This window comes from Terrabacter sp. Root85, assembly GCF_001429185.1.
Classification (GTDB): domain Bacteria; phylum Actinomycetota; class Actinomycetes; order Actinomycetales; family Dermatophilaceae; genus Terrabacter.
Genome location: NZ_LMIW01000013.1, coordinates 229,161 through 285,921, shown reverse-complemented (window position 1 = coordinate 285,921; position 56,761 = coordinate 229,161). Strand labels below are relative to the sequence as shown.

The 56,761-nt window shown below is 72.0% G+C and carries 52 protein-coding genes, 1 tRNA gene, 1 pseudogene and 1 riboswitch (2 of these 55 only partly in view); of the genes and pseudogenes, 19 read left to right on the top strand and 35 right to left on the bottom strand.

Annotated elements, in window-relative coordinates:
* The 3 genes in view from ASE25_RS20530 to ASE25_RS20520 are tightly spaced (at most 9 nt apart) and all read left to right on the top strand, a layout consistent with a single transcriptional unit that may run on beyond the window.
* Nucleotides 1–1,079, top strand: partial view of a class I SAM-dependent methyltransferase gene (locus ASE25_RS20530; protein ID WP_369793521.1) — the 3' portion only. The gene continues 247 nt to the left of window position 1, outside the view; 1,079 of the gene's 1,326 nt are visible here — the last part of the coding sequence; its start codon lies off the left edge, out of view; its stop codon occupies nt 1,077–1,079.
* Nucleotides 1,080–1,084: 5 nt separating this feature from the next.
* A complete protein-coding gene (locus ASE25_RS20525) occupies nt 1,085–1,960 on the top strand; it encodes a DUF1295 domain-containing protein (protein WP_369793519.1) in 876 nt (291 codons plus the stop codon).
* Nucleotides 1,961–1,969: 9 nt separating this feature from the next.
* Nucleotides 1,970–2,449, top strand: a complete 480-nt coding sequence (locus tag ASE25_RS20520) for a cupin domain-containing protein (RefSeq protein WP_235508773.1) — start codon at nt 1,970–1,972, stop codon at nt 2,447–2,449.
* Nucleotides 2,450–2,456: 7 nt separating this feature from the next.
* On the opposite strand, the gene ASE25_RS20515 is transcribed toward ASE25_RS20520, so the two are convergent.
* Together ASE25_RS20515 and ASE25_RS20510 are read right to left on the bottom strand one after the other, a co-directional pair.
* The gene (locus ASE25_RS20515) at nt 2,457–4,994 is read right to left on the bottom strand and encodes a ComEC/Rec2 family competence protein (RefSeq protein ID WP_235508772.1); all 2,538 of its coding nucleotides are present in this window, start codon (nt 4,992–4,994) and stop codon (nt 2,457–2,459) included.
* Nucleotides 4,991–6,034: a helix-hairpin-helix domain-containing protein gene (locus ASE25_RS20510; protein WP_157623540.1), complete on the bottom strand. Its 1,044-nt coding sequence runs from the start codon at nt 6,032–6,034 to the stop codon at nt 4,991–4,993. The genes ASE25_RS20515 and ASE25_RS20510 overlap by 4 nt, the downstream gene beginning before the upstream one ends.
* 155 nt (nt 6,035–6,189) lie before the next feature.
* Here ASE25_RS20510 and purU point away from each other — a divergent pair, with 155 nt between their 5' ends.
* On the top strand, nt 6,190–7,032 hold the full coding sequence (gene purU / locus ASE25_RS20505) for a formyltetrahydrofolate deformylase (protein WP_056776030.1): 843 nt from the start codon (nt 6,190–6,192) through the stop codon (nt 7,030–7,032).
* Nucleotides 7,033–7,140: 108 nt separating this feature from the next.
* Entirely contained in the window at nt 7,141–7,722 is a 582-nt protein-coding gene (locus ASE25_RS20500) for a tetratricopeptide repeat protein (protein ID WP_056827201.1), read from the top strand.
* A gap of 159 nt (nt 7,723–7,881) precedes the next feature.
* Here the strand turns inward: ASE25_RS20500 and ASE25_RS23840 are convergent.
* From ASE25_RS23840 to ASE25_RS20475, 6 genes and pseudogenes are all read right to left on the bottom strand, one after another.
* A pseudogene (locus tag ASE25_RS23840) lies at nt 7,882–8,190 on the bottom strand (hypothetical protein); the annotation flags it as partial.
* Nucleotides 8,090–8,692 carry a glycerol-3-phosphate 1-O-acyltransferase PlsY gene (gene plsY / locus ASE25_RS20495; protein WP_056776026.1) on the bottom strand — a complete coding sequence of 201 codons (603 nt, stop codon included), beginning with the start codon at nt 8,690–8,692 and terminating at the stop codon, nt 8,090–8,092. The gene plsY and the pseudogene ASE25_RS23840, both read right to left, overlap by 101 nt.
* Entirely contained in the window at nt 8,689–9,585 is an 897-nt protein-coding gene (locus ASE25_RS20490) for a DegV family protein (protein WP_056776025.1), read from the bottom strand. Before ASE25_RS20490 ends, plsY begins: the two co-directional genes overlap by 4 nt.
* Nucleotides 9,586–9,618: 33 nt before the next feature.
* Complete coding sequence (gene leuS / locus ASE25_RS20485; RefSeq protein WP_056827200.1) at nt 9,619–12,558, bottom strand: leucine--tRNA ligase; 2,940 nt, start codon at nt 12,556–12,558, stop codon at nt 9,619–9,621.
* Nucleotides 12,559–12,841: 283 nt separating this feature from the next.
* Complete coding sequence (locus ASE25_RS20480) at nt 12,842–13,774, bottom strand: hypothetical protein (protein ID WP_235508771.1); 933 nt, start codon at nt 13,772–13,774, stop codon at nt 12,842–12,844.
* Nucleotides 13,775–13,916: 142 nt separating this feature from the next.
* Complete coding sequence (locus tag ASE25_RS20475) at nt 13,917–14,564, bottom strand: lysoplasmalogenase (protein WP_157623527.1); 648 nt, start codon at nt 14,562–14,564, stop codon at nt 13,917–13,919.
* Between the two features lie 110 nt (nt 14,565–14,674).
* Between ASE25_RS20475 and ASE25_RS20470 the strand changes: the two genes are divergently transcribed.
* Nucleotides 14,675–15,049 (top strand): thioesterase family protein, encoded by a 375-nt coding sequence (locus ASE25_RS20470; protein ID WP_056827198.1) that lies wholly within the window; start codon nt 14,675–14,677, stop codon nt 15,047–15,049.
* A gap of 40 nt (nt 15,050–15,089) precedes the next feature.
* A complete protein-coding gene (locus tag ASE25_RS20465) occupies nt 15,090–15,986 on the top strand; it encodes a hypothetical protein (RefSeq protein ID WP_157623525.1) in 897 nt (298 codons plus the stop codon).
* 7 nt (nt 15,987–15,993) lie between these two features.
* On the opposite strand, the gene ASE25_RS20460 is transcribed toward ASE25_RS20465, so the two are convergent.
* The 5 genes from ASE25_RS20460 to ASE25_RS20440 form a co-directional block, all read right to left on the bottom strand.
* Nucleotides 15,994–16,323: a 2TM domain-containing protein gene (locus ASE25_RS20460; RefSeq protein WP_235508770.1), complete on the bottom strand. Its 330-nt coding sequence runs from the start codon at nt 16,321–16,323 to the stop codon at nt 15,994–15,996.
* A 140-nt stretch (nt 16,324–16,463) separates the two neighbouring features.
* The gene (locus tag ASE25_RS20455) at nt 16,464–17,075 is read right to left on the bottom strand and encodes a YgjV family protein (protein WP_056776015.1); all 612 of its coding nucleotides are present in this window, start codon (nt 17,073–17,075) and stop codon (nt 16,464–16,466) included.
* Nucleotides 17,076–17,165: 90 nt separating this feature from the next.
* On the bottom strand, nt 17,166–18,404 hold the full coding sequence (locus tag ASE25_RS20450) for a hypothetical protein (RefSeq protein WP_056827196.1): 1,239 nt from the start codon (nt 18,402–18,404) through the stop codon (nt 17,166–17,168).
* Nucleotides 18,405–18,522: 118 nt separating this feature from the next.
* Entirely contained in the window at nt 18,523–18,882 is a 360-nt protein-coding gene (locus ASE25_RS20445; protein WP_056827195.1) for a multidrug efflux SMR transporter, read from the bottom strand.
* The gene (locus tag ASE25_RS20440) at nt 18,882–19,196 is read right to left on the bottom strand and encodes a multidrug efflux SMR transporter (protein WP_056827194.1); all 315 of its coding nucleotides are present in this window, start codon (nt 19,194–19,196) and stop codon (nt 18,882–18,884) included. The genes ASE25_RS20445 and ASE25_RS20440 overlap by 1 nt, the downstream gene beginning before the upstream one ends.
* Nucleotides 19,197–19,206: 10 nt before the next feature.
* Nucleotides 19,207–19,269, bottom strand: a riboswitch (guanidine-III (ykkC-III) riboswitch).
* A gap of 104 nt (nt 19,270–19,373) precedes the next feature.
* Between ASE25_RS20440 and ASE25_RS20435 the strand changes: the two genes are divergently transcribed.
* Nucleotides 19,374–21,710 (top strand): CHAT domain-containing protein, encoded by a 2,337-nt coding sequence (locus ASE25_RS20435; protein ID WP_056827193.1) that lies wholly within the window; start codon nt 19,374–19,376, stop codon nt 21,708–21,710.
* A 14-nt stretch (nt 21,711–21,724) separates the two neighbouring features.
* The gene (locus ASE25_RS20430) at nt 21,725–23,668 is read left to right on the top strand and encodes a caspase family protein (protein ID WP_056827192.1); all 1,944 of its coding nucleotides are present in this window, start codon (nt 21,725–21,727) and stop codon (nt 23,666–23,668) included.
* Between the two features lie 57 nt (nt 23,669–23,725).
* On the opposite strand, the gene ASE25_RS20425 is transcribed toward ASE25_RS20430, so the two are convergent.
* The 6 genes from ASE25_RS20425 to ASE25_RS20405 all read right to left on the bottom strand — a co-directional run bounded on the left by ASE25_RS20425 (nt 23,726) and on the right by ASE25_RS20405 (nt 26,538).
* Nucleotides 23,726–23,798 (bottom strand) — tRNA-Ala (locus ASE25_RS20425).
* 83 nt (nt 23,799–23,881) lie between these two features.
* The gene (locus tag ASE25_RS20420; RefSeq protein ID WP_056827191.1) at nt 23,882–24,547 is read right to left on the bottom strand and encodes a histidine phosphatase family protein; all 666 of its coding nucleotides are present in this window, start codon (nt 24,545–24,547) and stop codon (nt 23,882–23,884) included.
* Entirely contained in the window at nt 24,544–24,975 is a 432-nt protein-coding gene (rsfS, locus tag ASE25_RS20415; protein ID WP_056827190.1) for a ribosome silencing factor, read from the bottom strand. The genes ASE25_RS20420 and rsfS overlap by 4 nt, the downstream gene beginning before the upstream one ends.
* Nucleotides 24,972–25,613, bottom strand: a complete 642-nt coding sequence (gene nadD / locus ASE25_RS20410; protein ID WP_056776002.1) for a nicotinate-nucleotide adenylyltransferase — start codon at nt 25,611–25,613, stop codon at nt 24,972–24,974. The genes rsfS and nadD overlap by 4 nt, the downstream gene beginning before the upstream one ends.
* 2 nt (nt 25,614–25,615) lie before the next feature.
* Nucleotides 25,616–25,834, bottom strand: coding sequence for a hypothetical protein (locus ASE25_RS22955; protein WP_156415552.1), 219 nt, complete (start codon nt 25,832–25,834; stop codon nt 25,616–25,618).
* A gap of 74 nt (nt 25,835–25,908) precedes the next feature.
* Nucleotides 25,909–26,538 (bottom strand): DUF402 domain-containing protein, encoded by a 630-nt coding sequence (locus ASE25_RS20405; RefSeq protein WP_156415551.1) that lies wholly within the window; start codon nt 26,536–26,538, stop codon nt 25,909–25,911.
* Between the two features lie 129 nt (nt 26,539–26,667).
* Here ASE25_RS20405 and ASE25_RS20400 point away from each other — a divergent pair, with 129 nt between their 5' ends.
* On the top strand, nt 26,668–27,819 hold the full coding sequence (locus ASE25_RS20400; protein WP_056827189.1) for a glycosyltransferase family 2 protein: 1,152 nt from the start codon (nt 26,668–26,670) through the stop codon (nt 27,817–27,819).
* Here ASE25_RS20400 and ASE25_RS20395 read toward each other — a convergent pair.
* Nucleotides 27,804–28,499: a bifunctional 2-polyprenyl-6-hydroxyphenol methylase/3-demethylubiquinol 3-O-methyltransferase UbiG gene (locus tag ASE25_RS20395; RefSeq protein WP_056827188.1), complete on the bottom strand. Its 696-nt coding sequence runs from the start codon at nt 28,497–28,499 to the stop codon at nt 27,804–27,806. The two genes, ASE25_RS20400 and ASE25_RS20395, sit on opposite strands and share 16 nt — an antisense overlap.
* Nucleotides 28,500–28,545: 46 nt before the next feature.
* Nucleotides 28,546–29,829: a glutamate-5-semialdehyde dehydrogenase gene (locus ASE25_RS20390; protein ID WP_056827187.1), complete on the bottom strand. Its 1,284-nt coding sequence runs from the start codon at nt 29,827–29,829 to the stop codon at nt 28,546–28,548.
* A gap of 115 nt (nt 29,830–29,944) precedes the next feature.
* Here ASE25_RS20390 and proB point away from each other — a divergent pair, with 115 nt between their 5' ends.
* Complete coding sequence (gene proB, locus ASE25_RS20385) at nt 29,945–31,057, top strand: glutamate 5-kinase (protein WP_056775994.1); 1,113 nt, start codon at nt 29,945–29,947, stop codon at nt 31,055–31,057.
* A 249-nt stretch (nt 31,058–31,306) separates the two neighbouring features.
* On the opposite strand, the gene ASE25_RS20380 is transcribed toward proB, so the two are convergent.
* From ASE25_RS20380 to ASE25_RS20325, 12 genes are all read right to left on the bottom strand, one after another.
* Nucleotides 31,307–32,953, bottom strand: coding sequence for a cation acetate symporter (locus tag ASE25_RS20380; RefSeq protein WP_056775991.1), 1,647 nt, complete (start codon nt 32,951–32,953; stop codon nt 31,307–31,309).
* Entirely contained in the window at nt 32,950–33,237 is a 288-nt protein-coding gene (locus tag ASE25_RS20375) for a DUF485 domain-containing protein (RefSeq protein WP_200959197.1), read from the bottom strand. The genes ASE25_RS20380 and ASE25_RS20375 overlap by 4 nt, the downstream gene beginning before the upstream one ends.
* Nucleotides 33,238–33,511: 274 nt before the next feature.
* Nucleotides 33,512–35,143 carry a cation acetate symporter gene (locus ASE25_RS20370; RefSeq protein ID WP_056775987.1) on the bottom strand — a complete coding sequence of 544 codons (1,632 nt, stop codon included), beginning with the start codon at nt 35,141–35,143 and terminating at the stop codon, nt 33,512–33,514.
* Between the two features lie 16 nt (nt 35,144–35,159).
* A complete protein-coding gene (locus ASE25_RS20365) occupies nt 35,160–35,537 on the bottom strand; it encodes a hypothetical protein (RefSeq protein ID WP_056827186.1) in 378 nt (125 codons plus the stop codon).
* A complete protein-coding gene (locus tag ASE25_RS20360) occupies nt 35,534–36,307 on the bottom strand; it encodes a LytTR family DNA-binding domain-containing protein (RefSeq protein ID WP_056827185.1) in 774 nt (257 codons plus the stop codon). Before ASE25_RS20360 ends, ASE25_RS20365 begins: the two co-directional genes overlap by 4 nt.
* Entirely contained in the window at nt 36,304–37,428 is a 1,125-nt protein-coding gene (locus tag ASE25_RS20355; RefSeq protein ID WP_056777628.1) for a sensor histidine kinase, read from the bottom strand. The genes ASE25_RS20360 and ASE25_RS20355 overlap by 4 nt, the downstream gene beginning before the upstream one ends.
* Before the next feature lie 108 nt (nt 37,429–37,536).
* Nucleotides 37,537–39,069 carry a GTPase ObgE gene (gene obgE, locus ASE25_RS20350; RefSeq protein ID WP_056775981.1) on the bottom strand — a complete coding sequence of 511 codons (1,533 nt, stop codon included), beginning with the start codon at nt 39,067–39,069 and terminating at the stop codon, nt 37,537–37,539.
* Nucleotides 39,070–39,255: 186 nt separating this feature from the next.
* Nucleotides 39,256–39,525: a 50S ribosomal protein L27 gene (gene rpmA, locus ASE25_RS20345; RefSeq protein WP_056775979.1), complete on the bottom strand. Its 270-nt coding sequence runs from the start codon at nt 39,523–39,525 to the stop codon at nt 39,256–39,258.
* 39 nt (nt 39,526–39,564) lie between these two features.
* Nucleotides 39,565–39,873 carry a 50S ribosomal protein L21 gene (gene rplU / locus ASE25_RS20340; protein ID WP_028785644.1) on the bottom strand — a complete coding sequence of 103 codons (309 nt, stop codon included), beginning with the start codon at nt 39,871–39,873 and terminating at the stop codon, nt 39,565–39,567.
* A 125-nt stretch (nt 39,874–39,998) separates the two neighbouring features.
* A complete protein-coding gene (locus ASE25_RS20335; protein WP_056827184.1) occupies nt 39,999–43,307 on the bottom strand; it encodes an Rne/Rng family ribonuclease in 3,309 nt (1,102 codons plus the stop codon).
* Between the two features lie 209 nt (nt 43,308–43,516).
* Complete coding sequence (locus ASE25_RS20330) at nt 43,517–44,290, bottom strand: TIGR03936 family radical SAM-associated protein (RefSeq protein ID WP_056775975.1); 774 nt, start codon at nt 44,288–44,290, stop codon at nt 43,517–43,519.
* A gap of 56 nt (nt 44,291–44,346) precedes the next feature.
* On the bottom strand, nt 44,347–45,120 hold the full coding sequence (locus ASE25_RS20325; protein ID WP_056827183.1) for a 1-acyl-sn-glycerol-3-phosphate acyltransferase: 774 nt from the start codon (nt 45,118–45,120) through the stop codon (nt 44,347–44,349).
* 253 nt (nt 45,121–45,373) lie between these two features.
* On the opposite strand from ASE25_RS20325, the gene valS reads away from it, so the two are divergent.
* The 8 genes from valS to ASE25_RS20285 all read left to right on the top strand — a co-directional run bounded on the left by valS (nt 45,374) and on the right by ASE25_RS20285 (nt 54,871).
* Complete coding sequence (valS, locus tag ASE25_RS20320; RefSeq protein ID WP_056827182.1) at nt 45,374–48,040, top strand: valine--tRNA ligase; 2,667 nt, start codon at nt 45,374–45,376, stop codon at nt 48,038–48,040.
* Between the two features lie 105 nt (nt 48,041–48,145).
* Nucleotides 48,146–48,880: a DUF4129 domain-containing protein gene (locus ASE25_RS20315; protein ID WP_056827181.1), complete on the top strand. Its 735-nt coding sequence runs from the start codon at nt 48,146–48,148 to the stop codon at nt 48,878–48,880.
* Entirely contained in the window at nt 48,877–49,521 is a 645-nt protein-coding gene (locus ASE25_RS20310; protein ID WP_056827180.1) for a hypothetical protein, read from the top strand. The genes ASE25_RS20315 and ASE25_RS20310 overlap by 4 nt, the downstream gene beginning before the upstream one ends.
* 3 nt (nt 49,522–49,524) lie before the next feature.
* Nucleotides 49,525–50,541, top strand: coding sequence for a MoxR family ATPase (locus ASE25_RS20305; RefSeq protein WP_056775958.1), 1,017 nt, complete (start codon nt 49,525–49,527; stop codon nt 50,539–50,541).
* A 6-nt stretch (nt 50,542–50,547) separates the two neighbouring features.
* Nucleotides 50,548–51,861, top strand: coding sequence for a DUF58 domain-containing protein (locus ASE25_RS20300; RefSeq protein WP_056827179.1), 1,314 nt, complete (start codon nt 50,548–50,550; stop codon nt 51,859–51,861).
* A 2-nt stretch (nt 51,862–51,863) separates the two neighbouring features.
* Nucleotides 51,864–52,484, top strand: a complete 621-nt coding sequence (locus ASE25_RS20295; RefSeq protein WP_235508769.1) for a hypothetical protein — start codon at nt 51,864–51,866, stop codon at nt 52,482–52,484.
* Nucleotides 52,485–52,626: 142 nt separating this feature from the next.
* Nucleotides 52,627–53,265: a TetR/AcrR family transcriptional regulator gene (locus tag ASE25_RS20290; protein WP_235508768.1), complete on the top strand. Its 639-nt coding sequence runs from the start codon at nt 52,627–52,629 to the stop codon at nt 53,263–53,265.
* Between the two features lie 58 nt (nt 53,266–53,323).
* The gene (locus ASE25_RS20285) at nt 53,324–54,871 is read left to right on the top strand and encodes a DHA2 family efflux MFS transporter permease subunit (RefSeq protein WP_056827178.1); all 1,548 of its coding nucleotides are present in this window, start codon (nt 53,324–53,326) and stop codon (nt 54,869–54,871) included.
* A 110-nt stretch (nt 54,872–54,981) separates the two neighbouring features.
* Here the strand turns inward: ASE25_RS20285 and ASE25_RS20280 are convergent, their stop codons facing one another.
* The gene (locus ASE25_RS20280) at nt 54,982–55,620 is read right to left on the bottom strand and encodes a hypothetical protein (protein WP_056775942.1); all 639 of its coding nucleotides are present in this window, start codon (nt 55,618–55,620) and stop codon (nt 54,982–54,984) included.
* Between the two features lie 46 nt (nt 55,621–55,666).
* Nucleotides 55,667–56,761, bottom strand: the 3' portion of a protein-coding gene (gene clpX / locus ASE25_RS20275; protein WP_020144518.1) for an ATP-dependent Clp protease ATP-binding subunit ClpX. The gene runs 183 nt beyond the window's last position; the window shows 1,095 of its 1,278 coding nt (coding positions 184–1,278); its start codon lies off the right edge, out of view — the gene reads right to left on this strand; it ends in the stop codon at nt 55,667–55,669.

Below are 56,761 nucleotides of genomic sequence, written 5' to 3'. Positions count from 1 at the left end.
ACGTCACGGGCGAGCTCGACGTCGAGGGTGACCTGCTCGACGGCTTCCGTCGCGTGTGGTCGACGGCCCGTACGCTCGCGGGCGGCCGTCCCTCGGCCGGCACCGTGGCCTCCGTCGCGAAGAACGGCATCAGGACGGCCTTCGACCTCGGCGTCGTGGGGCTGCCGCCCGAGCCGCCCGTCTCGCAGGCCCGGCTCCGCGGGCGCCTGCACACCAAGACCCGCGACCGCAGCGCCATCGAGCACCACTACAACCTCTCCAACGAGTTCTACTCGCTCATCCTCGACCCGCACATGGCCTACTCGTGCGGGTACTGGACGAGCACCGAGCCCGGATACACCGTCGAGGACTCGCAGCGCGACAAGCTCGACCTCGTGTGCCGCAAGCTCGGCATCGAGCCCGGCAGCCGGCACCTCGACATCGGCTGCGGCTGGGGCTCCCTCTCGCTGCACGCGGCCGAGAGGTTCGGCGCCCACGTCGTCGGCGTGACGATCTCGAGCGAGCAGAAGGCGTTCATCGACGAGCGGATCCGCGAGCGCGGCCTGCAGGATCGCGTCGAGATCCGGCTCCAGGACTACCGCGAGGTGCCGGACGGCCCCTTCGACACCATCTCCTCGATCGAGATGGGCGAGCACGTCGGGCAGAAGAACTACCCGACGTTCACGGGGCAGATCCACCGTCTGCTGCGGCCGGGCGGTCGCGCGCTGATCCAGCAGATGTCGCGCACGACGCGCCCTGGCGGCGGTCCCTTCATCGAGGCCTTCATCGCGCCCGACATGCACATGCGCCCGGTCGGCGAGACGGTCGACCTCATCGAGCAGGCCGGTCTCGAGGTCCGCGACGTGCACGCCCTGCGCGAGCACTACGTGTGGACCGTCAACGCCTGGTACGACACGTTCGAGGCCAACTGGGACCAGGTCGTGGCCATGGTCGGCGAGGAGGTCGGCCGCGTCTGGCGTCTCTACCTCGTCGGTGGCGCGCTCGCCTTCGAGGAGGGCCGCATGGGCGTCGACCAGATCCTCGCCGTGAAGCCGACCGCCGACGGCCGCAGCGGTATGCCGGCCGTCCGGACTTGGTGACCACGGTGACGTCAGTCTGGACGTCCGTCGCTCCCGTCGTGGCTCCGGCGGCCGAGGCCACCGGCTTCGACGGCGGCGCCTTCGGGCGCACGCTGCTGTTCACGGCGCTCGCTGTCGTGGTCGTTCTCGGCATCACGTTCGCCGTGGCGCTGCGCGTCGGCAAGCAGGCCGTCATCGACGTGACCTGGGGGCTAGGGTTCGCGGCCATCGCCCTCACGGCGTTCGTGACGAGCGGCGGCCACGGTGACGCGCTGCGGCGCTGGCTGGCGCTGGTGCTCACGGTCGTGTGGGGGCTTCGCCTGGCCGCGCACATCTTCAGAAGGTCACGGGGCAAGGGTGAGGACCCGCGCTACGAGGCGATGCTCAAGCGTGCCGACGGCAACCCGAACGCCTATGCACTGCTGCACATCTACCTCCCGCAGGGCGTCATCATGTGGTTCGTCTCGCTGCCGGTCCAGATCGCGATGTTCGTCCAGGCTGGCATCGGCTGGGTGCTGTGGCTGGGCGTCGTCGTCTGGGCCATCGGCTTCTTCTTCGAGTCGGTCGGCGACCTCCAGCTGACACGCTTCCGCAACGACCCCGCCAACAAGGGCACGGTGCTCGACACCGGTCTCTGGCGCTACACGCGGCACCCGAACTACTTCGGCGACGCGAGCGTCTGGACCGGGCTGTTCCTCGTCGCGGCGAGCGCCTGGCCCGGCGTGCTGACGATCCTGTCGCCGGCCGTCATGGTGTGGAACCTCTACGGCGGCACCGGCAAGAAGCTGCTCGAGAAGGACATCGGCGACCGCCGCCCCGACTACGCCGACTACGTGCGCCGGACGAGCGGCTTCTTCCCGTGGCCGCCGAAGCCTGCCGACCCGTCGGTGAAGCACGGCTGAGCAGGCACCATGACCATCGGCGCGAGGGGCGGGATGATGGACGGCATGCGCCCGCCCCTCGCCGACGTCCTCGACCTCGAGCCGCACCCGGAGGGCGGGTGGTTCCGGCAGACGTGGGTCTCCCCCGACACCGTGACGCTGCCGGACGGTCGCGTGCGAGCGACCGCCACCCTCATCCACTTCCTCCTGCCCGCCGGCGAGTCCTCCGCCTGGCACCGGGTGGCCTCCGACGAGGTGTGGCTCGCTCACACCGGCTCGGTCGTGCTCGAGCTGGGCGGCACCGGAGCCCAGCCAGCCTCCGACGGTGGTGCCGACCTGGTCGTGCTCGGTATCGACCTCATGGCGGGGCAGGTGGCCCAGGTGGTCGTCCCTGCGCACGTCTGGCAGCGCACCGTGCCGGGTGATGACGACGCGCTCGTCAGCTGCCTCGTGTCGCCCGGCTTCGACTTCGCCGACTTCGAGCTCGCGCCGGGGGTCGCGCACGACTGACGGGCCCTCACCCGGAGACCGCGCGGACCTCGTCCCCGTCTGTGACGACTGCGACGTCACCCTCAAGGTCGGTGCGGTGCACGTGGAAACCCCTGTCCTGCAAGGCTTCCATCGTGGCGGGCGCAGGGTGGCCGTAGTCGTTGCCGGCGCCGACGCTGATGAGCGCGAGCCGTCCGTCGACGTGGTCGAGGATGCGGTCGTCGCGGTTGCTCGACCCGTGGTGGGCCACCTTGAGCACGTCGACGCGGCCCCAGCGCTGCGGGTCGAGCTGTGACTCGTGGAGCACCTGCCCGGCGGCCTCGCGCTCGATGTCACCTGCCAGCAGCACGGTGAGGCCGTGGACGTGCATCGTCATCACGACCGAGCCGTTGTTGGGCACGGAGCCCGCGTCGATGCGGCGCGCGGGCCACCAGACGTCGGCACTCACCGCCCCGACGGCAAGGCGCTCTCCGGCCCGCAGCTCGCCCAGAGGTATGCGTCGGGCGGCGGCGAGCCGGGCGACGCGGGCTGCCTCGGCGGGCGGGTCGAGCACGGGCGAGGCCCGGATCTCGGCGACCGGCCTCTCGAGCACCGCGGCCAGTCCGCCGACGTGGTCGGCGTGGTAGTGGGTCAGCACGACGAGGTCGACGGCCGTCGCGCCGATGCGGTCGAGGCAGGCCCGCATCGGCTCCGGGTCGGGACCGGTGTCCACGACGACGACGTGTCCGCCGCCGTTGTCGACGACGAGCCCGTCGCCCTGACCGACGTCGCAGGCGATGAGGGCCCATCCGGGTGGGGGCCAGGCGAGCGGCGCGGTCGGCGCCGCGAAGCCCGTCGCGAGCACGACGACGGCGACGGCCACCGTGGGGCGGTGTCTCGTGCGGAACCACGCCCACGGCGCCGCGGCGACGACGCCGACGGTGAGGACGGCGAGCAGGATCGCCGCGCCCGCCGAGTCGCCCCAGGCGACGCTGCCGAAGGGCAGGTCGGCGCACCACCGCGCCACGGCAGCGATGGCCTGGGCCGGTAGCGCCGCCACCCACGCCAGCCCCGCCGCACCCGCGACCCAGACGACCGAGACGAGAGCGACGACGACGCCGACGACGGTCGTCGGCGCGACGAAGGGCGCCGCGAGGAGGTTGGCGAGCACGGCGACGACCGAGACACTCCCCTGCAGAGGCACGACGACCGGCGCACAGACGGCTTGGGCCGCGACCGGGATCGCGAGGACGGGACCCAGTGGCTTGAGGAGTCTCGGGAGCCCGCGGGAGATGACGCGCCCCCACGGCCGGGCGAGGACCAGCAGCCCGAGGGTGGCGATGCTCGACAGGGCGAAACCGTAGGAGCGGGACAGCCACGGGTCCCACACGAGCAGCACGACGATCGCACCGGCGAGCGCCGGGATGCCCGCCCGACGCCGTGACGTCGAGAGCGCAAGCAGCCCGACGACCCCCATGACGGCGGCGCGCACGACGCTGGGCTCGGGGCGGGCGAGGATCACGAAGCCGAGCAGGCCCAGTGCAGCCGCCGCCGGGCGCCAACGTCGCCGGACTCCGACCAGCCCGCAGAGCCACACCACCGCGGCGAGCACGAACGTGACGTTGCTGCCGGACACCGCGCTGAGGTGGCTGAGACCCGTCTCGAGCATCGCCGCAGTGAGGTCGGGCGGCGTCTGTGAGGTGTCGCCGACGACGAGCGCCGGGACGAGACCGCGCGCGTCGGGCCAGAGGTCGGCGGTGGCGGCTCGGAAGCGCCCACGCACCGCATCGGCAGCCGCGAAGACCCCACCGGCGGACCCGACGACCTCGACGGCGCCCTTGGGGGTCGCCACCGCGACGACGTCGTCGCCGGGCTCGGCCGGTCCGAGCCGCAGGACGGCCTCGACCTCGTCGTGCCACCGCAGTGTCGACCACTGCGTGCCTCGTCCGATAGCGAGCACGGGAGCGGTCACCGTCGTGGTGCGACCCCGCCCCGCGACCTGGGTAACGTCGAGGCGCACGACGCTGACGACGGCGGCATCGGGACGGTCCGCCCCTGCTCCGGTCCCGCCACGGACCGCTCGTGGGTCGGCGGCCACCGTGGCCCTGACCGTGACCACGGCTCGCTCGGCGGCGAGTCGCTCGACCGGACCTGCGGTCCGCACGGCGCGGTGACCGACGGCGGCGCCGAACAGGAGGGCGAGCACGGCGCAGACGGCTGCGACGCCGCGCAGAGCAGGCGGCCCGAACGCCATGGCACTCGCGCGCACGCCCGCACCGCGAGGCGGCAGCCGCACGGACCGCGGTAAGCACGCGGTGACCCCGCGCCCAGCCGCGGTGGCAGCAAGGACACCTCCCGCGATGGCGGCCAGGGCCACCGCGGCGACGAGCCAGGTCGGGGCGAGGAGTCCCCAGAAAGCCAGGGCAGGCCACGCGACCACCACGGGCACCAGGAGCCGCAGGTCGAGGCGCCGCGCCGTGCGGGGCCGGACCCGCCGCACCGTCTCGCGCCCGGTCAGCACGACGAGGGACGGGCCCGGGGGCGCCTGCTCGCGTTCCCTCGGGGGGTCCGGCGCCCGCGGCGTCACAGCGTCACCTTGGGGCGCAGCTGGGCCATGAGCTTGTCGCCGATGCCGCTCACCTCGCCGAGCTCGTCGACCGAGGTGAAGCGGCCGTGCTCGGTGCGCCAGTCGATGATCCGCTGGGCGAGAACCGGCCCGACGCCGGGCAGCGTGTCGAGTGCTGCCGCGTCGGCCGCGTTGAGGCTCACCGGGCCGTTCGAGCCACCCGACGAGCCCGACGTGCCTGCGCCACCGGCGCCACCGGCGCCGCTGCTTCCCGCGCCCCCCGCCCCTCCGGCTCCCGGACCTACGGCCGGCGGCTCCCCCGGCCTCGGCACCCGGATCTGCTCGCCGTCGACGACGAGCCGCGCGAGGTTGAGGGCCGCGACGTCCGCGCCGGTGCGGGTGCCGCCGGCTGCCGTGAGGGCATCGGCCACGCGGGCTCCGGGACGCAGCCGCACGAGGCCCGGACGCACGACCTGCCCGACGACGTGCACGACGAGCTCCGCGCCGGACGTCGGGCCACCCGACGGCGCACCCGACGCGGCGCCCGACACTGCACCAGTCGACGGGTCCGTCGTCATCCGGGCCGCCGCCGTCGCCGTCCCACCCACGACCTGGACCGATCTCGACGGTCCGGGCGCGACGTCCGGAGCGGACGCCGAGCGTTCGGCCCACAGGACGCGCAACACGAAGACGCAACCGACGGCCACGACGAGGGCGAGCATCGAGACGACGGCCGCGCTGCTCACCCCGCGCCGCCCCGTGCGCAGCTCGTCCGGGACCGTGAGGACGCCCGGCCGCCGCGCCCGACGAAGGTCGGCGTCGAGCCGCTCCACCTCGTCGTCGTCGGTGGCCCGCTGGGTCAGCCTCCGCACCGCCGACGCCACCGGGTTCTCGCCGACGGCCGCGCCCGGAGCGCGAGGCACCCAGCCGCCGACCTCCTCGCCCTCCGCCGGAGCAGCACGGGCACGGTCATCCCCCGGCCCGACGCGACCGGTGTCCGCGCCGAGGATCCGGGCCACCCGCTCGAGGTCCGGCGGTCTCTGGGCGGGTCGGAACGGCATACCCCGACGCTAGGAAGCCGGCCGCCCACCCGCCCACCCTCGGGCACCCGCTGGGGACAACCCGACCCGCACTCGAAGGGGTGTGGACGGCCACGGCCCGAGACGGCCCGCGCGTCGATTCACGCCCTCGCGTCCGGCTGGTCCAGACTGCTCCAATGGCTCGGCACATCATGACCCTCACCTGCGACGACCGACCCGGCATCGTGGCGGCCGTCTCCGCGGCGCTGCTCGCCGTCTCGGCCAACATCGTCGAGAACCAGCAGTACTCCGACGAGGACACCGACCTCTTCTTCATGCGCACCGTCTTCGACGCCGAGGCGCACGAGGTCGAGCAGGTCCTGGCCGCGATCCGTGAGAGCCCGGCCATCGCGCACCACCACCTCGCGGCCCGGCCCGAGGACGAGCACTGCCGCACCGTCATCCTCGTCAGCAAGTTCGACCACTGCCTGCTCGACCTGCTCTACCGCTGGAAGTCCGGCGACCTCCCCATCGACATCGTCGGCGTCGTCAGCAACCACGAGGACTGCCGGGGGCTCGTCGAGTACTACGGCCTGCCCTTCACCGTCATCCCCGTCACGAAGGACACCAAGGCCGACGCCGAGGCCGAGCTGCTCCGTCTCGTCGAGACCGAGGACGTCGGGCTCGTCGTGCTCGCGCGCTACATGCAGATCCTCAGCGACGGGCTGTGCCGCGCGCTCGAGGGCCGGGCCATCAACATCCACCACTCGTTCCTGCCGGGCTTCAAGGGCGCCAAGCCCTACCACCAGGCGCACGACCGGGGCGTCAAGCTCATCGGTGCCTCGGCCCACTACGTCACGGCCGACCTCGACGAGGGCCCGATCATCGAGCAGGACGTCGTCCGCGTCACGCACGCCGAGTCCCCCGAGAGGCTCGTCGCCATCGGCCGCGACGTCGAGCGTCGGGTGCTCTCGCGCGCGGTCCGCGACCACGCGGAGTCCCGCGTCTTCCTCTCGGGCCGCCGCACCATCGTCTTCTGAGCCGCCACCACAGCCTGCGTATGCCGTGTGCCGCCACCGCCTGACCGAACCCCGTCGCGCTCGACGCTCGACCACGAGCAGGCGCGGTCCGGTCGGTAGCCTGCTCCCATGAGCGGGTCCGCGTTCGTCGTCGGTCAGCCGCACTTCGGTCGGTTCACCCGGACGCCGGAGGAGAACGAGGACGCCCTCGAGGCGGCCCGCACCGACCTCACGTCCGCCGTCGAGGCAGCGCCCGGCGACGGCGCGGGCGGCGCGGTGCTCGACGCCGCCGTCGACCTCGCCGAGGCGCTCACCATCGCCGGGCTGGAGCAGGAGGCCGTCGCGCTGGCTCGCCCGGCGGTCCACGTCGCCCGGGACACCGGCCGCGGCGAGACGCTGCGCTGGGCGCTCCTCGTGCTCGCGACGGCCGAGCACTACGCCGACGAGGCCTCCGCCGCCGAGGCGCACTTCCGTGAGGCGCTCGAGCTCGCTCGCACGTCAGGCGACCGGGTTCTCGAGCACTACACGCTGCACCACCTGGGTCGGTTCCTCGTCGACACGGGGCGCACCGACGAGGCGGTCACGTGCTTCGAGGCATGCCTCGTGATCCGCGAGGAGCAGGCCGAGCCCCGGGCCGAGACGACCCGCGCCGCCCTCGCCGCCCTGACGGCCCCGGACCCCATGTCGAGCGCGAGGATCGAGTCGAAGTAGTCGTTCGCCGGCAGGCGCGGCAGCAGACGTAGCGCGGCGTGAGCGCCGAGTAGGCCCCCGGTGTAGCTGCTGATCGTGCGCTGCCACACGACGGCACCGGTGGTGCGGTTGACGGCACAGGTTGCCAGCCCAGTCAGGGACGTGGACCCGGTTCCCGTCGACGGCGGGAGTGCCCGAGACGTCGCGGCCGGTCGTCAGCTCCCACTTCTTCGTCAGTCCCCGACCGTCGCCACGGGAATCTTTCCACTCGTGCGCGGCGTATCTCGTGTTCTGCCGGTCCCCGCCGCCGGGGTCGGCGCGGTCTGCCGATCGCGTCAGACTGCCGGCAGACTCGTGGGACGCAGCGGTCGACGTGGGACGAAGCCGCTCAGGGCAGGTGCCGCTGACGCCACCAGCCGATGACGTTGTTCTTGTGTCGAGCGAGGACGAGCAGCCCGATCGCCATGAGCCACAGGCCGGTCCACACATCGCCAGGCGCGTGACCTGTCCAGATGAGGACGGCGACGACGAGCATCGCAAGGGCCCCGAAGATCGATCCGGCCGCGACCCAGCGGGTCAGGGCGACGGCAACGGCGAAGACCACGACGACGACGAGTGCCACCCACGGATGCACCCCGAGGATCGCCCCGAGCGTCGTCGCGACACCCTTGCCCCCGCGTCCCTTGAGGAAGGGTGACCAGATGTGTCCGAGCACCGCGGCGATGCCGACGGCGTATGCCGCGTGGGCGCCGAAGAGGTGGCCGGCGACGAACGTCGGGACGAGACCCTTGAGGACGTCGAGCACGCCGACGACGACACCCCACTTGCGGCCGAGAACCCGGCCGGCGTTCGTCGCGCCCGGGTTGCCCGACCCGGACGAGGCGAGGTCGTGGCCGAGGAGGCGGGCGATCATCGTCGCCGGGTTGAGCGAGCCGACGAGGAAGGCGGCGACCACTCCTCCCGCCCAGGCGAGCACCGTGCCGACGTTCACGACCCGGAGACCTCGCTGGGTGACGGACGGTCCGGCAGCGGGTCGCCGGGACGTGGGCTGACGGCGATCGCGACGGTGCCGGGCCCCACGTGGGCGCCGACGACGGCGCCGAGCTCGACGACGAGCACGTCCGGCGAGCCCGGGACCATCGTGCGCAGCTCCGACGCGATCTGCTCGGCGCGGGCGCGGGCGTCGAGGTGGTGCACGGCGATGTCGACCGCGAGGCCGCCCTGCTCTACCTGCTCGACGACCATCGCCTCGATGCGGGCCACCGCACGCGCGGACGTGCGGACCTTCTCGACCGGCACGATGCGGCCGCCACGGACGGCGAGGATCGGCTTGATGGCGAGGGCCGACCCGAGCAGGGCCGACGCGGCACCGATGCGACCACCACGCCGTAGGTGCTCGAGCGTGTCGACGTAGAAGAGGACGCCCGAGGGCTGGAGCCGCGAGCGCACGGCGTCGAGGACGACCGTCACGTCGGCGCCGCCGGCGGCCGCCTCGGCCGCTGCCACGACGGCGAACCCCATGGCCATGCCGATGGTCTCGCTGTCGACGACCTCGACCGGGACCGGGGCCTCGGCCGCCGCGAGCCGGGCTGCCTCGACGGTGCCCGACATCTGCGACGACAGGTGGATCGACACGATCGCGGTCGCCCCCTCGTCGGCGAGCCGTTGGTACGTCTCGGCGAACGCCTGCGGGGTCGGGCGCGACGTCGTGACGATGGTGTACTCGCGCAGGGCCGCCGCGACCCGCTCGGCCGAGATGTCCCGGCCCTCGACGTGGTCGCGGCCCCCGACGACGACGTGGAGCGGGACGACCTCGATGCCGTGCTCCTCGAGGACCCCACCGGGCAGGTAGGCCGTTGAGTCGGTGACGATCCTCGTGGTCACGTCCCGCTCCCTCCGTCGTCGGTCAGCAGCTCGTCACATCGGGACGACGTTGACGAGCTTGGGTGCCCGCACGATGACGGTGCGGATGCCGCCCTCGGTCGCCGCCCTCACCTTGTCACGACCGAGCGCCAGCTCGCGCAGGTCGTCCTCGGAGATGTCGGGGCTCACCTCGACACGGTCGCGCACCTTGCCCTTGATCTGGATGACGCAGGTGACCTGCTCCTCGACGATCTTCGCGGGGTCGCTGACGGGGAACGCGGCATACGCCACCCCACCGTCGTGACCGAGGCGCTGCCACATCTCCTCCGCGATGTGCGGGGCCACGGGAGCGAGCATGAGCACCATCGTCTCGACCACCTCGCGCGGCGGGGCGTCGAGCTTCGTCACGGCGTTGTTGAGCTCGATGAGCTTGGCGATGGCCGTGTTGAAGCGCAGCCCCTCGAAGTCCTCGCGGACCCCGGCGATCGTCTGGTGCAGCTGCGTCGTCAGGGCCTGGTCGAGCGGCGCGTCGACGACCCGGACCTCGCCCGTCGACTCGTCGACGACGTTGCGCCACAGGCGTTGCAGGAATCGCTGGCTGCCGACGACGGCGCGGATCTCCCACGGCTTGCTCAGCTCGAGCGGGCCCATCGACATCTCGTAGACGCGGAAGGTGTCGGCGCCGTACGCGTCGTACATCTCGTCGGGGCTGACTGAGTTCTTCAGCGACTTGCCGATCTTGCCGTACTCGCGGAAGACCTGCTGCCCCTGCCACGTGAACGTCGGCTCGGCGCCGTGGCTGCCCGGGTGCTCCTCGACCTCGGACGCGGTGACGTACTGGCCGCGGCTGTCGGTGTAGGCGTACGCCTGGATGTAGCCCTGCGAGAAGTACTTCCGGAAGGGCTCCTCGCTGTGCACGTGGCCGAGGTCGAAGAGGACCTTGTGCCAGAAGCGGGCGTAGAGCAGGTGCAGCACGGCGTGCTCGACGCCGCCGACGTAGAGGTCCACGCCGCCGGGGTCGCGGGTGCCGGCGGGGGCGCCCTCCACCGGGGTGGCGTGGCGGCCCATCCAGTACGCCTCGGTGGCCGGGTCGACGAACGCGTCGTGGTTGGCCGGGTCGAGGTAGCGCAGGTAGTACCAGCACGAGCCGGCCCAGTTGGGCATGGTGTTCGTCTCGCGGCGGAACGTGCGCAGACCACGGCCGTCGCCGAGGTCCTGCTCGACCTCGACCCACTCGGGCACGCGCGACAGCGGCGGCTCGGGGCTGCTCTGCGAGTCGTCGGGGTCGAACGTCTTGGGGCTGTAGTCCGGCACGTCCGGGAGGGTCAGCGGCAGCTCGTCGTCGGGGACGGCATACGCCACCCCGTCCTCGTCGAACATGATGGGGAACGGCTCGCCCCAGTAGCGCTGGCGGCTGAAGAGCCAGTCGCGGATGCGGTAGCTGATCGTGCCCTCGCCGATGCCCTCGTCCTCGAGGAACGCGATGATGCGGGCCTTGGCCTCGGCGACGTGCAGGCCGTCGAGCGAGATGCGGTCGTTGGCGGAGTTGATCGCGACGCCGTCGCCGAGGAACGGCTCGTCGGCGGGGTGGCCCTCGGTGGGCTGGACGGTGCGGATGATCGGGATGTCGAACTTCTCGGCGAACTCCCAGTCGCGGGTGTCCTGCCCCGGCACGGCCATGATGGCGCCGGTGCCGTAGCCCATCAGCACGTAGTCGGCGACGAAGACCGGGATGCTCTCTCCCGTCAGGGGATTCGTGGCCCACGACCCGGTGAAGACACCGGTCTTGTCCTTGCCCTCGGTCTGACGCTCGACGTCACCCTTGCGAGACGCGGCGAGCTGGTATGCCGTCACGGCCTCCTTCGGGGTCGCGGTCGCGTCGGCGTCCGCCCCCTTCCAGACGTCCTTGGTGCCCTCGGGCCACGCGCCGGCCGGGACGAGCGCGTCGACGAGCGGGTGCTCGGGCGCGATGACCATGAAGGTCGCGCCGAAGATCGTGTCGGGGCGCGTCGTGAAGACGTCGATGCCGTCCCTCTCGCCCGTGCCGGTGACGACGGGGAAGGTGACGCGGGCGCCTTTGGACCGACCGATCCAGTTGCGCTGCATGAGCTTGACCTTCTCGGGCCAGTCGACACCGTCCAGGTCGTCGGACAGACGATCGGCGTACGCGGTGATGCGCATCTTCCACTGGCTGAGGTTGCGACGGAAGACGGGGTAGTTGCCGCGCTCGGAGCGCCCCTCGTTCGTGACCTCCTCGTTGGAGAGCACCGTGCCGAGACCGGGGCACCAGTTGACCGGCGCCTCGTCGGTGTAGGCCAGCCGGTGGCCCTCGAGGACCTTGGCGCGCTCGGTCGCGGACAGGTCGGCCCAGCCGCGACCGTCGGCGTCGACGACGGTGCGACGGCCGGACTCGAACTCTTCGACGAGCTCGCTGATGGGGCGCGCCCTGCCGCGGCCGCCGTCCTCGCGCACGGCGTCGGCGTCGTACCACGCGTCCCAGATCTGCAGGAAGATCCACTGCGTCCAGCGGTAGTAGTCGTCGTCGATCGTCGCGAAGGTGCGGCGGTTGTCGAAGCCCAGCCCGAGGCGGCGCAGCTGGCGCTTCATGTTCGTCATGTTCTCCTCGGTGGTCTTCCGAGGGTGCTGCCCGGTCTGGACGGCGTACTGCTCAGCGGGCAGGCCGAACGCGTCGTAGCCGAGGGCGTGCAGGACGTTCTTGCCGAGCATCCGGTGGAAGCGGCTGTAGACGTCGGTCGCGATGTAGCCGAGCGGGTGGCCGACGTGCAGGCCGACGCCCGAGGGGTAGGGGAACATGTCGAGGACGACGAGCTTCTCGCCGCGCGCCGCGACCTTCTCGGGCTCGGCCCAGGGACCGGCGGGGTTGGGGGCGTTGAAGGTGCCCTCCTCCTCCCAGCGGTCCTGCCAGGAGGTCTCGATCTGCTGCGCCATCGCCGCGGTGTACCGGAACGGGTTCTCGGATGTCTGCTCGCTCATGTCTTCTCTTTCGTCGCTGCTCGGTCTGGGCAAAAGAAAACCCCTCGCGCAGGAGGGGAAGCCGCGTTGATGTCGGGAGTCCCGACCTTCGTCAACGCGGCTGCGGAAGGAGCAGCAGGCCAGCCATGCGCCCAAGGTTAGCGCAGCCCCAATCCCTATCCCGCGGGCGCTCACCCGAGTGCGCCCCACCACGTCGAGTGGCCCCGCGCCCCCACCCATCACACCCTGGGTGATCCCACGGCAACTCGAGTGAGCGCCCAGCCACAATCGAGTGAGCGCCCCGTCACCATCGCGGGCTCCCGCCGTTCCGCATCCCTCGCTGGATCGCCACGTCGATCGCGTGCTGTGAGAAGAAGCGCGGGCTGACCTCGCTGAGCCGGAGCTCGTCGGCAGGAACCCTCAAGCTCCAGGCCATCCTCTCCACGAGGGCTCGCCGTGCTTGATCATCACTGACGTCGGACTTCCAGATCTCCTGCACGGTCCAGCCATCCCGTTCGAACGCGCGGCGGCGATGCTTGTCGTGCTCACGTTGTTCGTCGGATGCGTGGAACTCCTCTCCTTGGTACTCACCGATGACCTTGACGGGCTTCTTGCCGGGTCGATGGATCTTCCAGACAAGGTCACCGAACCCCAGCAGACGACCGGAGCCGTCGGACGCGTGGACCGGCTCGTTCAACAGCGGCTCCGGCAGGCCGGCGCGCACAAACATGACCCGGACAACCGACTCCATCGGTGATGCCGAACCGAACCGGATGAGTCCCAGAGCCTCTTGGAGCGTGCGCTTGCCACGCGGACGTGTTCTCCGCCCGAGTGCAACGCGTAGGGGTTCGACAGCGCCGAGTCTCGTCGCGCAGGCATCCCCGAGGACGATGAGGTCATCGAGTCCGACAGGTCTCCCCCGCCCGACCAGCTCACCCATGTCGACCCAGGTGTCCGCAGGACAGACGACCTGCATGCCGTCGACCGTCACCATCTCGCGGGGGTGATGGAAGCGATGTCCGACGATCCCATCGATTCGCGTCTGCGCGTGAGCGATCGGCCTCATGGCGTGCAAGCGCACGTCTTCCGCTATGGCATACGACAAGGGAAGACCGAGCAGCCGCGCCGCAGTCACGTGTGAGAACGCGCTGGAAGCTGGCAGCACGGGAAAGGCCGCCCTGCACTGAGCGAGGAGCGCCTCGTCGATGACGGGTTCTGGCACCTGAAGTCTGCGCACCCGTTCACTGTCGGCACCGAGCACCGACAGCGGAAGTGCGAGGACACGTCTGTGGAAGCCGAGCTCTGAAGGCAAAGAGGTGTGGACGAGCGCTCACTCGACTGGGACTGCGCGCTCACTCGAGTGGGGTGGGGGGCGGGGTTCAGCGGTAGAGGGCTACGACGATGAGGGTCTGGGCCACGTGGTAGGTCACGATGACCGTGAGCGGCGCCCAGCGGCGCTCGTGGACGAAGCGGTCGTGCCCGAGCACGGTGTCGGAGACGACGAAGACCAGACACCCCAGGAGCAGCAGCCAGTCGCCCGTCCCCGCCGCGACGAGCACGAGCACGAAGAGGACGAGCTGGTAGACGAACACCGGCCCCTTCTGCGGCCCGGAGTGGCGCACGATGTCCCGCCCGGCCTTCGCGTGGAGGACCGCCAGGAAGGGCACGGCCACGAGGACCGGCCACGGGAAGCCCTCCGCCCGCACCGTCTCGAGGATCGCCCAGACGTAGGCCAGGTGGGCCACGAGGAAGGCCCCCAGGCCGACGAGGAAGCGGGTCTCCGTCGCGTGCAGCAGCGCGACGTCGCCGATGAGGCAGAACGCGAGCGCCACGATGACGGTCAGCAGCGGCGGTGAGCCCGGCACCCGTCCTTCCCAGTAGAGCGACCACGCCAGCCCCATGAGGAGCAGCACGACGAGCGGCTTGGTGATGCGCTCGACGAGGTGGTCGCCGCGCAGGACGGAGCCCCAGTTGATGAGCGCCGTCACCCCGAGCGCCACGCTGGTAACCCACAGATGGGTGGTCACGGACCCACATTCCCAGCCGCGGCTCAGGTTCGCCGCGCAGACACGCTGCGGACGTCCACCACCTGTCGAGACGAATCGGCGTACGTCCAGTTCTCTGCCAGACTCGTCCAATGCCCATGCGCAAGTTCCAGCACACGGTGACCGCCGACGACACGTCCGCCCAGGTCGGCAGCGGTGACCTCGACGTCCTCGCGACCCCGCGCCTGATCACGTGGTGCGAGAACGCCGCGTTCCAGGTCTGCAAGCAGAACATCGACGCCGACCACACGACCGTCGGCACCATGGTGAGGCTCGAGCACGTGAAGGGCAGCGCGGTCGGCTCCGAGATCACCGTGCTGTGCGCCGAGCCGATCAACGACGGACGCCGCCTCGTCTGCCACGTGACCGTCAAGGACTCCGACGGCGAGGAGATCGCCAAGGGCGAGTTCCACCGTGCCGTCGTCGACCCGGACCGCTTCATGAGCAAGTGCCAGCGGGTCCACTGACCCGCAGCCACCTCCCAGCCGCGGTTGCCACCATGACCGCGTGACGTCCGGACTGCTCGGTGCGCTCCTCGCAGCGCTCGCGTACGGCGCGGCCACCGTGCTCCAGGCCGTGGGCGTACGCCGGGTCTCCGCGCTGCCTCCCGGCACCTCCCTGCGCGAGCGGGTGCGGGCCGGCCGGCCGTATGCCGTGGGCCTCGCCCTCGACGGCGTCGGTTTCCTCGCGTCCGTGGCCGCCTTGCGCACGCTGCCGCTCTTCCTCGTCGAGTCCGCGGTCGCCTCGTCGGTCGCCGTCACCGCGGTGCTCTCGGTCGTCGTGCTCGGCGTGCGTCTCGGGAGGGCCGAGGTCGTCGCGCTGCTCGTCGTCGTCGCCGGGCTCACCGGGCTCGCCCTGACCGCGGAAGCCGGACCGGCCGTGCGCCCCGGGCCCGGCGCGACCTGGTGGCTCCTCGCAGCAGCCGCGGTCGTCGCCCTGCTGCTGGTCGTCGGGACCGTCGACCACGACCGACGACGGGGGGCCGTCGTCCTCAGCGTCGGCGCGGGCCTCGGCTTCGGAGGCGTCGGCGTGGCGGCCCGACTGCTCGAGGTCCCCCCGTCGGCCTGGCAGCTCGCCACGGACGGAGTCGCCTGGGCCCTCGTCGGCCACGCCGTGCTGGCGACCGTCGCCTACGGTCTGGCCCTGGCCCGCGGCCGGGTCACGACCGTCGCGGCCCTGACGTTCGCCACCGAGACGGTCGTCCCCGCCCTCCTGGGGGTGCTCCTCCTCGGCGACCGCGTCGCGCCCGGGCAGGGTCCCGTCGCCGCGCTCGCCTTCGTCGCCACGCTCGGCGGCTGCATCGCCCTGGCCGGTCGCGCCGAGCCCCCGGGCCCCGCCCGCCGGGACCCGGGCGACGACGCGAGCGGCCCGGCCGCCGTGCCCGACGTGTCCCGGCAGCGCTGACCTGCGGTCACCGTCGCCGCAGGCGCTCCATCTCGGTCTCGATCTGTTCCTCGGTCGGCGCATGGACGACGTAGGCGTCCACGGCGTTCGCCACGACGCCGATGCCCCAGCCGGCGATCGGGAAGACCGGCCAGAAGAAGCCTGCCCCGGTCATGGCCCAGATCAGGACGAGCATCCCGTTGACGAGCACGTAGATGAGCAGATGGACGCGGAAGTCGGCCTTCTTCTTGAGCCTGCCGAGCGCTCTGCCGCGCAGATCGACCTCCGTCACAGCGCGGTCGATCGTCGGGTCGGGCTCATCGTGGTGGGGTTCGACCGGAAGCTGGTTCGCGGTCATGGTCGTCACCGCTCCTTCGCGGGCCGCCGCGCAGGAACTCTGCGCAGCTCCCTGCTTCCAGCGTAGGCCGGACCCGAGCGGCCGGCCGGCGAGCGTGCGGGACGTCACCGTCGCACACGGCCTGCGGGGCTCGCGAGCGGTCAGAGCACGTAGGCGTCGCCGTCGCGGTGGAAGCCCAGGCTCTCGTAGTACGGCTCGACCATGTCCGGCGGTGTCAGCACCCGCCGGAACCCGCGCCGTCGGAACGGCCCCTCGGGACCGAAGACGAACTCCCCCGGCGTGACGTCGCGGTGGCGCGGCGTCACCCAGTCGAGCAGCAGCTGCGCCGTGTGCTGGCCGGCGTCGCGCATGAGGACGACCCCGACCGTCTCGTCGCCGCGGAGCACGAGGTAGGACGGGTCCCCCGCGAACGGGTCGTGCACGAACGCCGGGTTGTAGCGCCGGATGTCACCCTCGTGCACCCGCAGCACGTGCCGCAGGTAGGTGTCGTCTCCGGCGACCTCGAGCACCTCGTAGACGCCGGAGTCGTGCTTCTCACGCGACATGCGCGCGAGGTAGTAGACGTTGATGCCGGCGAGCACGACGTTGAGCCCGACCATCGGCCAGACGTGGTTGACCGCGTTGTAGGCGATGAGGACGACGCACCCGACGAGGTTGATGATCCTGAGCCGGCGCAGCTGCGTCTGCAGCAGCGACCAGACGAGGATCGCCGACCCGATCCAGCCGACGGCCTCGAGCCACCAGGTACCCATGGGCGCGACCCTAGCGCCCGGGGCGACCCGGCCGGCCGGGATTCAGGGTGGTCCGCGTCGTCCGGACGCGGACCACCCCGAGGCCGCGGCTCAGGCGTCGGGCGCGACGAACTGCGGCAGCAACGCCTCGAACCGGGAGTCGAGGGTGAGCGACGGGAGGACCTGCCCCTGCTTCTGCGCGTCGGCCGCGACCGACGCGCCCCACGACGAGGCGCGCAGCCGCTGGTCGGGCGTGCCGTGGTGGCCGGCGCTCGTGAACGCGCAGTCACCCACCTGGTAGAAGGACTGCTCTGCCTCGAGGACGCGCCTGGTGTTGAGGGCGAGGCCCCGCTTGTGGGTGACGAAGTACGTCCCGAAGGCGTCGGCCATCAGCTCGGTGCGACGGGTCGCCTCCGGGCCCGTCAGCGGCGAGGCGAAGAGGTTCTTGTCGTACTGCACGTGGTGGCCGTACTCGTGGCCGAGGACGGCGCGCGGCCCGACGTCGCCGACCCCGATGGCCCCGAGCGCGTCGAGCATCCCGTCACCGAAGATCAGCTTGTCCGGCAGCGAGGAGATGACCGGGTCGGGGTCGCCCACCCCGCTGAAGGCGAACGCGTTGAGGGTGAAGATCGGGCTGGCCCCGCCGTCGAGGCCGGGGTCGGACGTGACGACGTCGACGACGATCGCCGCGAGCTCGGCCGCATGGGCGTCGGAGACGCCGTAGAGCACACCGATCAGACGGGCGAGCCGGGCGGGGTCACGCATGACGTCGCCGTGCATCGCCATGAGCTGGATGTCCGTGCCGTCGGTGTCCCAGAACTTCTGGGCCGCCCGGAACGAGCTCGTCAGCTCGTTGCGCGAGTCCTTCGTCAGGGCGTAGGCCGGGTCGCCCGTCGACCCGAAGAGCAGGGCGTCGTAGGTCGGGAAGTCGAAGCCGCCGAGCAGTGAGAGCACGAACAGGCTCGACGGGTCGATGCGGGCCACGACCCCGTCGACGTACGCGTCGAGCCGGGTCGGCGCGCACTGGTAGTGCGTCGGGTCGATGGCGCGCCCCAGGGCGTCCTGGGCCGCGGACGGCTCCACACCGAACCTCTCGAGGGCGCTCACCTCCCGGGCCCGCCAGTCGGCAGGCAGGTGCGCCCGTGCCGCGGCGAGCAGCGCGGACGCCCTCGGGTCGGTCGTCGTGCCCGAGACGTAGTCGTAGGTCTGGCCGTCGGCGGCGACGGACGCCGAGACGCTCCGGCTCTGGGCCTGGGCAGCGGGAGCCGCCGTGGCGACCGCCGCCCCGGTGGCCCCCGAGATGGCCAGCGACGTGACGAGAGCGATCGTCCTGGTCGTGGTCCTGCGCACGTGAGAGCTCCTTCGTGTCGTGCCCCGGCCCGGTGCCGGGGCGACGCGCCCATCATCACCGCCGGGGCCGACACCGACCCCCGAAACACCGCATATCCGATGAACGGCGCGATGCGTCTCACGCCGCGGGAGCGTCGTCCCCGCCCGGGGTCTCGGCCGCCTCGTGCCCGACGAGCTTGAGTCCGACGACCGCGGCGACGATCCCGACGAGCAGGACCACCTTGACGGCGGAGAACGCCTCCCCGCCCGTCGTCATCGCCCACGTCACGGTGAGCGCGGCCCCGAGACCCGTCCACACGGCATACGCCGTCCCGATGGGGATGGTGCGCACGGCGTGCGCGAGCCCGACCATGCTGAGCGCGCCCGCGACGAGGAAGACGACCGCCGGGACGGGGCGCGAGAGCCCCTCGGACGCGGCGAGCGCCGAGGCCCACACCGCCTCGAGGACGGCGCTGACGAGCAGGACGACCCACGGCATCACGCCACCGCCTTGAGGCCGGCGACGCACGCGACGAGCACGACCAGGAGGGCGGCCCGGGCGCCACCGAGGCGCTCCTCGCCGCGAGCGACCGCGAGCAGGACGGTGCCGACGGCGCCGATCCCGACCCACACGGCATACGCCGTGCCGGTGGGCAGGGCGGTCATGGCCCACGCGAGGCCGACCATGCTGAGCACGAGGGAGACGGCGAAGAGGACGGTCGGCCGCGGACGGCGGAAACCGCCGGACGCGGCGAGCGCGGTGGCCCAGACGGCCTCCAGCGCGCCGGACAGGATGAGGACGAGCCAGTGCACGGCGTTCCGATCTGGCCGTCTTGTCGCTGTGCGGGTACGGCTCCCTCGTCCGCGAGCGCGGCTCGCGCTCACCGACGATTCTACCGAAGGGGCGCGTCCGGGTCGAAACGACGTATCAGGAGCGCCCGCCCGGCGTACTGTCGAGTGCAGGCGCGCTCCTGCGAACAGAGGATCGCCATGAGCCGTGACTATCTCGACTTCGACGTCGCCGTCACCCGTGAGGGCCAGGGGTATGCCGCTCACGTCCTCGCCTCGCCCGCGGGCGAGGCGTCGGCCCCCTTCACGCTCCCGTTCGCCGCCACGGACCTCGCCCAGTTCATGATCGCGGTGGGACCGCCGCGGGTGTCCTCGAGGCGACTCGTGCCCGCCGAGGCGCGCGTCGTCGACGTCAAGGAGTACGGCCGCCGGCTCGGCGACGCACTGCTGTCGGGCGATGTCGGGCGGGCCTTCCGCGAGAGCCTGACGACCGCCACCGGCCAGGGCAGGGACCTGCGGCTGCGGCTGCGGCTCGACGCCGTGCCGGACCTCGACCCGGTGCCGTGGGAGTACCTCTACGACTCGAGGCTCGGTCGCTTCCTCACGCTCTCGCAGGAGACGCCGATCGTCCGTCTGCTCGACTCGCTCGAGCGCCCACCGGTGGTCCACGTCGATGCGCCCCTGCGCGTCCTCGTCATGATCTCGAGCCCGAGCGACATGCCCGAGCTCGCCGTGGACCGCGAGCGAGAGCTGCTCACGGCGACGACCGGCGACCTCGTCAAGAGCGGCCGCCTCAGCGTGACGGTCCTCGAGGACGCGACCCTGACCGGCCTCCAGCGCGCCCTGCTCGACGACTTCCACGTCTTCCACTTCATCGGCCACGGCGGCTTCGACCAGCAGGCCCAGGAGGGCGTCCTCGTCCTCGAGCGCGAGGACGGCACGGCGCACCGGGTCTCCGGAGCGCGGCTCGGGACGCTGCTCCACGACGCCCGGACCATGCAGCTCGCCGTCCTCAACGCGTGCGAGGGCGCACGGACGTCGGGACGCGACGCGTTCTCCGGCGTCGGCCAGGCCCTCGTGCGCCAGGGTCTGCCGGCGGTCGTCGCGATGCAGACCGAGATCTCCGACCGGGCCGCCCTCGTCTTCAGCCACGAGTTCTACTACTTCCTCACCCGCGGACTGGGCATCGACGCCGCGATCTGCGAGGTGCGCAAGGCGATGGCCGTCTCCGACGAGGCCTCGGAGTGGGGCACCGCCGTGCTGCTGCGGTCGGGCGCCGACCAGCCCTTCTCGTTCACGACGAGCGCCACCGCCGCGACCGAGCGGCCCGACAGCCGGCTCGAGTCCCTCTACGACGCCGCGAAGGGCGCGTTGCTGGCCCGCGCCCCCGCGACAGCCCTCCCGCTGCTCGAGCAGATCGCCGCCGAGCATCCCGACTACGAGGACGTCACCCAGCTGCTCGAGCGGGTCCGGCCCGAGGGAGCGCCCGCCGACGACGGCCCGACGCCGCTGCCTCGTCGCGACCCCGTGAGGCTCACCCAGCCGCTCCCGCAGCCGGACACCCAGTCGGACACCCAGCCGGACACCCAGCCCGACACCCAGCCGGACACGCGACCGGTGGCCCGTCCCGAGCCGCAGCCGGACCCTCGGCCGGACCGGCGGGGGGACGACGCGCCCCCACCACCCGACCCGCACCCCCGCCGCAGGGGCAACGGCTTCGTCCGCAGCCTCATCGGGCTCGTCGTCCTCTTCGGGCTCTTCTGGCTCGGCGCGACCCAGGTCCCGAAGTGGTTCAAGGGGGCCACGGCCGCCGTCACGAGCGCCTGCGGCCCTGCGCCCGCGGCCGCGAACGCCCCGGCGACGACGTTCGTCGCCGGGTGCGCCACGACGACACCGGCTATCGACGGTGACTTCGCCGACTGGGACGGCGTGCCCACGGCCCCGATCCCGCACGTCGTCGCCCAGGTGGGCACGCCCCAGCCCGAGTTCGGCGGCGACTGGCAGGTCGTCTGGGACAGCGGCGCGCTCTACCTGCGCGTGCACGTCGTCGACCCGGACATCCGCAGCGTCAACCTCGCCACCCCCGGTGCCTGGTTCAACGGCGACGGCTTCTCCTTCGAGTTCGGCCCGGACGCCCGGAGCCTCGACCCGAAGGCCACGACGCGACGCGGCCAGGACGTCCACGTCATGGTGGGACTGTCCCGTGACGCCCCGACGTCCGGCGTCGCCTCGATCAACCCGGCCGGCCGCGGCACCTTCACCACCGGCACACGCCACCCCGAGATCACCGTCGGGCGGGCCGACACGCTGACTGGCTACGACCTCGAGGCCCGGGTGCCGTGGTCGGCCCTCCAGCTCAGGAAGGCTCCGGTCCGCGGCTCCGTCTTCTCCATGAACGTCAACCTCAGCGACGCGACGAGCGCCCCGGCCACGTGGAGGCTGCGCACCATGAAGAGCACGAATGCCGCCCGCACCGCCGACACGCAGGGCTTCCCGCACGGCTGGCAGACGATCACCCTCGCCGACGCGGCCTCCTGAGACGGCCGCCTCAGATGGCCGGACGCCTGCTCGCCCTCCTCGTCGGGATCGACGCCTACCCGACACCGATCCCGCCCCTGTCGGGCTGCGTGAACGACGTCACCGGCTTCGCCGACGTCCTGCGCGACCGCGTCGGCGAGGACGCCCTCGACCTCGTCGTGCTCACCGACGGCCAGGCCACGCGGGCGGCCGTGACCAGCCGACTCAGCGAGCACCTCGGCCGCGCGGGCGCCCAGGACGTCGCGCTCTTCTACTACAGCGGGCACGGTTCGCAGCAGACGACCCCCGAGGAGCTCTGGTCCATCGAGCCCGACCACCGCAACGAGACCCTCGTGTGTGTCGACAGCCGCTCTCCCGGCAGCTGGGACCTCGCCGACAAGGAGCTCGCGGCCCTGCTCGACTCGATCTCGGCGACCGGCTGCCACACGCTCGTCGTGCTCGACTGCTGCCACTCGGGTGACGGCACCCGGGACGCCGACGAGGTGGTGCGCCTCGCGCCCCCTGACCCGCGACCCCGACCCGCGTCGACGTTCGTGGGGCTCGGCGAGGCGACGGCCGGCGCACCCACCCGGAGCGCTGCGCGCTGGACACCCGCAGGCCGTCACGTCCTGCTCGCGGCCTGCCGGTCGTCCGAGAAGGCGAAGGAGGTCACCGTGCTCGGCCGCCAGCGCGGCGCCCTGTCGGCGGCGCTCGAGGCCGCCCTGCTCGGCAGCGACGGGCGCCCCTCCTACCGCGACGTCCTGCGGATGGTGACCGCCGACGTGACGAACCGGGTCACCGACCAGCACCCGCAGGTCGAGACCGCCGACGCGACCGAGCTCGACCGGCCCTTCCTCGGCGGCGCGATCCCGGCCACCCCGAGGCCGCTCACCCTGAGCAGGCTGCCCGACGGCTGGTCCATCGACTCTGGCGCCGTCCACGGCGTGCCCGAGCCCATCGGTGACGACACGACCGAGCTGGCCGTCTACCCCCTGACCGGCGAGACGTCCGGGTCGCCGCTCGCCACCGCGCTCGTCACGAGGGTCCTGCCCGACCGCAGCCTCGTCCGCCTGACGCCCGCGCTCGACGAGGCGTACGTCTACCGCGCCGTCGTCACGTCGATCCCACTGGCGCCGCTGCGCGTCGGGGTCGTCGGCGACGCCGCGGGGACGGCGGCGCTCCGGACCGCCGCCGACGCCGCGGACGAGACGCTCGTCGACCTCGTCGAGGGTGCGGGGGACGGCGACGGCCCTGCGGACCTCCTCGTCGAAGCCACCCCCGACGGCTTCGTCATCACCCGTCCCGGCGTCACGCGCCCCCTCGTGCCCGTCGTCGCGGGCGAGGCCCGCGAGGAGCGCACCATCCTCGCCCTCGAGCGCGTGGCCCGCTGGCTGCGCCTCTCCGCACTCACGAACCCCGCCACGCGCCTGCCCGACGCCGCCGTCCGCGTCGAGGTGGACGCGGGCACCGGGCCCGTCGGAGCGGGCGGCACCCTGCCGATCGCGTATGCCGGCACGGACGCGCCCTGCTTCACCGTCCGTCTCGCGAACACCACGTCCACCCCCCTCTGGGCGGCGCTCCTCGACCTCACCGAGACCTACGGCATCTTCACCGACGCGTTCCCGGCCGGATCGGTGGCGCTCGGCCCCGGCGAGGCGACGAGCGTCGACCTCGTCGGCCAGGTCGACGACGCACTGTGGGAGGCGGGCACCGTGTCGTTGCGCGACCAGCTCATGGTCGTGACGAGCACGCTCGAGTTCGACCCGAGGTCGCTCGAGCAGGAGGAGCTCGACGTCAGCGCCGTGCCGGCGGCCGGGACGACGAGGAGCGCCGACGAGCCGCCGGCCCTGCGCTCCAACCTCGAGCGCGTGCTCGGCGGCACCCGGACGCGGCGCCTGGGGCCGCGCACCGCATCGGCGGCCGTGGCCGACTGGCGCACCGACTCGGTCTTCGTCGTCACGACCCGCCCACGCGCCTGAACTCGCACCCGGGACGGAAGAAGGCCGGACACGGTGTGTCCGGCCTTCTTCGTTGGGTGGAGCTGAGGGGACTCGAACCCCTGACCCCCTGCATGCCATGCAGGTGCGCTACCAGCTGCGCCACAGCCCCTTGCGGGTGTCACCTCGTCGAAGCGACTGCGTAACCATAGCGGGTCTCCGGCCGAGAGCCAAAATCGGGGGCGGCCTTTCGGGTCAGACGTTCCAGGGCCCGAGGTTCCAGCCGCTGATGCGCCACCGGGTCACCTCGGAGAAGCTCTTGCCGGCCTCGACGAGCTCGATCCAGTGGCAGTTGTCGAGCCCGCGGAACACGGCGTCCGACACGTCCTGGTCGAGCCCCACGAGGGCGCTGGCCGCGACGCGTGCGGACACTCCGTGGGCCACGACGACGGCGGTCTCGCCGGGGAGCAGCTCCCGGGCGACGTCGCGCAGCGCGGCGCCGGCACGCTCGGCCACCTGCGCCCGGGTCTCCCCCGTGACCCCGCGAGGGGTGTCCTCCCCCCGGTCGAGGGCGGCGATGACGTCCGGGTAGCGCTCACGCACCTCGTCGGCGTGCATGCCCTGCCACTCGCCGACATGCACCTCACGCAGGCGGGCGTCGAGGCGCACCTCGAGGCCCGTCAACCCCGCGATGGCGTCGGCCGTCGAGGCCGCACGCCGGAGGTCGCTCGAGACGATGAGTGCCGGCGCGTAGGCGGCGAGGTGCGGGGCCGCGGCCTCCACCTGCTCGTGGCCGCGGTCGGACAGCTCGGTGTCCTTGTGGCCCTGCCAGACGCGGGCTGCGTTGTCGACCGTCTCGGCGTGCCGGACGATGACGATGCGGCGCGGCCCGATGGGGGGCACGGACCCGGCTGCGGTCACGCCTGGTCGACCTCGTCGACCTCGTCGACCTCGTCGCTCCCATCGTCGGCTCCCGGACGGGCCGGCGCCTCCACCGTGGAGAGGTCGATCTCGGGGCAGTCCTTCCAGAGGCGCTCCAGCGCGTAGTACTCGCGCTCCTCCTCGTGCTGGACGTGGACGATGATGTCGCCGAAGTCGATGAGGACCCAGCGGCCCTCGCGCTCGCCCTCGCGGCGGATCGGCTTGCTGCCCAGCTCACGCAGCCGGTCCTCGACCTCGTCGACGATGGCGCCGACCTGCCGCTCGGACGGTGCGGAGGCGATGACGAACACGTCGGTGAGCGGCATCTGCTCGCTCACGTCGATGGCCATCACCTTCTCGGCGAGCTTCTCCTCGGAGGCCAGGGCGGCCACCTTCGCGAGCTGGATCGAATGGTCTGCTGCGGTCACGAATCTCCTCGGGGCGGTGCCGACGACAGGTGCGTCGGCACGGTGCCTGCGCTCGCCAGGTCGGCGGCATACAAGCGGTACTTGTTGATGTACTGGACGACCCCGTCGGGCACGAGGTACCAGACCGGGGCGCCGTCGGCGACGCGCGCCCGGCAGTCGGTGGAGCTGATCGCCATGGCCGGCACCTCCTGCAGCGTGACCCGGTCCTCGGGCAGCCCCTTGTCGGACAGCTCGTGGCCGGGACGGGTGACGCCGATGAAGTGGGCCAGCTCGAAGAGGTGCTCGGCGTCCTTCCAGGACAGGATCTCGGCCAGGGCGTCGGCGCCGGTGATGAAGAACAGCTCGTCGTCGGGCCGCTCGGTCCTGATGTCGCGCAGGGTGTCGATCGTGAACGTCGGCCCGGGCCGGTCGATGTCGACCCTGCTGACGGTGAAGCGCGGGTTGGAGGCCGTCGCGATGACAGTCATGAGGTAGCGGTCCTCGGCGGGCGAGACGTGACGGTCCGCCTTCTGCCACGGCTGACCCGTGGGGACGAAGACGACCTCGTCGAGGTCGAAGCGCGACTGGACCTCACTGGCGGCCACGAGGTGGCCGTGGTGGATCGGGTCGAACGTCCCGCCCATGACGCCGAGGCGCATGGTCAGTGGTGGGCCCCGTCGGATCCGCTCGTGCTGCCGTGCGTGCCCTCACCCCGGCGCGGCGACTGCACCTTGTAGGCGGTGTTGCGGAAGCTCCACGTGACGGCGAGCGCCACGAGGAACAGCGAGAAGGTGATGAAGAAGTAGGCGATCACCGGCATGGGAAGCTCGCGGGCGGCTTCCTCCCCCTCGGTGACGAGTGCGAGGACACGATCAGACATGCGCCCAGCCTAGCGCCCGCCCGCCCCGGCCGACGCAGCGCGTGCCCACCGGGGTCGTATGCCGTCCGCCCTGCTCACTCGGCACGCGGCGCCGCCTCCCCGCTCGGGACGGGCGCCTGCGCCTCCGCGCGTCGCAGCCAGTCGTGCCCGACCGTCGCGAACGGCTCGTCGCCGGCCACGACGGCCGCGTGGACGAGGTCGCGCCACCGTTCGGCGAGGGCGACGACCTCCTCCGGGTAGTCGAGCTCGACCTGGTGCTGCGCGAACTCGTCCTCGTCGTCGACGTAGAGGTGACCGTCGCGGGTCAGCACGACGTCGAGGTCGAGGTCCACCATCGTCACCTCCCACTCCGGTCCGCCGTCGGCGGCCTCGCGGCGCTGCCAGACCGGATCGGTGGTCATGTCGACGTAGACGCTGATCTCGCGGTGGGCCGGGTAGAAGCCCACGACGAACGCCCCCTCGTGCGGCACGAGGGAGACCCAGCCGCTCGACTCGACGAACTCGACACCGGGACGCACGCACCGCGTGCCGACCGGTGCGTACCACCAGTGACCGTGCTCGTCGGACCCGAGATAGCGACCGTCCCACTCCCAGTGGCGGCCACCGCCCCACTTCGTGAAGCGCCCGGCGACGGCCGTGCCGGGCTCGAGCCCGCCCGACGGCATACCTCGTCGGGACGGACGGTCGGCGGCGGCAGAGGTCACGCCCGGCACGCTACCGGCGCCGCGGCGGGCGTGCAGCGCACGAGCAGGGACGTGCAGGGGACGTGCAGGTACAGCACGCGCACAGCGAGGTGACAGGCACAGCCCATCCGCGGCCGTACCCTAGAACCCATGGTTCCCGAGTTGTCCGTGGTCATCCCGATGTACAACGAGGAGGAGGTGCTCCCCCTCCTCGTCGAGCGGCTCCGACCGCTCCTCGACGGCATGGGCACCACCTACGAGGTCGTCGCCGTCGACGACGGCAGCAAGGACCTGACGGCCGCGCTGCTCCAGCGCTACCACCGCGAGTGGTCCCAGCTGCGCGTCGTGCGTCTGCGCGCCAACGCCGGGCACCAGGCCGCGATCTCCGCCGGCCTCGTCAGCGCCCTCGGCGACTACGTCGTCACGATCGACGCCGACCTGCAGGACCCGCCCGAGATCATCCCGCAGATGCTCGCGGCCGCGAAGGACGACGGCGTCGACGTCGTCTACGGCGTGCGCAACGACCGCTCGACCGACACGTGGTTCAAGCGGGCCTCGGCCCAGGCGTTCTACAAGCTCATCGGCCTGATGTCGCAGACCTCGGCCCACGCCGACGCCGGCGACTACCGCCTCATGTCGCGCGCCACCGTCGACGCGGTCAACAGCCTCCCCGAGCACAACCGTGTCCTTCGCTTCATCGTGCCGGCCCTCAACTTCCCGTCCGACACGGTCGAGTACAAGCGCGAGGAGCGCGCGGCCGGGGACTCGAAGTACCCGCTGATCAAGATGATCAAGCTCTCGCTCGACTCGCTGACCGGCTTCTCGACGGCGCCGTTGCGGCTCGCGACGTTCGCCGGCTTCGGTGGTGCGGTCCTCGCCGTGCTGCTCGTCCTCTACACGCTGATCTCCCGGTCGCAGGGCCACACCGTCGCCGGTTGGACCTCGACCGTCGCCATCGTCGCGGGCGTCGGCGCCGTCCAGCTGGTCTGCGTCGGCATCCTCGGCGAGTACATCGGCCGGATGTACGGCCACATGCAGGGCCGCCCGACCTACTTCATCGCCTACGACTCGATGACGACCGACATCGGCGCGCACGGTCCGACCGACACTCCCCTGCCGGCTCAGCCGAGCGGGGAACACATCCTCACGACGTCGGACGAGTCGGAGACCGACACCGTGACGCTGCTCGACCCGACAGCCGACCCCACGCCCCAGCCCACGCCCCAGCCCACGCCGCAGCCCACGCCCCAGCCCACGCCCCAGCCGGCGTCGCAGCCGATGCGCACTCAGCTGCGCGGCTGAGCGCGCACGAGGAGGCTGACGCCGGGCAGGCCGCCGACGGGCAGGTAGCGCTCGGCGGTGATGATCGTGCGCAGCCCGAAGTTGACGACCGGGTGGAGGTTCTCGAGGTCCGAGCCCGAGCTCGTCCGGCGGCGCATCGCCACGACGGGACGCAGCAGCACGTTCCACGACCGCACGTCGGTGACGTCGAAGCCGCCGCGGTCGAGCAGGTCGAGCAGGCCCTCGCGGGTGTAGCGGCGTACGTGGTCGACGGCCTCGTCGTGCTCGGACCACAGCTTCGGGTCGGCCGGCACGGCCAAGAGGTATGTGCCGGTCGGCTTGAGCACACGGCGCACCTCGGCCACCGCGGCGGCGTCGTCGTCGAGGTGCTCGAGCAGGTCGAAGGCCATGACGAGGTCGAGCGAGTCGTCCGCGAGCGGCAGCCGGGTCGCGTCGCCGCGCAGCGTCGCGAGCCCTCGACCGTGCGCCACCTCCGCGCCGTCCGAGCCGTACTCGAGGGCGACGGCGTCCCAGCCGTGCTCGCGCAGGACACGGGTGTTGCCCCCGCCCGCGGCGCCGATGTCGAGGGCACGTCCGGGCACCAGCCCCGAGATGGCCTTGGCCAGGAGGTGACGCCGCTCGCGGTACCACCAGTGGTCGTCCTCCAGCTCAGCAAGCTTGCGGACCTCGGTGCCTTCCATGGTGCGCCATCATGCCACCCGGGGTCGGGGGCTGCGCCGGCACCCGTCAGCGCGTGTGGCCGTCGCCCTCGACGATCCACTTCGTCGTCGTCAGCTCGGGCAGGGCCATCGGCCCGCGGGCGTGCAGCTTCTGCGTCGAGATGCCGATTTCGGCGCCGAAACCGAACTCCCCGCCGTCGGTGAAACGGGTACTGGCGTTGACCATGACCGCCGCCGCGTCGACCTCCGCGGTGAAGCGCCGGGCCGCCGCCCGGTCTTCCGTGACGATCGCCTCGGTGTGTCCGGTGCCGAACCGACGGATCCGGTCCATCGCCTCGTCGAGGTCGTCGACGACGGCCACGCTCATCTCGAGGCCGTGCCACTCGGTGCCGAAGTCGGCCTCGCTCGCGATGGCGTATGCCGCCCCGGCCGCCTCGGCGTACGGCGTGACCTCGGGTGCCACGTGCAGTCGCACGCCGGCCCCCGCGAGGTCGGTGAGCGCCTTGGGCAGGAAGTCGTCGGCGACGTCACGGTGGACGAGGAGCGACTCGGCCGCGTTGCAGACGCTGGGGCGGTGGGTCTTGGCGTTGAGCGTGATGGCCCGGGCCTTGTCGAGGTCGGCGGCCCGATCGACGTAGACGTGGCACACCCCGACGCCGGTCTCGATGACGGGGACCGTCGACTCGCGGACCACCGTCTCGATGAGGTCGGCCCCGCCGCGCGGGATGACGAGGTCGACGTGGCCGCGCGCCGTCATGAGGGCCCGCGCCGCGTCGCGGCCTCCCTCCTCGAGCAGGGTCACGGCGTCGACCGGGAGGCCCTGCTCGGCGAGCGATCCGCGCATCGCCTCGACGAGCGCGTGGTTGCTGCTCGCCGCGGCCGACCCGCCGCGCAGGAGGACCGCGTTGCCGGACTTGAGGGCGAGGCCGGCCGCGTCGACGGTGACGTTGGGCCGCGCCTCGTAGATCATCCCGATGACGCCCATCGGCACGCGCACCTGGCGGATCTGCAGCCCGTTGGCGAGGGTCGACCCACGGACGATCTCTCCGACGGGGTCGGGCAGGGCCGCGACGTCGCGCAGTGCCTGGGCAACGGCAGCCACGCGGGTCTCGTCGAGGCGCAGCCGGTCCTGGAGGCTCTCGCTCATCCCCGTGGCTCGACCACGCTCGATGTCCTCGGCGTTGGCCTCGATGACCGCGGGTGCGGCGGCGTCGACGGCGTCCGCGAGCAGCAGCAGGGCCGCGTCCTTCTCGGCACGGGACATGAGGGCGAGCCGTCGTGAGGCGGTGCGGGCGCGCTCCGCCAGGGCCGTCACGTGCTCGACGACGGCGGGGTCGATCGTCTGGGACATGCCTCAAGCGTAGGTCGTCGCGCACCCGGACGACCGACCGTCTCCGGGGGCTGGACCGGAGGTCCGCGACGGACAGCCCTGCGTGGTCCCACGGCCCGTCACTAGAGTTCGAGGTGTGTCGCCCCACTCCGTCATCAGCACCGCTCGACGGCTCGTCGTCAAGGTCGGCTCCAGCTCGCTGACCGGCGTCGACGGCGGCATCGACCACGGCCGGCTCGTGGCTCTGGCGAACGCCTTGGCGCACAAGCACCTCGACGGCACCCAGATCGTCCTCGTCAGCTCCGGTGCCATCGCCGCCGGCATCCACCCGCTCGGCCTGAGCGCCCGACCCCGTGACCTCGCGACCCAGCAGGCAGCCGCCTCGGTCGGCCAGGGCGCCCTGCTCGCCGGCTACACGCAGGCGTTCGCCGGACACGACATCACCGTCGGTCAGGTGCTGCTCACCGCCGACGACGTCACGCGACGTACGCACTACGCGAACGCCCGACGCACGCTCGAGCGGCTCCTCGACCTCGGCGTGCTGCCGATCGTCAACGAGAACGACACCGTCGCCACGAGCGAGATCCGCTTCGGCGACAACGACCGGCTCGCCGCCCTCGTCGCCCATCTCATCGACGCCGACGCGCTCGTGCTCCTCTCCGACGTCGACGCCCTCTACGACGGGCCCCCGAGCCGCCCCGGGGCCCAGCGCATCCCGGTCGTCCGCGGCCCGCAGGACCTCGTCGGCGTCGAGATCGGGGGCAGCGGCTCGAAGGTGGGGACGGGTGGCATGACGACGAAGATCGAGGCGGCCCGGATCGCGACCGCCGCGGGCGTGATCACCACGGTCACGGCCGCGGACCGGGTCACCCAGGTGCTCGCCGGCGAGGACGTCGGCACCTTGTTCCTGCCGATCGGAGTCCGCGGACGGTCGAGACGGCTCTGGCTCGAGCACGCGACGACCGCGCGCGGGCGGCTCATCATCGACGACGGCGCCGTCACGGCCTTGGTCCAGCGCAAGAAGTCGCTGCTCCCCGCCGGCATCACGGCCGTCGAGGGCACCTTCCACGACGGAGACCCCGTCGACGTGTGCTCTCCCGACGGCACCGCGATCGCCCGCGGTCTCGTCAACTACAGCTCGTCCGAGCTCCCGTCCTTGCTGGGACGGTCGACGAGGGAGCTCGCCCGCGAGCTCGGCCCGGAGTACGAGCGGGAGGTCATCCACCGCGACGACCTCGTCGTCATCTGACGACGAGCACCAAGGCGCTCCGTCACGGTCCGCCCGAGCGGTAGCGCCGGCCGGTGCAGGCGCGGCCGACGGTCCGGGGACGCCCCCACCCGTCGGCTGCCCATCCGCGCGGTGGCGCAGGCGTCCGCTCGTGCGCGGCATCGAACCCTCCTGTCCGTGGCCGCACCCCGGACGCGCGAGTGGCCGCGCACGCCCCTGGCGTGCGCGGCCACTCCCCGTCTCCCGCGAGCTCGCGGAGGGACGGTCGGCTCAGTGGTGGGTCGCGGTCTCGGCGCCGTGACCGGTGAGCGAGCGCACCTCCATCTCGGCGTACTTCGCCGCGTTGTACTCACGGCTCGTGACGGTCCCGATGTAGCCGAGGACGAAGCCGAGCGGGATCGAGATGATGCCCGGGTTGTCGAGCGGGAACCAGTGGAAGTCGACCCCCTGGAGCATCGACGGGCTCTTCTTCGTCAGCGGGTCGATCGGCTTGCCGGAGACGACCGGGCTGAAGATGATCAGCGTGATGGCGCTGATGAGGCCGCCGTAGATGCTCCACAGCGCACCCCTGGTGTTGAACCGCTTCCAGAAGAGCGAGTAGAGGATCGTCGGCAGGTTCGCGCTCGCGGCGATGGCGAAGGCCAGCGCCACGAGGAAGGCGATGTTCTGGCCGAGGGCGAAGATGCCGCCGATGATGGCGATGGCGCCGAGGACGAGCGCTGCGATGCGCGCGACCTTGACCTCCTCCTCGGGGGTGGCGGTGCCCTTCTTGACGACCGTGTTGTAGATGTCGTGCGAGAGGGAGGCGCTCGCGGTGATGGTCAGGCCGGCGACGACCGCGAGGATCGTCGCGAAGGCGACCGCCGAGATGATCCCGAGCAGGATCTCGCCGCCGAGCTCGAAGGCGAGCAGCGGGGCGGCGGAGTTGACGCCACCGGGTGCGGCCTTGATGGCAGCGGCGCCGACGAGGTCGGCCGCCCCGAAGCCGAGGATGAGCGTGAAGATGTAGAAGATGCCGATGAGCCAGATCGCCCAGACGACGGAGCGACGGGCCTCACGTGAGGTCGGGACCGTGTAGAAGCGCATGAGGACGTGCGGCAGGCCGGCCGTGCCGAGGACGAGCGCCATCGACAGGGAGATGAAGTCGACGGGGTTCTTGTACTGCAGACCCGGCTGGAGCAGGTCCTTGCCGCCGGCCTCCTGCGACGTGGCCGTCGCCTCGCCGAGCAGGTTCGACAGGCTGAGGCCGAACTTGGCGAGGACCCAGAACGTCATGATCGCCGCGCCGATGATGAGCAGCACGGCCTTGATGATCTGCACCCAGGTCGTGCCCTTCATGCCGCCGAAGATGACGTAGAAGATCATGAGGATGCCGACGACGACGATGACGAGCCGCTGGCCGACCGCCCCTTCGATGCCGAGCAGGAGGGCCACGAGGCCACCGGCCCCCGCCATCTGGGCGAGCAGGTAGAAGAACGACACGACGAGCGTCGAGATGGCCGCGGCGATGCGGACCGGGCGCTGGCGCAGCCGGAAGCTGAGCACGTCGGCCATCGTGTACTTGCCGACGTTGCGGAGCAGCTCGGCCACGAGCAGCAGGGCGACGAGCCACGCCACGAGGAAGCCGATGGAGTAGAGGAACCCGTCGTAGCCGTTGATGGCGATGGCGCCGGCGATGCCGAGGAACGAGGCCGCCGACAGGTAGTCACCGGCGATGGCGATGCCGTTCTGACGGCCGGTGAAGGCACGTCCACCCGCGTAGTACTCCGCGGCGCTGCGGTTGTTGCGCGACGCCCGGATGACGATGGCGAGGGTGACGACGACGAAGAGGGCGAAGATGCCGATGTTGATCGCCGGGTTGCCGACCGTCGTCGCCGCGGGGACGAGGGACGGGGCGGAGGTGAGGAGCGCGCTCACTGCTGCACTCCCATCTTCTGGGCGAGGGCTTCGGCCTCGGGATCGAAGACGCGGTCGGCCCAGCGGGCGTAGACCATCGTGATCGTGAAGGTCGAGACGAACTGGAGGAGGCCGAGGATCAGGCCCCACGTGATGTTGCCGAGGACCCGCGTCCCCATGAAGTCCTTCGCGAAGACGGACAGCAGGACGTAGAGGAAGTACCACGCGAGGAACAACGCGGTCAGCGGGAAGACGAACCTGCGGAACTTGCTGCGCAGCTGGTCGAACTCGGGCGAGTTCTGCATGGCGACGTTGGGATCGTCGACCACGCGCTCTGGAGCCTCTTTGCTCACTTGGCCACCTCCGGGGCGGTTGGGTCGTGCCTGGGTGCTGGGCGTTCAGCGCGGTCCTGCCGCCGCCGCTCCCCCCGGACGGTCCCGTGGTGACGTCGACGCCCCTGTCGCTCCGCGCTGCCGGCACAGGGCCGGCGAGAGCCAAGGTAGGAGCCCGCGCCGTGCCCCGGCAGGCGCAGCGTGGGCGGCATCGCCCAGCGGCGCAGACGGCTCGCCGTGCGCGGGATCAGCTGCGACGAGCGGTCGTCCCGGGGCGACGAACGGTCTCCCCCGTGCTGCCGTATGCCGGGTGCTGCGTCCCGTCGGACGCCCCCTCCGCGGTCGGCGGCCGCCGGTACCAGCGCTCGGGGTGGAACGAGCCCCGGTTGAGGTCGACGTTCTCGGGGGCGTGCAGCCGGACCATCGTCTGCGCGACGTGCTCCGGGGTGCTTGATCGGGTGGCCAGCGACACGAGCACCATCGTCGCGAAGGCCAACGGCACGCTGACGGCCGCGGGCTGGGTGAGGACGACGCCGAACCAGCCACCGGTGGCGATGCCGAACGTCGTCGTGACGACGGCTCCCATCGAGAGAGCGCCCCCGACGACGAGGCCCGAGATCGCCCCACGCGAGGTGAGCCCCCGCCACCAGATCCCGAGGAGGAGCATCGGGCAGAACGTCGACGCGGCCACCGCGAAGGTCAGCTCGACCGCGTGGGCCACGGGGACGCCGGCCGAGACGACGGTGAGCACGAGCGCGCCGGCCACGACCGCGACCGTCGTCAGGCGGAAGGTGCGGATGCCCTGGCGGTGCCCGGCGCCCCAGCGCACGAGGTCCTGGCTCACGACGCCGGCGACCGACACGACGAGGCCGGTCGACGTCGACAGGAACGCGGCGAACGCCCCCGCGGCGAGGACGGCGGTGAGGCCCTCTGCGACCGGGCCGTCGAAGAGCCGGCTCGGCAGCTCGAGCACGACCGAGTCGGCGCGGCCCGCGGCGACGAGGTCGGAGGCGACGTAGCGCCCGATGACGCCGTAGACGACGGGCAGCAGGTAGAAGCCGGAGAGGAGCACGAGGACCGCGAGCGTCGTCCGCCGCGCGGCCCGGCCGTCGGGGTTGGTGTAGAAGCGGACGACGACGTGGGGAAGGCCCATCGTCCCGAAGAAGGTCGCCAGGACGAGGGAGTACGTCAGGTAGAGGGCGTGGTCACCCTGGAGCGGCTCGACCCAGTCGGTGACGAACACCGCGCCGGCGGCGGGGTCGTCGCTGCGTTCGCCGACCGCGCCGAGCAGGAGGAAGAGGGGCGTCAGCAGGGCGAGCAGCTTGAGCCAGTAGTGGAAGGCCTGCACGAGGGTGACGCTCCGCATGCCGCCGGGGAGGACGTTGAGACAGACGACGACGGCGACGGCGAGCTGCCCGACCCACGACGGCGCCCCGGTCAGGGTGCGCAGCGTCAGGCCCGCGCCCTGGAACTGAGGGATGAGGTAGAGCAGGCCGATCGCGACGACGAGCAGGCTCGACGCCCGGCGGGCGACGACGGACTCGAGGCGCAGCTGGGCGAAGTCGGGCAGCGTGTAGGCCCCCGACCGGCGCAGGGGCGCCGCGACGAACACGAGCAGCAGGAGGTAGCCCGCGGTCCAGCCGATCGGCAGCCAGAGCATGTCGACGCCACGCGCGAGGATGAGCCCGGCGACCCCGAGGAACGATGCGGCAGAGAGGTACTCACCGCTGATGGCCGAGGCGTTGAGCACCGGGCTGACGCCGCGGGAGGCGACGTAGAAGTCGCTCATGGTCCGCGAGAGCCGCAGCCCGAACGCGCCGACCGCGAGGGACGCGATCGAGACGAGGACGACGGCGACGATGCTCGCGGCGTTGTTCACCGGTGACGCACCCGGGTCACCGGCCGTCGAGCAGGTCGCTGAACGTGGCCTCGTTGCGCTCGGACCGCCGCACGTAGAACGCGCCGAGGCCGATGATCTCGGCGAACGCGACGACCGTGAGCAGGATCCACGGCAGCGGCACCCCGAGCAGGTCGATCCCGGCAAGGCCGGGGACGGCCGTGAAGAGCAGGGGCAGCAACCCGAGCGTCAAGGCGAGCACGAGCAGGACGCCGAGGGCGAGGCGGAGCTGGCTGCGCATGAGCGAGGTGATGTAGACCTCGCCGAGCCGGGTCTGCTCGTCGATCTCGGATGCGATCGAGACGTTGCGGGTGCGCGCGGCCGACGTGCGGGGGCTCGTGACGCGGACCCGCGCTCGGGGGGCCTCGGGCGTCATGACCCACCGCGCCCGAGCGGCTGGGCACGTCGCACGAGCAGGTCGCGCAGCGCACGCGTGTGGCGCCGGCTCACGACGAGCTCGTGGCCACCGACGACGACGGTCGTGCGCCCGCCCTCGGTGCGCCACTCGGTGATGTGGCCGAGCGCGACGAGCGAGGACCGGTGGATGCGGACGAACCCCGCCTCGCGCCACTGGTCGGCGAGGGTGGTGAGCGGCACCCGGACGAGGTGGCTCTCGCTCGCCGTGTGCAGGCGGGCGTAGTCGCCCTGCGCCTCGACGTAGAGGACGTCGGAACGCGCCACGAGCCGGCTCACCCCGGCCAGCTCGACGACGATGGTCTCGTCGCCCGTCGCCGCGGACGTCTCACGCCCGTGGATCTGCCGGACGACGCGGCGCACCGCCTGGTCGAGCCTCTCGTCGCGCACCGGCTTGAGGACGTAGTCGACGACGTTGAGCTCGAACGCGTCGACCGCATGCTGCTCGTGGGCGGTGACGAAGACGATCGGGGGCTGGGTCGTGAAGCGCGACAGCACCCGCGCGAGGTCGAGGCCGTTGAGGCCCGGCATCTGCACGTCCATGAAGATCGCGTCGACCTGCCCTTCGTGGAGCACGCGCAGCGCCGCCTCCCCCGACCCGGCCGGCACGACTTGGCGCACGCACTCGTGGCGGCCGAGCATCCACGTGAGCTCGTCGAGGGCGGGTGCCTCGTCGTCGACGGCCAGCACCCGCAGCAGGGGCGCGAGCTCGGTGTCCGGGGTCGTGGTCACACGTGCACCCCCGGACGAAACTTCGGCAGCCGGACGACGACCTTGGTGCCGGCGCCGGGCGCCGTCTCGACGACGAGACCGTAGTCGTCGCCGAAGGCGGTGCGCAGGCGCTCGTCGACGTTGGCGAGGCCCACGGAGTCGCTGCCCGGGTCGCCCGCGAGGACCCGGCGCACCCGCTCTGGGTCCTCGCCGACGCCGTTGTCCTCGATCGTCACGACGCACTCGTGGTCGGCGTCCTGCGCGAGGATGCTGATCTCACCGCTGCCTGCCCGGCCCTCGATGCCGTGCTGCACGGCGTTCTCGACGAGTGGCTGGAGACAGAGGAACGGCACGACGACGGGGAGCACCTCGGGCGCGACGCGGACCGTCACGGTGAGCCGGTCACCGAAACGGGCCTTCTCGATGACGAGGTAGGCCTCGATGGACCGCAGCTCCTCTGCCAGGGTCGTGAACTCGCCGTGCCGCCGGAAGGAGTAGCGGGTGAACTCGGCGAGGTCGACGAGCAGCTCCCGGGCCCGCTCGGGGTCGGTGCGCGTGAACGACGCGATCGCGGTCAGCGAGTTGTAGATGAAGTGCGGGCTGATCTGCGCCCGGAGGGCGCGCACCTCGGCCTCCATGAGCCGGGTCCGCGAGGCGTCGAGCTCGGCCAGCTCGAGCTGTCCGGAGACCCAGCGCGCCACCTCGTTCGTGGCCCGGACGAGACCCGCCGAGGCACGGCCGGTGAAGACCTGCAGCGTCCCGACGACCTTCTCGTCGACGTCGAGGGGCGCGACGATCGCCTGGCGCACGATGCACGAGGGCTCGGCGCACGCGACGTCCGCACCGTCGACGACGGTCGTCCGGCCGTGGCCGAGCGTCCCCGTGGAGATGACGACGGGCTGGTGGGCGTGGTGCGAGCGACCGCCCTCCCATGCGAGCAACGCGCTCGTGTCGGTCATGGCGACCGCCGGTGCTCCGAGGAGCGACCGGAGGTGCTTGAGCGAGCGCTCGGCGGCCGCCGGCGTCAGGCCCATCCGCAGCGGGGGCGAGGCCAGCAGAGCCGTGTGCAGGGTGCGGTACGTCGCCCGGTCGGCCTCGGTGCCGAGGTGACCGCGACGCAGCAACGCGCCCCACGAGCTCATGCCGACACTGTAGGCGGTCACCCCGCGCCGGGGGCGCCGTCCTCGCGACCCGCGGGACCGACCCCGACCGCCCGGCGGAAGACACCCCGCGACGGGGCGAGAGTGGACTCAGGCGTCGTCGCCCTCGTCGGCGGCGACGTGCCAGAGGCCCGAGCGACGCTCGGCCTCGAGCTCCTCCTGCGTGGCCGCGCGGGCGGCGTAGCGGTCCTTCTGGGCCTCGCGCTTCTCGTCACGGGTGGGCCGCGAGGACTCCGCGAGCCGCAGGTCGGTGCCACGGGTGCCGAGCAGCTCGGCGCCGGCCTGCAGGGTCGGCTCCCAGTCGAAGACGACGGCGTCCTCAGCGGTACCGATGACGACGGTGTCGCCGGCCACGGCGCCGACCTTGTAGAGCTCCTCCTCGACACCGAGACGGCCGAGCCGGTCGGCGAGGTAGCCGACGGCCTCGTCGTTGGAGAAGTCGGTCTGGCGCACCCAGCGATAGGGGCGCTCGCCGGCGACCCGGAAGATCGGCCCGTCCGGACCGTTCTCCTTGACGATGCTGAAGCCCTTGTCGTCGACGGACTTGGGGCGCAGCACGACGCGCTTCGGCACGGCGGCCTCGGCCTCGATCTCGGCGCGGGCGGCATCGACGTGGCGGGCCATCGCGAAGCTCAGCTCGCGCAGGCCCTGGTGGGCCACCGCGGAGACGATGAAGACCTCGATGCCGCGCGCCTCGAGGTCCGGCTTGACCATCTCGGCCAGCTCGCGGGCCTCGGGCACGTCGGCCTTGTTGAGCACGACGATCCGGGTGCGGTCGGCGAGCGGCTTGCCGCCGAGGTCGGCGTCGGGCACGTAGAGCGACAGCTCGTTCTCGATGACGTCGAGGTCGCTCATCGGGTCACGGCCGGGCTCGAGGGTCGCGCAGTCGATGACGTGGACGAGGACCGAGCAGCGCTCGACGTGGCGCAGGAACTCGAGGCCCAGGCCCTTGCCCTCGTGCGCGCCGGGGATGAGGCCCGGGACGTCGGCGACGGTGAATCGGGCCGAGCCAGCGGTGACGACGCCGAGGTTGGGCACGAGCGTCGTGAAGGGGTAGTCGGCGATCTTCGGCTTGGCGGCCGACAGCACCGAGACGAGCGAGGACTTGCCGGCGCTCGGGAAGCCGATGAGCGCGACGTCGGCGAGGGTCTTGAGCTCGAGCACGACGTCGACCTCCTCACCGGGCTCGCCGAGGAGCGCGAAGCCGGGCGCCCTGCGGCGGGCCGACGACAGCGCCTTGTTGCCGAGACCGCCGCGGCCGCCACGGGCGATGACGTGCTCGGTGCCCATGCCGACGAGGTCCATGACGATGCGCCCCTCGCCGTCCTTGACGACCGTGCCTTCCGGAACCGACAGCACGAGGTCGTCGCCGTCGGCGCCGTTCTTCTCGTCGCCGGCACCGGGCAGGCCGTTGACCGCCTTGCGGTGCGGGTGGCGGTGGTAGTCGAGCAGGGTCGTCGCCTGGGGGTCGACGCGCAGGATCACGGAGCCGCCGTGCCCGCCGTTGCCGCCGTCAGGACCGCCCAGCGGCTTGAACTTCTCGCGCTTGACGGAGGCGACGCCGTGCCCCCCGGCGCCGGCGCTGAGGTGCAGCACGACGCGGTCGACGAAGGTCACAGCCATGGGGGTCACTCTTCCAGATCAGGGTGGGCGGACGGCATACGCAGGTGGTGCCGGGGAGGTGGCACTCGCGAGCTTGCGAGTGACTGCCACATCATTCCGGAGCGAGTGCCGCGTGCCCGGGAAAGGCGGAAGGGCGGGCCACGCGGGCCCGCCCTTCCGGTACACACTCAGTGGGTGATCAGGTGATCACTCAGCAGCGGCCGTCTCCGGCTGCTCGATGTTGACCGTCTTGCGGCCGCGCTTGGAGCCGAACTTCACGGCGCCGGCGACGAGGGCGAAGAGCGTGTCGTCGCCACCGCGACCGACTCCCTCACCCGGGTGGAAGTGCGTGCCGCGCTGACGGACGAGGATCTCGCCCGCGTTGACCTTCTGGCCACCGAAACGCTTGACGCCGAGGAACTGTGCGTTCGAGTCGCGACCGTTGCGGGTCGAGGACGCACCCTTCTTGTGTGCCATGTCAGTCCTTCTCTCGTGAGTCTCTGGGTTCCGGGTGGATCACGCGTTGATGGCGGTGATCTTGACCTGGGTCAGCGGCTGACGGTGGCCCTGACGCTTGCGGTAGCCGGTCTTGTTCTTGTACTTCATGATGACGATCTTGGGGCCCTTGGCGGCCTTGACGACCTCGGCCTTCACCGACACCTTGGACAGCTTGTCGGCGTCGGACGTGACCGTGGTCCCGTCCACGAGGAGCAGCGGCGTGAGCTCGATGGCATCGCCGGGCTGACCCGTCACCTTGTCGACGAGCAGGACATCGCCCACCGACACCTTCTCCTGGCGACCGCCAGCGCGAACAATCGCGTACACAGTGAAACTCACTCTCTCATCAAGGGTTGGTATCGCCGCTTTCGGCACCGGCCCGTCAACACGGGCCCGGTGGGCGCACCAAGGGAAAAGATTACCGGCTGGGAGGTCCCACCTCCAAACCGAGGTCAGGCCCCGCCGGTGCTGCCCGACTCGCCGCCGGACTCGTTGCTCGCCCGCGGCGGGCCGGCCGGGGCGACCACGCGGCCCCGACGACGGCGTCCTCGGGTCGCGGGCGCCGCCGCGGCAGCCGCCTCGGGCGCCTCGGGCGCCTCGGGCGCCTCGGGCGCCGAGTCGTCCGTGGTGTGGTCGGAGACGGTCGTGGTGCCGGTCGTGGTGTCGGCGACGTCGGACTCGAGCTCGACGTGCGTGCCACCCTGGGTCGCCTGCTCGTCGGCGGGGTCGACGTCGTGAGCGTCGTCTCCCGACCACGGGCCGTCGTCCTCGGGGAAGGCCTTCCCGCCGTGGACCTCGGCGCTCATCTCGGCGACGGCCTCGGCGGCCGCCTCCCCCGCGGGCTGGCCGGAGGCGCTCTTGAGCGCGGCCGCGTGGGCCGCTGCCGCGATCTGGGCGGCCGTGGGGCCGTTGCTCTTGGACTCCGCCTGCGGTGCCTGCTGCGACTGCTGGCTCGCCTGCTGCCCGCCGTTGCCCTGGGCGCCGCCCTGGCTCGAGGCCTGGCCGGCGCCCTGGCCGCGGCCACGACGACGGCTGGTGCCACCACCTCCGCCGTTGTCGCCCTGGCTCTGCTCGTGCGCGTGGGCGCCCTTGTCGACGGGGTCGGTGTGGATGATGAAGCCGCGGCCGTTGCAGTGGTCGCACGTCTCGGAGAAGACCTCGATGAGGCCCGACCCGACGCGCTTGCGGGTCATCTGGACAAGGCCGAGCGAGGTGACCTCGGCGACCTGGTGCTTGGTGCGGTCCCGACCGAGGCACTCGAGCAGGCGACGCACGACGAGGTCGCGGTTGCTCTCGAGGACCATGTCGATGAAGTCGATGACGATGATGCCGCCGATGTCGCGCAGCCGGAGCTGGCGCACGATCTCCTCGGCCGCCTCGATGTTGTTCTTGGTGACCGTCTCCTCGAGGTTGCCGCCCGAGCCGACGAACTTGCCGGTGTTGACGTCGACGACCGTCATCGCCTCGGTGCGGTCGATGACGAGGGAGCCGCCGCTCGGCAGCCAGACCTTGCGGTCCATCGCCTTGGAGAGCTGCTCGTCGACCCGGTGGTGCGTGAAGAGATCCTCCTCGGCGGTCCACTTCGTGACGCGGTCGGCGAGGTCGGGCGCGACGGAGGAGATGTACGGGTGGATCTCGTTCCACGCCTGGTCGCCGGCCACGACCAGCTGCTTGAAGTCCTCGTTGAAGACGTCGCGGATGACCCGGACCGTGAGGTCGGGCTCACCGTGCAGGAGCATCGGGGCCTGTCCGCCGGTGACCGACCCGGCCGCACCGTTCTTCTTCTTGCCCTTGCTCTTGCCGGCGCGGGGGGTGGACGCAGCCTCGGCCTTGGCCTGGATGTCCTCCCACGTGCGCGTCAGTCGCTCGACGTCGGCACGCAGCTCCTCCTCGCTGGCCCCCTCGGCCGCGGTGCGCACGATGACGCCGGCCGAGTCCGGCACGACGTCGCGCAGGATCTTCTTGAGGCGCGCGCGTTCGGTGTCCGGCAGCTTGCGGCTGATCCCGGTCATCGAGCTGTTGGGGACGTAGACGAGGTAGCGACCCGGCAGCGAGATCTGCGAGGTGAGGCGGGCGCCCTTGTGGCCGATCGGGTCCTTGGTGACCTGGACGAGCACCGTCTGGCCCGAGCCGAGGGCGTTCTCGATGCGCTTGGGCTGGTTGGCCTCGAGGCCGGCGGCGTCCCAGTTGACCTCACCGGCGTAGAGCACGGCGTTGCGGCCCTTGCCGATGTCGACGAAGGCGGCCTCCATCGAGGGCAGGACGTTCTGCACGCGGCCGAGGTAGATGTTGCCGGCCATCGAGACGTTCGTGGCCTGGTCGATGTAGTGCTCGACGAGGACGCCGTCCTCGAGCACGCCCATCTGGGTGCGCCCCTCCTTGTTGCGCACGACCATGACCCGGTCGACGGCCTCACGGCGGGCGAGGAACTCGGCCTCGGTGATGATCGTGCGGCGGCGCCCGGCCTCGCGCCCTTCGCGACGGCGCTGCTTCTTGGCCTCGAGACGGGTCGAGCCCTTGACGGCGACCGGCTCGTCGCTCTGGCTGCGCGGCTGGCGCACGCGGGTCGAGACGTTGGGGGTGTCGTCACCGGACTCCGGGGCGGAGCCGGCACGGCGGCGGCGACGGCGACGACGGCTCGAGCCGCCCTCGTCGTCGGAGTCGCCCTCGGAGTCGGCGTCGGCGTCGGACTCGGCGTCGTCCGCGCCCTCGGCGGACTCGCCGCGAGCGTCGGCCGAGCGCCGGGAGTCGCGGGAGTCGCGCTCGTCGGTCTCGGACTGCTGGTCCTGCGCGTCGTCGTCGTCGGCGGCGCGGCCCCGGCGCCCCTTGCCGCCGCGGCGGCGGCGCGAGCGACGCGGGCTGCTCTCCTCGTCGGTCTGCTCGTCGGTCTGCTCGTCGACGTCGGTCTGGTCCTCGTCGGCGACGGTGGGCTCGTCGTCCTCGACGTCGGGGGTCGGCTCCTCCGCCTCGGGCGGGGGCGTGCCACGGCGTCGACGCGTCGGCACGGCCTGGCTCGCGTCCGGGGCCTGGAAGAGCACGCTGAAGCTGGGGACGACGGCTCCCTGGCGGTCGTCGTCGGCGTCAACGCCGGAGGCAGCGTCGTCGAGGTCCTCGGACTCGTCGAGGGCGTCGACGTCGATGAGGTCGGAGAGGTCGATCGCCCCGGGGTCGGCGGCCGTGGAGGTCGCCGTGCTCGCGTCTGCGGGGCTCTCCGTGGTCGCGTCGTCACCCGAGAGCGCGCCGGCGACGAGCTCCTCGACGGCAGCGTTGGCCCGGTCGGCCTTGGTGCGCGATCCACGCTTCGTGGCCCGGGCGGCTCGCGGTGCCCTCTCGGCCCTGGGGGCCTTCTCGGCCGGCGCGGCCTCGGCGGACTCCTCGGAGACCTCGGAGACCTCGGCGACCGGGCTCGGCCCGTCGGTGTCGGGGGCCGGCTCGACCGGCGCGGCGACCGTCGCCTTCTTGCGCGTCGCGCGCTTGCGGGCCGGACGCTTGGTCTCAGGGACGGCCTCAGCCGGGGCGTCGCCGACGGAGACTCCCTCGGGTGCTGCGGCGACCGCGGGCTCGTCGGTGGAGGCCTCAGCGGTCGGGTCGGCCGGAGCTTCGGCCGGAGCCTCGGCGGAGGGCACGATCGTCGTGGCCTTCTTCGTGGTGCGACGCGTGGCGCGGCGACGCGGCGCCGGCGCGTCCGTGCTCTGCTCGTTGCCCTGCTCGGAGGGGAACAGCGTGGCTTCGTCGCCGGTGGTGGTGTCGTTGGGTGCCATCAGGCAGCCTCCCGTCAGGTGCGGTGTGACCCACACGCGGCCGGGGCCGTCGACACCGCACGAGTGCGGTTGCAGTCGTCGCGCCGCGTCTGCGACGGGACGGAAGTCGTCTCGCTACACCCGAAAACGGTTCGCGCTGGGCGCGGCCCCGTGATCGAATGCCGTCGGCGTCCTGGTCGGCAACCATTTCGTCGTCATGACCTGGCAGGTCATTCCAGCGGGTCGGTCACCCGCACGTTTGCGGTGTCGAGCGGTCCCTGCGCCAGTCGCGTCACCAGTGGGGGGCGCGGAGGCTGCAGGTCGGCGATCTCACGCAGCGCGGTCAGAATGTCGTCGGGGCGTACAGCCGGTGTGGTGTGCCGTACGACCATGCGCAGTATCGCACAGTCGGTCCCGACTTCGTGAGTCGTGACCGTGTCGCCGAGCGCGTCGCCCGGGCTCAGGACGCGTGCGGCCACGATCGCGCCGCGCACGTCGAAGGTGCGCGGACCGGACTTCGTCAGCCGGGTCACCTCGGCCGTGTCGCGCTCCATGAGAGCCTCGACGGCAGCCTCGAGGACCTCGAGCGGCACCCCGGCGAACTCGAGCAGCCAGTCGCTCGCCTCGAGACGGTCGGCGAGCGCCCCGGGGGTGGCCTCGACGACCTGGAGGATGTCGATCCCCTCGGGCAGGGCCTCGTCGAGCGCGGCGCGGACCGACTCGGGCTCGACGCGCTGGGTCACCGAGATCTCGAAGTACTCCGCCTCGCTGCCGGTGCCGGTGGCCGCGGCGTTGGCGTAGCTGATCTTCGGGTGCGGGTGGAAGCCGGCCGAGAACGCCATCGGCACGTCCGCCCGGCGCAGCGCGCGCTCGAGCGCGCGCTGGAAGTCGCGGCTCGAGGTGAACCGCAGCCGCCCCCGCTTCGTGTAGCGGATCCGGAGCTTCTGGACCGCGGGGTCCGGAGCCGGACCCTCGGGGACGCGCTGACGTGCCTGACGAGCCATGCCGGAAGGCTACCGGCGTCGGGTCGTCGCCCCGAACGTCCTCACCCCGGACCGGCTCACTCGGTCGGGAACCCCCGCTGCTCGTCGGCGCGTCGCTGCCGCTCCAGCGTGTCGGCCTCGTCGAGGCGGGTCGCCTCGGCGAGCGTCGGCGCGGTGCCGCCCATGCTCGCGGGGAGGAACTTGAGGTCGGGGCCCGTCAGGGGCTCGTAGGCCGCCCGGGCGACCGCGAGCAGGTCGGCCATGACGGCCTTGTACTGCTCGGTGACGGCCACGGGGTCGGCGTCGGGCGCGACGGCGATCGGCTCCCCGACGTTGATGAGGATCGGGACGTTGGTGCGGCCGAGCCGCTTCGGGTGGCCCTTGGTCCAGACCCGCTGCGAGCCCCAGATCACGACGGGCAGGATCGGGACACCGGCCTCGACCGCCATCCGGGCCGCACCGGTCTTGAACTCCTTGAGCTCGAACGAGCGCGAGATCGTCGCCTCCGGGAAGACGCCGACGATCTCTCCGGATCGGAGCGCGTCGACGGCGGTGGCGTACGACGCCGCCCCCGCGGTCCGGTCGACCGGGATGTGCTTCATGCCGCGCATCAGCGGACCGCTGACGGCGTGCGAGAAGACACCGTCCTTGGCCATGAACCGCACGAGGCGGTCGGACTTCTGGGCGGCGAGCCCGGCGTAGGCGAAATCCATGTAGCCGGTGTGGTTGATCGTCATCACCGCTCCCCCGGTGCGCGGGACGTTGTCGTCGCCGAGGACGGTGAACTTCAGCCCCTGCATCGCGAACACCCCGCGGGCGAAACCGATGACGGACGAGTAGACGGGCTCCATGGGGACACTCTGCCCTGCGCCGCTCCGCTTCGGCACGCCGATGGGCCGATCGCCCCTGCCGACGAACACGGGATGACCGTGATCGCGAGCGCGGCCGTGACGCACGCCACGCCGGTCGCGGCTCGAGACGTGCCGACCCGCTGCGGTGGCGCGCGGACCGCGCCGGACGGCATACGCGCGTGGTCCGACCGTGCCGGTCGGCCGGGGGAAAGCCGGTCGAGGGCACCCCGGCGCGCATGGAAGGATTGGGCGCATGACTGACACACCTGCACCCACGACCTCGCGGATCCCCGAGCGACCCACGCTCGACGGGCTCGAGGAGAAGTGGATGCAGGTATGGGCCGACGAGGGCACCTACGCCTTCGACCGCGAGAAGGCCCTCGCGCTCCCCCGCGACCAGGTCTTCGCCATCGACACCCCGCCGCCCACGGCGAGCGGCAGCCTGCACGTCGGCCACGTCTTCAGCTACACCCACACCGACTGCATGGCCCGCTACAAGCGGATGCAGGGCCTCGAGGTCTTCTACCCCATCGGCTGGGACGACAACGGCCTGCCGACCGAGCGCCGGGTGCAGAACTACTACGGCGTGCGCGGCGACGCGAGCCTGCCCTACGAGGAGGGCTTCATGCCGCCCTTCGAGGAGGGCGTCGACGCCAAGGGCAAGGCCATCAAGGCCGCCGACCAGCACCCGATCAGCCGCAAGAACTTCATCGAGCTGTGTGACGTCCTCACCGTCAAGGACGAGGTGACCTTCGAGTCGCTCTTCCGTCGCCTCGGCTTCAGCCTCGACTGGGACATCTCCTACCGCACCATCGACGAGCGCTCGCGCGCCGTGGCGCAGCAGGCCTTCCTGCACAACCTCGAGCGCGGCGAGGCCTACCAGAGCGAGGCCCCGGGCCTCTGGGACGTGACGTTCCAGACCGCCGTGGCGCAGGCCGAGCTCGAGGCGCGCGACTACCCCGGCGCGTACCACCGGGTCGCCTTCCACCGGGACGGCGGCGAGCCGGTCTTCATCGAGACGACCCGACCCGAGCTCATTCCGTCGGTCGTGGCCCTCATCGCGCACCCCGACGACGAGCGCTACCAGTCGCTCTTCGGCACGACGGTCACCTCGCCGCTCTTCGGCGTCGAGGTGCCGGTGGTCGCGCACCGCGCCGCCGAGATGGACAAGGGCGCCGGCATCGCCATGTGCTGCACCTTCGGCGACCTCACCGACGTCATGTGGTGGCGCGAGCTGCAGCTGCCGATCCGGTCGCTCATCACCCGCAACGGCCGCCTCCAGGCCGAGACGCCCGAGTGGCTCGCCGGCGGCCCGGGCGAGGCCCTCTACGCCGAGTCGCTCGCGACGAAGACGACGTTCAGCGCCCGCGAGGCCATCGTGGCCGCGCTGCGCGAGTCCGGCGACCTCGACGGCGAGCCGCAGAAGACCCAGCGCAAGGCGAACTTCTACGAGAAGGGCGACAAGCCGCTCGAGATCGTCACCTCGCGCCAGTGGTACATCCGCAACGGCGGCCGCGAGGAGGCGCTGCGCTCCAAGCTCGTCGGCATGGGTGACGAGGTCGACTTCCACCCCGCCTTCATGCGCTCGCGCTACAAGAACTGGGTCGAGGGCCTCAACGGCGACTGGCTCATCTCGCGCCAGCGCTTCTTCGGCGTGCCGTTCCCGGTCTGGTACCCCGTCGACGTCGCGGGTGAGGTCGACCACGACCACCCGCTGACACCGCCCGCCTCGGCGCTTCCCGTCGACCCGCAGATCGACGTGCCCGAGGGCTACGAGGAGTCCCAGCGCGGCCAAGCGGGTGGCTTCGTCGCCGACCCCGACATCATGGACACGTGGGCGACGTCGTCGCTGACGCCGCAGATCGCCGCCGGCTGGCCGGTCCGCGAGGGCGCCGCCGACGGCGACCGGCTCGGGTCGGACGAGGCGCTCTTCGCGAGCATCTTCCCCTACGACCTGCGTCCCCAGGGGCACGACATCATCCGCACCTGGCTCTTCGCCACGGTGACGCGCTCGTACTTCGAGCACGGCGTGGCGCCGTGGAGGCACGCCGCGATCAGCGGCTGGATACTCGACCCCGACCGCAAGAAGATGAGCAAGTCCAAGGGCAACGCCGAGACGCCCGAGGACGTCGTCAAGGCCAACGGCGCCGACGCGGTGCGCTACTGGGCGGCCTCGGGTCGCCTCGGCACCGACGCCGCCTACGACACCGGCCAGATGAAGGTCGGGCGCCGGCTCGCCATCAAGGTGCTCAACGCGAGCAAGTTCGCCCTCGGCTTCGGTGACGTCGACGGCGACCTTCGTGCCGCCGTGACCCACCCCCTCGACCTCTCGATGCTCGCGGCCCTCGCCGACGTCGTCGACAAGGCGACCCAGGGTTTCGAGGGCTGGGACTACACCCGCTCGCTCGAGGCCACGGAGACCTTCTTCTGGACGTTCTGCGACGACTACCTCGAGCTCGTCAAGGACCGCGCCTACGGCGGTCAGGGCGACGAGGCCGCCGCGAGCGCCCGTGCCGCGCTGCGCCTCGCCCTCGAGACGCTGCTGCGCCTGCTCGCACCGTTCCTCCCCTACGCCACGGCCGAGGTCTGGTCGTGGTTCGGCGAGGGCTCCGTCCACCGCCAGTCCTGGCCGACCCGTGACGAGCTGCCCTCCGGTGGCGAGCCCGCGCTCCTCGCATCGGTGGGGTCGGCGCTGGCGGGCGTGCGCAAGGTCAAGTCGGAGGCCAAGGTCGGCATGCGCGCCGAGGTGCGCACCATGACCCTCGTCGCCCCCGCCGCCTCGGTCGCCCACGTGCGGGCGGCCGAGTCCGACCTGCGGGCCAGCGGCCGCATCAGCGAGCTGGCGTATGCCGAGGGCGAGGTCGTCGAGGTGCGTGACGCCGAGCTCGTCCCCGTCGAGAAGAAGCCCGCCCAGGGCTGACCCACCGAGCGACCCGTCGGTCGTCTGCCGCCCGGACCTATCGGGACGGCAACGATCGGCCGGCTCGGCGACCGTCGACGAGCCCGCTGGCATAGGGTCACTCGCATGTCGAGGCGGGGGGCTCAGGTCACCATCGTGGGTGGCGCCGTCGTCATGGCCGCTCTGGTCGTGGCCGCGCTGGGCCAACCCGTGCCGTTGCTGTCCCGCCCGCTCGACGCGCAGACGTTCACGCCGCTGCCGACCCTGACGTCCCTGCCTCCCTCCGCGACGCCGCCCCGGCCGACGTCGACGTCGACGTCGACGCCCTTCGACCCGTCTCCCGTGCTCGTCACCCTCGTCCAGATCGTGCTCGTGCTGGCAGCCCTCGTGGTGCTCGTCGTCCTCGCACAGCTGGTCCGGTCGCTGCTGCGCCGGCGCCCGCACCTCGAGCTGCACGAGGAGCCCGACTTCGCGATCCCGCTCGTGCCCACCGAGCTCCTCGAGGAGGCGCGGGACCGGCTGCGGGACCTGGAGAGCGGCGAGCCCCGCAACGCCATCGTCGCGGCCTGGCTCGGACTCGAGACCTCCGCCGCCGCGACCGGACTGCCGCGACTGACCGCCGAGACGTCGACGGAGTACACCGAGCGCGTCATCGGCGTGTGGCCGGTCGACTCCGCCCGGCTGGGCGACCTCGCCGCCCTCTACCGCGAGGCGCGCTTCTCGGTCCACGACCTCGGCGAGAGCCACCGTGACCGGGCGATCGCTGACCTCCGGGTCCTCATCGCCGACCTCGAGCAGGTGGCTTCGCGGCAGGCTGCCGAGCGTGGCGCGTCGGCGGCCGCGCGGGAGGAGTCGTCGTGAGCAGCCAGCCGGACGGCATACCTCCTCGGACCCGGCGCGAGGCGCGCGAGGCGCGCCAGCGGGCAGCGGCGTCGGCCGGACGGCCACTCCCCCGCGGCGCGGTCCGCCGGGCGCCCTCGCGGACCCGGGAGATCGCCCTGGCGCTGCGCCCGTGGCGTCGTCGACTCGTCGGCCTGTTCCTGACGTGGGTGGTCCTGGCGGCACTCACGGCGGGGCTCGGTCTCGCACCGGACGTGCCGGTGCTCCTCGTGATCCTGCTCGCCGCCGCGCTGCTCGTCTGGCACCTCATCGACCACACCGCGCCGCAGCACCTGACGGTCTGGCCCCTCGTCGACGGCGACCTCGGCGGGCACTCGCGCGGCAACGACTTCCGCGTCACCAACCTGGCGGGACGGCTCGAGGCGGCCAACACCCGCCGCGAGGGGCGCGAGAGCGTCGTGCACGACCTGCACCTGCAGCTGCAGGTGCTCATCCGCGAACGGCTCTACGCCCGGCACGGCATCGTCGCCGAGGAGGAGCCGAAGTGGGCCCAGGGTGTGACGCCACCCGAGCTGTGGGACCTGCTCGTCGGCCTGCCCCCAGCCGACCTGTACCGTCCCCAGCGCCTCGACCCCATCCTCCGACGAATCGAGCAGTGGTAGCGCATGACCGAGATGAACCTGACCCGGGTCAGTGAGCTGAGCGGTGCCGTCCTCGACGAGGTCGACCGGGCGGTCGTCGGCAAGCGCGAGTCGCTGCGGCTCGTCCTGTCCGGCATCCTCGCCGGCGGGCACGTCCTCATGGAGGACTTCCCCGGCCTCGGCAAGACGCTGGCGGCACGCAGCTTCGCCCAGACCCTGGGGCTCGACTTCAAGCGGGCCCAGTTCACGCCCGACCTGCTGCCCGGAGACATCACCGGCTCGTTCATCTACGACCAGCGGTCGGGCGAGTTCGAGTTCCGCGCGGGGCCCCTCTTCGCCGGACTGCTCCTCGCCGACGAGATCAACCGGACGCCGCCGAAGACCCAGGCGGCGCTCCTCGAGGCGATGCAGGAGAAGCAGGTGACGGTCGAGGGCCGCACCTTCCAGCTGCCCCGACCCTTCCACGTCCTCGCGACCGCGAATCCCGTTGAGTACGAAGGGACCTACCCGCTCCCGGAGGCGCAGCTCGACCGCTTCCTCATGCGCATCTCGTTCGGCTACCCGACCCTCGACGAGGAGTGGGAGATCCTCTCGAACCGGATGGCCCGCCAGCGCGAGGAGCAGGAGCTGCGCCGCATCGTCGACGCGGAGCAGCTGCTCGCCATGCAGGCGGCCATCGAGGCGACGGCCGTCGACGAGTCGGTCGGGCGCTACTGCGTCGCACTGACCGCAGCCAGCCGCACCCACGCCGACGTCCTCATGGGCGCCTCTCCCCGTGGCGCGCTCGGCCTGCTCCTGTGCGCCCGGGCGTATGCCGTCGTCGACGGTCGCGACTACGTGACCCCCGAGGACGTCAAGGCCGTGGCCGTGCCGGTCCTCGCGCACCGCATCACCGTCAAGCCCGAGCTGTGGATGAGCAACGCGTCGGGGCGCAGCATCGTCGAGAGCCTCCTTCGGACGGTCGCGACCCCGTCGGCCCGGGAGCACCTGGCACCGGGACCGGTCGCCGACTCGTCAGCGGGCCCGGCGGCTGGCGGCTGAGAGCCCGTGCAGCCCTGGCGCCCCCACCGGACAGCCACGCGCCGACTCGGCGGGTGGGAGCCGACCGCTGCCCACCAGCGGGCGATCCTCCTCGCCGCCGGCGGCGCGATCGTCGCCGTCGTCGGTCGCCGGGCCGACCTGCTCGTCATCGTGGCGCCGCTCGTCGTCGCCGCGCTGTGGGGCCACCTCGCACGGCCACGCACCGAGGTGACCGCGACGGCGCGACTCGGCGACTCGACGCTGCGCGAGGGGTCGGCGACCGGGGTCTACGTGACCACCGAGCCAGCCCTGCACGACGTCCACGGCGTCGTCACCCTGGCCCAGGCCCCGTGGGTCGAGCGCAAGCCGTCGAGCGGGATCGCCGAGCTCGAGGACGGGGCCGCGACGCTCGGGCTGCGGTCCACGCGCTGGGGACGACGTCGCGTCGGCACCGTCAGCGTCGCGCTCGTCAGCACGTGGGGAGCCTTCCGCGCCGGCCCCGTCGACCTGCCGGACCTCGACTCCGCCACCCTCCCCGTGCCGGCCTCCTTCGACGCGAGCGCCCCGACACCGCACCCCCGCGGCATCGTCGGGCTGAACCGGTCGAACCGGCCCGGGTCCGGCTCGGAGTTCAACACGATCCGCCGCTTCCACCCGGGTGACCGGCTGCGGCGGATCCACTGGCCCGTCTCGATGCGGACGGGGGCCCTGCACGTCACGTCGACGTTCACCGACGAGGACGCCCACGTCTTCCTGCTCGTCGACTGCTTCAGCGACGTCGGCCCTCGCGAGGGCATCGACGGACGCCCGACGAGCCTCGACGTCACGGTGCGGGCCGCCGGCGCGATCAGCGAGCACTTCCTCCGGAGCAACGACCGGCTGACCCTGCGCACCGTCGGCGCGGCCGAGGTCCCGACCCTCGGCGTCGGCTCCGGCACGAACCACCTCCGGCGCGTGCTCGACACGCTCGCCGCGATCTCGCCGGCCACCGAGCGACGCGACACCGGCGAGCACGCGATCCGCGGCGTCGACCCCAACGCCCTGTGCCTCGTCCTCTCACCGCTCATCGACCCGACGATGGTGACGCTGGCCCACACGCTGGCGGCGCGCGGCATGACCGTCGTCGTCGTCGACACGTTCCCCGACCACCTCGTCGCCGACCCGTCGAGCATCTACCAGGCGTTGGCCTGGCGGATCCGGCTGCTGTCGCGCGACGCCGAGGTGCACAACCTCCGGCTGCGCGGTGTCCCGGTCGTGCCCTGGCGGGGCGCCGGCTCCCTCGACCAGGTCCTCCGCGACATCGCGCGCCGGGCGTCGGCACCACGGATGGCGAGGCGGTGACCGTGCGCGCACCTGCTGAGGACCCGCTGCCCCAGGAGCTGCTGCGGTCGACGCGTCCGCCGTCGGTGGCCCGCCGCGTCCGGCTGCGCCGGACCGTGCGGTTCGGCGCCGGACCCGAGTGGTCGCTGAGCCAGCTCGGCGCGACCGGCGCGGCGATGGGCGGTGTCGCCGTCTACCTCGCGAGCCTCTCCCTCGCGGTCGGCGGGTTCGACTCCCTCTGGTGGGCGCTCGTGCTGCTGCCGCTGGTCACGATGGCCTGGGCCGGCTCGGCGGCTCCTGCCGTCTACTGGACCCTGCTGCTCTACGGGTGGTTCACGCTGACCCCGGCGGGGAGCTTCTCGTGGTGGTCGCTGCCGGCCGCCGCCGGCTGCGTCGTCGGCCATGCGGCGACCGCGCTCTCTGCGTCGTCACCACCGGCCGGGTCGTTCACGGCCGCCACCAGCCGTCGCTGGGTACGCCACACGGCCCTCGCCTTCGCGGCGGCCGTGCCCGTCGCCATCCTCGCGGGGCTGCTCGCCGGACGTTCGCCGGGACTCGTCCCGGCGGCATACGTCATCGGGCTCGGCGGGGTGGCCGCCGGCCTGTGGTTCGTGCGCACGAGCCCGCCCGTCGAGCGGGTCTGAGCCGTTCCGTCCGTCGGGGCGGGACGGCCGGCCAGGTCGACGCACCGAAGGCTCGACACGTGGTTTGCCAACAGGCCCGTCCCGATCTACTCTATGATGAAACGAAACAGTTTCGTTTCGTCGGGGTGGGACCGGGGTGAGCATGAGCACGACCAGCGCGAGCACGACGGACGCCGCACACGCGAGCCGTCCGCGTGTCGCCGGCGACCGCGAGGTCGAGATCCTCGAGGCCGCGATCGACGTCCTGCGCGAGAGCGGCTACGACCGGCTCACGTTCGACGCCGTAGCCACGGCCGCACGAGCGTCCAAGGCGACGCTCTACCGACGCTGGCCGCACAAGCGCGACCTCGTCATCGACGCCGTCGGGCTCTTCATCGACTGCCCCGCCGAGCAGGACCCCCACACCGGGAGCCTGCGCGGCGACCTGCTCGCCCAGGCCTGCGCCGACGGAGGCCTCGACGACGAGGTCGTCATCGGCACGTGGGGGGCGCTGCTCCCCGTCATCCACCGCGAGCCAGAGCTGGCGCGCGGCATCCACGAGCGGTTCCTGGCCCCGAAGATCGAGGCCACCCGCACCATCTTCGAGCACGCCCGAGAGCGCGGTGAGGTCGGCGCCGACGCCGACCTCGACACCCTGCTGATGATCCTCCCGTCCCTGTCGATCCATGAGGCACTGCTCTCCGGACGTCGACCCGGGCCGGACCGCATCGCCGAGTTCGTGGACAGCGTCGTCCTCCCGGCCTGCGCCGCCACCCTCGCGCCCGCGCCCAGCACTCGCTGAGCCGGCCTGCGTCGGGGCGACCCACCACCACACCTGCATGCCTTCGAGAGGAACACCCATGTCTTCGACCACGGTCGATCAGGTGGACGAGCCCCAGAGCGACTTCACCTCCCACGACACCCCGCCGAAGCGCCTCGGCCTGGCGCTCTTCGTCATCTGCGCCGCCCAGCTCATGATCGTGCTCGACGGCACCATCGTGAACATCGCGCTGCCCCACATCGAGACCGACCTCGGCTTCAGCCAGGCGAACCTCCAGTGGGTCATCACCATCTACACGCTCGCCTTCGGTGGCGTGCTGCTGCTCGGCGGTCGCCTCGGTGACCTCTACGGCCGGCGTCGGCTCTTCTTCTGGGGCATCGTGCTGTTCACGCTGGCCTCGCTCGTCGCCGGCGTGGCCCAGAACGAGGCGATGATGCTCGCCGCCCGCGCCGTCCAGGGCCTCGGTGGCGCCCTCGCCGCCCCCAACGCGCTGGCGCTCATCACGACGACCTTCCCGGCCGGCAAGGAGCGCAACCGCGCCATGGGCGTCTTCGCCGCCATGTCCGGTGCCGGCGCCGCCATCGGCCTCATCCTCGGCGGTGCGCTGACCGAGATCGACTGGCGCTGGAACTTCTTCATCAACCTGCCGATCGGCATCGTCGTCGCGATCCTCGCCCTCCGCATCCTCACCGAGTCCGAGGACGGCGGCGGCACGCTCGACATCCCCGGCGCCATCACCTCGATCGCCGGCCTCTCCTCGCTCGTCTACGGCCTGACCCACGCCGCGAGCACCTCGTGGAGTGACGCCACGACGGTCACCTACCTCGCCATCGGTGTCGTCCTGCTCGTCGCCTTCGTCGTCATCGAGACGCGGGTCAAGCACCCGCTCCTGCCGATGCGCATCCCCGGCGACCGGACCCGCGGCACGTCCTACTTCGTCATGCTCATCGTTGGCGCCGGCATGTTCGCGATGTTCTACTTCCTCGGCATCTACATCCAGACGATCCTCGGCTACTCGCCGCTCAAGACGGGCCTCGCGTTCCTGCCCTTCTCGGTCGGCATCGTCGTCGCCGCGCAGCTCGCGTCGTTCCTCATCGCCAAGGTCGACCCCCGCTGGATCTCCGGCGCGGGCGCGGGCTTCGCTGCGCTCGGCATGTGGGGCTTCACCCACCTGACGCCGCAGAGCACGTATGCCGCCGACCTGCTGCCGTGGATCGTCGTCCTCGCCTTCGGCCTGGGCCTGATCTTCGTGCCGCTCACCCTGACGGCCGTCCACGGCGTCGCGCACGAGGACTCCTCGGTGGCCTCGGCCGTGCTCAACACGATGCAGCAGGTCGGCGGCACGCTCGGCCTCGCGACGCTGAGCACGATCTTCGTCAACAACATGGGCGACAAGGTCGCCGAGCTGACCGCGAAGCTGCCGCAGGGTGGCCCGGCTCCCTCCAAGGAGCAGCTGGCCGCGGCCCAGAAGATGATCGCCGACGAGGCGTTCACCTACGGCGCCAGCCGCGCCTACCTCGTCGCGGCGATCATGATCGCCGTCGCGGGCGTCGTCACCCTCGTCGCGCTCCACGTGCGACACGAGGAGCTCGCGACCGACGGCGCGGCCCCGGCCCACATGGGCTGACCTGCTCGACCCATCGAGAGGCCATCGAGAGGCCATCGAGAGGCCATCGAGAGGCCATCGAGAGGCCATCGAGAGGCCACCGTTCATGCGAACGGTGGCCTCTCGCCGTGTCAGGGGTGGGGATCGGCCCAGACGGCGGCCCAGGGCACGTCCCAGCCGGCGATGGCGAGACGGCGCTCGACGAAGGCGTGCTCCGGGAGGTCGACGACGCGCCCGACCGACGGCTCGTAGACGTCGAGCTCCTGCTCCCCCGTCGGCGGCAGGACGAGCACGACGTGCCGCGGCGCCCAGGCGTTGCCGACGTAGAGGAGCGCTGGACGGCCGGGACGCACCCGGGCGCGGAGGGCGGCATACGTGTGCCGGAGCCCGACGCGTCCGCGCTGGCGGAACCACGCGAGGTCGTAGTCGGCCTCGGGATCGGCGGCGCCGTACTCGAGCTCGTTCAGCGCGCCCCACGGGGGCGTGCCGAGCGCCCGCGGCCACGGCAGCTGCAGCCGGCGTCCCGCGCCGACCACGGCATTGGTGCGGGACGCGACGACCTGCTCGTAGGCGGCGAAGCGCTGGGCCTCGGTGCCACCGTCCGGCACGTCCCCGTCACGCGCATCCTTGCGTATGCCGTCCCGGATCCACTGCGCGAACATCGGGTTGGCGAGCATGCGGGCGACGGTCAACGAGGCCGACCCGCACGTCGTGCTCGTCTGCTGCACGGGCGCGTGGTCCCCGGCCACGAGCCGGAAGGGAGCGACCACGGGTCAGCCTCCGTTCACGCGGACGCGGCGCGGGCGGTCATGAGGGTCAGGCAGATTCCTTGCGCGGACGCTTGGCCCGCGGCTCGGCCTCGCGACGCACGATCGTCGGGTTGACGTTGTCGAGCACGACCTCGCGGGTCACGACGACCTTGGCGATCTCGTCGTCGCTCGGCACGTCGAACATCACGGGGAGGAGGACCTCCTCCATGATGGCGCGCAGTCCGCGAGCACCCGTGCCGCGCAGCAGCGCCTGGTCGGCGACCGAGGCGATGGCGTCGTCAGTGAACTCGAGGTCGACGCCGTCGATCTCGAACATCTTCTGGTACTGCTTGACGAGCGCGTTGCGCGGCACCGTGAGGATGTTGACGAGGGCCTGCTGGTCGAGCGGCGCCAGCGTCGTCAGGACGGGCAGGCGGCCGATGAACTCGGGGATGAGACCGAACTTCAGCAGGTCCTCGGGCATGACGTCCTGGAAGCTGTCGCCGAGGTCCTTGGGGTTGTGCAGCGGCTGGCCGAAGCCGAGGCCCTTGCGCCCCGAGCGCGACTCGATGATCTTCTCGAGGCCGGCGAAGGCGCCGCCGACGATGAAGAGCACGTTGGTCGTGTCGATCTGGATGAACTCCTGGTGCGGGTGCTTGCGCCCGCCCTGCGGGGGCACGGACGCGGTCGTGCCCTCGAGGATCTTGAGCAGGGCCTGCTGGACACCTTCGCCGGACACGTCGCGCGTGATCGACGGGTTCTCGCTCTTGCGGGCGATCTTGTCGACCTCGTCGATGTAGATGATGCCCGTCTCGGCCTTCTTGACGTCGTAGTCGGCGGCCTGGATGAGCTTGAGGAGGATGTTCTCGACGTCCTCGCCGACGTAGCCGGCCTCGGTCAGCGCCGTCGCGTCGGCGATGGCGAACGGGACGTTGAGCATCTTGGCCAGCGTCTGCGCGAGGTACGTCTTGCCCGAGCCCGTGGGGCCGATGAGCAGGATGTTCGACTTCGCGATGTCGATGTGGTCGTCGTCACGCTTGACGCCCTCACCGGCCTGGATGCGCTTGTAGTGGTTGTAGACGGCGACGGCGAGCGACTTCTTGGCGACGTCCTGGCCGATGACGTAGTTCTCGAGGAAGTCGAAGATCTCGCGCGGCTTCGG

What these genes read in the sequence shown, in the direction of transcription:
- ASE25_RS20520 (WP_235508773.1), top strand. Translation starts at nt 1,970, where the DNA reads ATGACCATCGGCGCGAGGGGCGGGATGATGGACGGCATGCGCCCGCCC.
- ASE25_RS20510 (WP_157623540.1), bottom strand. Translation starts at nt 6,034, where the DNA reads ATGCCGTTCCGACCCGCCCAGAGACCGCCGGACCTCGAGCGGGTGGCC.
- purU (WP_056776030.1), top strand. Translation starts at nt 6,190, where the DNA reads ATGGCTCGGCACATCATGACCCTCACCTGCGACGACCGACCCGGCATC.
- ASE25_RS20500 (WP_056827201.1), top strand. Translation starts at nt 7,141, where the DNA reads ATGAGCGGGTCCGCGTTCGTCGTCGGTCAGCCGCACTTCGGTCGGTTC.
- leuS (WP_056827200.1), bottom strand. Translation starts at nt 12,558, where the DNA reads ATGAGCGAGCAGACATCCGAGAACCCGTTCCGGTACACCGCGGCGATG.
- ASE25_RS20470 (WP_056827198.1), top strand. Translation starts at nt 14,675, where the DNA reads ATGCCCATGCGCAAGTTCCAGCACACGGTGACCGCCGACGACACGTCC.
- ASE25_RS20460 (WP_235508770.1), bottom strand. Translation starts at nt 16,323, where the DNA reads ATGACCGCGAACCAGCTTCCGGTCGAACCCCACCACGATGAGCCCGAC.
- ASE25_RS20455 (WP_056776015.1), bottom strand. Translation starts at nt 17,075, where the DNA reads ATGGGTACCTGGTGGCTCGAGGCCGTCGGCTGGATCGGGTCGGCGATC.
- ASE25_RS20445 (WP_056827195.1), bottom strand. Translation starts at nt 18,882, where the DNA reads ATGCCGTGGGTCGTCCTGCTCGTCAGCGCCGTCCTCGAGGCGGTGTGG.
- ASE25_RS20435 (WP_056827193.1), top strand. Translation starts at nt 19,374, where the DNA reads ATGAGCCGTGACTATCTCGACTTCGACGTCGCCGTCACCCGTGAGGGC.
- ASE25_RS20430 (WP_056827192.1), top strand. Translation starts at nt 21,725, where the DNA reads ATGGCCGGACGCCTGCTCGCCCTCCTCGTCGGGATCGACGCCTACCCG.
- nadD (WP_056776002.1), bottom strand. Translation starts at nt 25,613, where the DNA reads ATGCGCCTCGGCGTCATGGGCGGGACGTTCGACCCGATCCACCACGGC.
- ASE25_RS22955 (WP_156415552.1), bottom strand. Translation starts at nt 25,834, where the DNA reads ATGTCTGATCGTGTCCTCGCACTCGTCACCGAGGGGGAGGAAGCCGCC.
- ASE25_RS20400 (WP_056827189.1), top strand. Translation starts at nt 26,668, where the DNA reads ATGGTTCCCGAGTTGTCCGTGGTCATCCCGATGTACAACGAGGAGGAG.
- ASE25_RS20395 (WP_056827188.1), bottom strand. Translation starts at nt 28,499, where the DNA reads ATGGAAGGCACCGAGGTCCGCAAGCTTGCTGAGCTGGAGGACGACCAC.
- ASE25_RS20390 (WP_056827187.1), bottom strand. Translation starts at nt 29,829, where the DNA reads ATGTCCCAGACGATCGACCCCGCCGTCGTCGAGCACGTGACGGCCCTG.
- ASE25_RS20375 (WP_200959197.1), bottom strand. Translation starts at nt 33,237, where the DNA reads ATGCAGAACTCGCCCGAGTTCGACCAGCTGCGCAGCAAGTTCCGCAGG.
- ASE25_RS20365 (WP_056827186.1), bottom strand. Translation starts at nt 35,537, where the DNA reads ATGACGCCCGAGGCCCCCCGAGCGCGGGTCCGCGTCACGAGCCCCCGC.
- ASE25_RS20355 (WP_056777628.1), bottom strand. Translation starts at nt 37,428, where the DNA reads ATGAGCTCGTGGGGCGCGTTGCTGCGTCGCGGTCACCTCGGCACCGAG.
- obgE (WP_056775981.1), bottom strand. Translation starts at nt 39,069, where the DNA reads ATGGCTGTGACCTTCGTCGACCGCGTCGTGCTGCACCTCAGCGCCGGC.
- rpmA (WP_056775979.1), bottom strand. Translation starts at nt 39,525, where the DNA reads ATGGCACACAAGAAGGGTGCGTCCTCGACCCGCAACGGTCGCGACTCG.
- ASE25_RS20335 (WP_056827184.1), bottom strand. Translation starts at nt 43,307, where the DNA reads ATGGCACCCAACGACACCACCACCGGCGACGAAGCCACGCTGTTCCCC.
- ASE25_RS20330 (WP_056775975.1), bottom strand. Translation starts at nt 44,290, where the DNA reads ATGGCTCGTCAGGCACGTCAGCGCGTCCCCGAGGGTCCGGCTCCGGAC.
- ASE25_RS20325 (WP_056827183.1), bottom strand. Translation starts at nt 45,120, where the DNA reads ATGGAGCCCGTCTACTCGTCCGTCATCGGTTTCGCCCGCGGGGTGTTC.
- valS (WP_056827182.1), top strand. Translation starts at nt 45,374, where the DNA reads ATGACTGACACACCTGCACCCACGACCTCGCGGATCCCCGAGCGACCC.
- ASE25_RS20315 (WP_056827181.1), top strand. Translation starts at nt 48,146, where the DNA reads ATGTCGAGGCGGGGGGCTCAGGTCACCATCGTGGGTGGCGCCGTCGTC.
- ASE25_RS20305 (WP_056775958.1), top strand. Translation starts at nt 49,525, where the DNA reads ATGACCGAGATGAACCTGACCCGGGTCAGTGAGCTGAGCGGTGCCGTC.
- ASE25_RS20290 (WP_235508768.1), top strand. Translation starts at nt 52,627, where the DNA reads ATGAGCACGACCAGCGCGAGCACGACGGACGCCGCACACGCGAGCCGT.
- ASE25_RS20285 (WP_056827178.1), top strand. Translation starts at nt 53,324, where the DNA reads ATGTCTTCGACCACGGTCGATCAGGTGGACGAGCCCCAGAGCGACTTC.